This window comes from Paenibacillus motobuensis, from assembly GCF_039521865.1.
GTDB lineage: Bacteria > Bacillota > Bacilli > Paenibacillales > Paenibacillaceae > Fontibacillus > Fontibacillus motobuensis.
In genome coordinates, this window is record NZ_BAAACX010000015.1 from 147331 (window position 1) to 205001 (window position 57671).

A 57671-nucleotide genomic window follows, 5' to 3' on the forward strand; every position below is an offset into this window, starting at 1 on the left:
GAAATGCCAGAGATTCGAAAGAGGCAGCCAAAAAAGCGATTGATGCGACCATGGACATTGAAATGGTTACTCGTGCTTATGATCATTTGCCGCAGTTGATCGAGGAAGGAAAAGTGTCAGAAGCGCAGTTGGATGCAGCAGTAAGACGTATTTTGACTTATAAATACAAATCTGGATTGATGGATGATCCATTCCGATACATTCGTCCCGAGAAGGAAATGGAATATCATTTCCATGAAACGCATTTGGAAGCGAGCCGGGAATTGGCGCGAAAATCCATTGTGTTACTCAAGAATAACGGCGTACTGCCGCTTGTGAAGAACGCAGAGAACATCGCTGTGATCGGGCCGTTCGGCAGCAGCAGGGATCTGCTCGGTGCATGGCAGTTCTCCCGTTTCGGGGATGATACCGTGACGCTGCGGGAGGGACTTGAAGCGAAAGGAATCACAGCTGATCGCCTGCGATTCGCGGAAGGATGCGGTGTGCATCGCGAGATCGAAGGCGGACTGGAGCAAGCGGTATCGCTGGCTAGCGAGTCGGATGTGGTCATTCTAGCGCTTGGCGAGAGCAGTAATATGTCCGGCGAGGCGGCCTCCCGCACAGATATTATGTTACCTGAAGTACAGCAGCGATTGGCGGAGCAGATTGTCAGCCTTGGCAAACCGGTCATTCTTGTGCTCACAAACGGACGTCCGCTCGTACTAGAATGGTTCGAACAGCATGTCGATGCGATTCTAGAGACGTGGTTCCTCGGATCTCAAGCGGGACATGCCATCGCCGACGTATTGTTTGGCGACGTGAACCCTTCAGGTCGATTGACGATGAGCTTCCCAGCAAAGGCGGGACAAGTACCGATCTACTATAACCGGTTTAATACAGGCCGTCCTGTTACAGATAAGAATCAGCATGAGAAGTTCATTTCTAAATATCTCGACAGTCCGAACGAGCCTCTCTATCCATTTGGATATGGCCTTAGCTACTCCACATTCCAGTACTCGGAACTGGAGCTTGATCGCAATGTCATGTCTGCTGACGATGTGATTACCGCGAAGGTAACGGTGACCAATATCGGTGATCGTGCGGGGCAAGAGACAGTACAGTTGTACATTCAAGACCTATATGGAAGCGTTGTGCGTCCAGTGATGGAGTTGAAAGGATTTGCTCAAATCCATTTGCAGCCGGGAGAAAGTAAGGTCGTCTCGTTTAAAGTGACGGAAGAAGAATTGAAATATTATACGGCGGATGGAAGCTATCAGGCAGAAGTCGGGGCTTTCAGAGTCATGATTGGTTCGAATGCGAGAGACGTTGAAGCGGTTGAATTTGAGTTGATCTAATATTGCGGTTCGTGCGAATCGAGGCGTTCGATCCGCACGAACCATCCTATATGCCTCAAGATAGTTGGGTTAAATAATTGTGACAATAGGACAGACAAAAGATATGCAAAGGAGACTTTCGCAAATGGGTAATAAAGAACAACGGCCGAATATATTATGGATCAGTTTGGAAGATACGAGTCCGAGATTCGGATGCTATGGCGATTCGCTGGCGCGTACGCCACATATCGATCGACTAGCACAAGAAGGGGTTCTTTATCGTAATGCCTTCGCTACGGCGGGTGTTTGTGCCCCTAGTCGGTCTTCGATAATCACAGGAATGTATCCAACAGCCATCGGAGCGCAACATATGCGAACTGAACATGTTAACAAGTCGACCCCGGAGCTGCCGACGCCTTACAGCACCGTACCTCCCGCACATGTAAAGCTAATACCTGAGATGCTGCGCGCAAACGGGTACTACTGCACAAACAATTCAAAAACGGACTATCAGTTTCAGGCCCCTCTCACTGCATGGGACGAGAACGGTATGGCAGCGCATTGGCGCAATCGTGAGTCCGGTCAGCCTTTCTTTGCTGTTTTCAATTATGACGATACGCATGAGAACAAGATGTGGCCGCCAAAGTCGATCGAGCAGATGTTGGAGCGTCTCGAAATGGAAGATGAAAATCAGTTTGCACCTGCGAGAGCATTTTTCGAGAGTGCCCTAAAGGAAAAACCACTTATAACCGATCCAGATCAGGTTGTTCTTCCTCCATATTTACCGGATACACCGGCAACACGCAGGGCACTCGCTAGACATTACGACAATTTGGCTGATGCAGACGCTTTCGTTGGCCGAATTCTAGAGCAGTTGGAAGAAGACGGATTGTCCGATAATACGATTGTCATGCTGTGGAGCGATCATGGAGAAGGCCTGCCGCGCGCCAAGCGATGGACTTACGATGCGGGTATCCGCGTACCGTTGATCGTCAGATCTCCAGGGGAGACTGAAGCAGGAAAGGTCAACGATCAATTGATCAGTTTGATTGATCTCGGGCCGACGGTTCTTTCGCTAGCTGGCGTTCCCGTTCCACGTTATCTACATGGTCGACCGTTCCTCGGTGAGCACAGTGAACCGCGCGAATATATTTTTGCTACGCGGGATCGATATGACGAATCATACGATAAGGTTAGGGCTGTCCGGGATAATCAGTACAAATATATACGTAACGACTATCCTGATCAACCGTATCTTCAATGGATCCCGTTCAGTCACTTCCACCCTGCTTACCAAGAGTTGAAGAGACTTCAGCTTGCTGGCACTCTAACGGATGAACAACATGCATTGCTACAAAACCGGCGGCCACCAGAGGAACTATACGACTGCATGAATGACCCGCATGAGTTGAACAACTTGGCGGAGGATCCTGATCACAGGGAACAGTTGCTTCGTCTGCGTAAAGTGCTGGATGAGTGGTGCGAACGCTATGACGTTTGGGGAGACATTCCCGAGGCCCAAATGGTGCAAACGATGTGGCCTAACCTTATTCAGCCGCAAACGGCAAAACCGCTCATAATCCCGATTAATGATAAGCTACCTGGACTAATGCCGATGCAAGAAGGCACGTTCACCGGACCAGCAGAAATCGTACTCCATTCGGCGACGCAGGGCGCTTCTATCGCATACACGCTCGAAGATTCTCCAAATCCACGCTGGGAGCTATATACTGGTCCCATAATTCTGACCGGTGGTCATGTACAGATTCGGGCGATTGCAGTGCGCATTGGTTATAAGGATAGCGATATTTCCGAGGCCATATTCAACGTGCAATAAACGAAAGCTAGATCGTAAGCAGGACATGTCATCGCCAAGATTTACGGATTATATCTAAATATGAATTGGAGGTTTTAAGAATGGTATTTAACGAAAACTCTAAATTGGGCGATCTACTTCAGAATGATTCTGCAACGGCTGTGTTGGAACAACATCTCCCGGGTATTACCACAAACAATATGCTCGCTATGGCCAAGGGGTTTACGCTCAAACAATTGTCCGGTTTTCCGCAGGCCGGTTTATCAGAAGCTAAATTGACGGAATTGGTAAATGACTTGAAGGAGATCGAATAATAGAGAAATAAACCAAACCAATCATGTCGTAATACCGATCAGTAACGAGAAGTTCAAATTTGGCATTTTCACTTAGGAGGAAATAAGACATGCGTGCAATTATGGTTATGTTCGACACATTAAACCGTCACTGGCTGCCTCCGTATGGCTGCGATTGGATACATGCGCCCAACTTCCAACGTTTGGCAGAGAAAACAGTCGTATTCGACAATTGTTACGTTGGCAGCATGCCTTGCATGCCTGCGAGACGGGAGCTACATACAGGACGTTACAACTTCCTTCACCGGAGTTGGGGTCCTGTGGAACCCTTTGACGACTCTATGCCGGAGTTGCTGAAAAAACAAGGTGTTTACACGCATTTAGTAACCGACCACCAGCATTATTGGGAGGATGGCGGTGCCACCTATCATACTCGGTATAGTTCCCACGAATTTATTCGCGGTCAAGAAGGGGATCCTTGGAAGGGACATGTCGGCGAAATCGAGATTGAGCAGCAGATGGCTCACGATTTACAGAAGCCTCTATTCCGTCAGGATCAAATCAATCGAGAATATTTTCCGCGCGGCCGGGAGGAAGATTTTCCGCAAGCTCAAACCTTCTCAAGAGGCATGGAATTCATTCGGAAGAATAGCCAAGAAGACCGTTGGTTTCTTCAGCTCGAAACGTTCGATCCGCATGAGCCGTTCTACGCGCCTCAGAAGTACAGAGATTTATATCCACATGAGTATAACGGCAGACTATTTGATTGGCCTCCAATGGGTCCAGTGAGCGAAACGCCGGAGGAGATCGCGCATATCCGCTATGAATATGCGGCTTTGCTTAGCATGTGTGACGCCCATCTGGGGAAAGTGCTTGATCTGATGGATGAGCTGGATATGTGGAAAGACACGATGCTCATCGTTAATACGGATCACGGATTCCTACTGGGCGAGCATGATTACTGGGCGAAAAACGCCCAACCATGGTACAACGAAATTGCACATACACCGCTCTTTATTTGGGATCCGCGAAGCGGAAAGAAAGCGGAACGCCGAAGCAGTCTCGTTCAAATGATTGATATGGCTCCGACGCTGCTGGACTTTTTTGGATTGCAGGTTCCGAAAGACATGACTGGCAAACCTCTTCGAGAAACCGTATTGAGCGATCAACCGGTTCGTGAGGCAGCCCTCTTTGGTATTCATGGAGGACACGTCAATTGCACGGATGGACGGTACGTTTATATGAGAGGACCGATGTCACCAGATAATGGTCCGTTGTATGAATATACGTTGATGCCTACCCATATGAAAAACATGTATTTGCCAAATGAACTTCAGAACATGGAACTGCAAGAACCATTCTCCTTCACAAAAAATTGCCAAACGCTGAAAGTGCCAGTAGGCTTCCAATGGTTCAACGTCTATCGGTTTGGTACCAAGTTGTTTGATGTGGTAAATGATCCTAAGCAGCAGCATGAGCTGGATGCGCCGGACGTTGAGCTCCGATTCATTCGAATCATGGCCGAGCTGATGACAGCGAGTGATTCGCCGCCTGAACAATTCGTCAGATTGGGCATTCCTGTTGATGGCATCATGGATGAATCAAGTCTTAAACAACAGAAAAAAGAGATTCTTGCAAATGGCAAGGTTCATATTCTGAAGGGGATTGAATGGACGCGTGAGGCGCAAAATCAATGGCATTTTCTTCTTAGTCTAATCCCGGCAGCACACAGGGAAATGATCCAGCAAGGATTCGTGCAGTTTGCGGAGAATATAGGTATTTCGCAAGTGAATAGTCAATTAATTAGCCAATTCGTGGATTTTGCTATCCCGCCGGAAAACAGAGAGATGGTAAAAATGATCCTGCCCACTGTTACTAGAACAGATTGAAACGGTATCAACCCCTTAGTAGGAAGTTGAATAAGAGTCATCACAATCGAAATGTCACTGATGTAGAAATGAGATAATCTCCCTCAAAATAGACTGAGGGAGATTATCTCATTTTATAGTTCTTCCTTACCTCAATAAATCATAACTCCCTTATCGAGAACAGACTTGTTTTGCACTTGATTCCCTAAAATATATAACTTCTGCAAATGAGGCAGGTTCACTAAAGGCTCTACATTTGAAATAGCGTTATTCTCCAAGTGGAGCTCCTCGACTTGTTTCCAACTTTTCATGAAATTTAATGATTGAAGTGAACTGTTTTGCATGGTAAATGAACGTAAGGCTGTCAAATTAGCAAAGTAAGGCATCACCTTATCCATTTCATGCAACCAATCGCCATTATCTATTCGGAAATATACTTGATTCAAAGTTAAATGTTCCAGCGTGTTATTTACAAAAGGATCCCGACTATTTATTTGGAAATGGCATTCATTACAGTTTAACGTTTTGACATGCTGTAAATTGAATAATGCACTCGTCTCATCATAGAAAGACGTCTCATTTAAATTTAAAGTTTGCAGTTTGGGTAGACGATTTAAAGAACTGATACCTGTGAAGTCTCCAGACTCCATCGCAGTAAGTTGTTCTAGCTGTGGGAATTTCACTAATTCCGCCCCATCCAAACGATCTGCTGTCCCGCTAATGTCAACAGTTAAAGATTTTAAAGCTGGCGCCTTTAGCTTAGGTATGAAAGAACCTGATAATTCAGCTTTCTTTAAATTTGGAGCCACGATTGATGGTACAGTGCCATGGTAACCCGTTATGGCCAATTCGGTCAGTGAAGTCAGGCTGTTTACAGCATCAACTGATTCCAATTTATAGAGAGAAGATAAACGTAGATTGGTCAATGATGACTTATTTCTAAGGCGCTCTATATTCGTAAGGTCAATACTATTAAGCTCAAGCGACTGCAAGTTCGGCATGTTTTGTATAAAATCAAGCGTTTTTAAGTTTCTTACCAATGTAAGCTTCAACTCTTGTAATTGACTTAGTGAATAGAACGCGCTGAAATCTGTCGCATCATTATTGTCTATAGTTAATGACTCATTTGGTGAGCAGATAAATAACGGATACTTGCGAGTTCTTCCTTAGTAGGCATCGCTTCGCCTTTACTAAAAATATCTCTTAGAAAGAACAGCAGCACTTCACTCTCCGGCATCGTTCGCACAGATATTTCTTTATGGCTGCCGTATTCTGTTTGGTTACCATTCAAAAGGAAATATCCAAACAATGCGGCAATGATTACGATCGGTACAATGAGAAGGGCTTTTAAATTCAGGTTTGGACGTGCTGTTGTGTTGACCGGAGTTGTTCCATAATAATTATTAATCGTCTGATCAACATAATAGACGTTATTCTCCTTCAACATTAATTCAGTTCCACAATAAGGGCATTTGAAGGTTTTCCCTTCTTTATAATCGATGTTCCCATTGCAATTTGGACAATTTAATCTAATAAATTCCACTATTTCCCTCCCTGTAGCTATCTTATTTATTTTTCAAATAAGCTTAGTTGCCGCCCATATAAATGTCAACATTTTCTACATACTTAACTAACCAACTAATCAGGAGGATCAGGTCATGGGTCAATATTCGTTCCACAAATATTGATTTATTCCAAAAATATCGCCTATAATAGAAAATGCCTATATATAAATTAGAATGGTAGGTGACGGCGTTGTTTGAAGTTGGAATTGATGAGCCGGATAAGCTTGTCCAGGTTGCTCATGCATTATCTACGAGAGCAAGGGTTGATATATTGCGTTTACTCTCTTCCAAAAGTATGAATGTGATTGCGATTGCTGAGGAATTATCTCTGCCGGTCTCTACGGTAGCTAACAATGTCCGGATTCTCGAGGCGGCGGAATTGATTCATTCGGAGCTGCTTCCCGCTGTTCGTGGGGCAATGAAGGTATGTACGCGTACTTACGACGATGTTCATATCATGCTGAATACCGTCGTTCGCGGGCGGGATGATGGGCAGCAGGTGTATGAGATCGAGATGCCGATCGGCCAGTATAGCGACTGTGAGGTATATCCTACTTGCGGTATGGCAAACGCTGAGGCGATGATCATTAAGGAAGATGAACCGGCGAGCTTCTATCATCCGAATCATGTGGGCGCGGGCATTATTTGGTTCCGCAAAGGCTATGTGGAATACTTGATGCCGCTCGAAATCCCGCAGAATGCACGAATTGAAGCAATTGAATTCTCTATGGAGCTCTGTTCAGAGGCGCCTAATTTCGATAATGACTGGCCATCGAATATATCGGTATGGGTCAATGATATAGAGATCGGAATGTGGACCAGCCCTGGGGATTTTGGGGATCGAAGAGGCAGGCTTAGTCCGGCTTGGTGGAGCAAGCAGACGACGACGCAATACGGTCTGCTGAAGACGTGGAGGGTTGACGCCGAGCGTACGACGCTGGATATGAAGAAGGTCTCGGATGTCAAACTATCGGACTTGAGGCTCGAACAGAAGCCTAGCGTGAAGCTGCGCATTGGCGTGAAGGCAGATGCGGTACATAAAGGCGGAGTCAATTTGTTCGGTCGTCATTTTGGCGATTACGAGCAGGATATCATTATGAAAGTGCATTACACATGCTACTGAAATAAATAGATTTTATAGAGACAAGCATTAGTTACCAAATTATTGTAGCTAATGCTTTTTTATATGTATTAATTACAATAAAATTAGATGAAAGCGTTGACAACGAAATAAACCGGCCCTATAATCAAATAAAAATACATGATATTTGTATCAAAACAAATATTTTGTATCTTTTATCGACAAATTTCTATTTAAAAGGGGAGGAAGACTATGAAGAAATCGTTAGTGACGTTGGTATTACTGGTATTCATGAGTACCCTGATTCTCAGCGCCTGTGGTGGAAGCAAGCAGGATGGAGGCTCGACTTCAAATGGTAAGAAGGTTACATTGTCTTTCTGGACGTTGTTCTCTGGCGGTGACGGCGACAATATGCAGGCGATGATTGATTTGTTCAATAAAGAGCATCCAGATATACAGATCAAAAATACGAAGCTGGAATGGGGCGAATACTACACCAAGCTCATCACAGCGGTGGGCAATGGCAACGGTCCTGATATAGGTATTTCCCATACTTCCAGACTCCCCGATCTAATCGACCAAGGTGTTGTAAGTGGGCTTGATGATATTGCTGCTTCAGCCGGTGTAGATTGGAACTCTTTCAACCAGAATCTTCTCTCCGCAACCGTAGTAGATGGCGTTCATTATGCCGTGCCAATCGATACTCACCCCTTCATCATGTACTACAACAAGAAACTGTTAACTGAGGCAGGACTGCTTGGTTCGGATGGCAAGCCAACGATAGAGCCCGGGGCCGACGGTTTTGTATCCTTCCTTCAGACGTTAAAAGAGAAACTACCGAACAATATTACTCCTTTTGCACTTTCACCTAACAATGATGATCCATTCCGGCTATGGTGGGCTTTATACACTCAGCTTGGCGGCAATGATGTCATCTCTGACGATCTAAGCAAGGCCCAAGTAGATGAGGCTAAGGCAGTTCAAGCCGCTAAATACATCCAAGATCTCTATCTCCAAAAATATATTAAAGAGAACGATCCTGACTTCTATAAAAACTTCCAGAGCGGGACTGCAGCAATCATGATGACTGGCGTGTGGGCCACAGGCACCTGGGAGGGTACAGAAGGGCTAGACTTCGGGGCGATGCCAATTCCGCAGCTATTCGACCAACCGGCGACATGGGGGGATTCCCATACGATCATTCTGCCGGTTCCGAAGAAAGAGGATCAGGCGAAGAGAGAGGCGGCAATTACCTTTGCCAACTGGATCGCGGATAATGGCCAGATTTGGGCCAAGGCGGGACATATTCCATCGAAGCCATCGGTTCTCGACAAACCTGAATATAAGGAAATGCCTTATCGAAGTGACTACGCAGCTGTAGCCGATACCGTTAAATTCAACAAGCCTTCCACGAAGAACTGGCAGATTCGCGATATGGCTATGTTCAAATATTTGAATGAAATTTGGGCTAACAAAATGTCGGCAGAGGATGCCATTGCTCAGATGCAGACGGAGATCCAGAAAGTACTTGATAAATAGAGCAGAGGGGTAAACGCAATGAAAATGAGCAAAATGAAGGCGGACCTACAGGCACTTCTATTCTTGCTCCCCTTCCTCATCGTTTATTTCCTGTTTACGATCTGGCCGATGATCAAGGGCGTAGGAATGAGCTTCTACAAATGGACGCTGATCAGGAAGATGGAGTATCTTGGCTTCGGCAACTACGAGAAGCTATGGCATGATCAGGATTTCTGGGCATCGGTATGGCACGCCTTCCAGTTCGTGATATTTACGACACCAACGATGGTTGTACTGGCGATTATCCTGGCCTTGATTGCCAATCGCAATTCCAGGCTGCAGCGGCTGTATCGAAGCGCCTTTTTCCTGCCGAGTGTATTGTCCGTAGCCGTTGCTTCTTACTTGGGACTATTTATTTTTCAACCCTATACCGGATTTCTGAACTCCGTCCTCCATTTGCTGCACATCCTGCCTGAAGGGAAGGAGATCTTCTGGCTGACTGAGCTGAATTTGTCCTGGGTGGCGATCTCGGTGCTGACGCTTTGGTGGACGGTCGGGTTCAACTTCATCTTATATCTGTCTGCTCTGCAGGATATTTCAGATGACATCTACGAAGCTGCCCGGCTTGATGGAGCGAATGACAATCAGGTTCTCTGGCGGATCACCTTGCCGCTGCTTGGACCGATAACACGCACGATTATCATGCTGCAGATTATCGCTTCCTTTAAGGTGTTCATGCAGATTTACATCATGACTGGCGGCGGCCCGTTGGATAAGACCAGGCCGGTCATTCAATACATCTGGCAGACAGGGTTCCGGCATAATGACCTGGGTTACGCAGCGGCGATGTCGTATGTACTGTTCTTCATTCTGCTGGCACTGTCGGCAGTGCAGTATTGGATGAACAATCGGAAGGAGGCGAACTAACCCATGAAATGGATATATCGCATCATCTCGCTCGCCTTCGCCGCCTTTTTCCTGATTCCGCTAGTATGGATGCTCGTCGTCTCTATCAAAAAAGAAGGCATGAAGATCACTTCGGTAGTCGATTGGTTTACACCGCCCTATTCATTAGCGGTATACAACGAGGTCATCACAGAGACGAAGCTGCTGCTCTGGTCCTGGAATAGTCTGTTCGTGGCGGCACTGGTCACCCTGTTCACGGTCATCATTGCCGCTATGGCCGGCTTCGTATTATCGAAGATTCCATTTCGCTACAAGACGTTTATCTTCTTGTTCGTACTATCCGGGCTGCTTATTCCTGGTGAGGCGATCCTAATTCCGCTCTATCAATTGGCGAAGGAAATGGGCATCTTGAACTCTTATTTCGGACTTATTCTTCCAGCGTTGGCCTCTCCGATTGCGATCATTGTATTAAAAAGCTTCTTCGACGGGGTTCCCAATGATTTACTGGAGAGCGTGCAGATGGACGGAGGCGGTACGTTTACGATCTTCCGGCGCATTATGCTGCCGCTGACCCGGCCGGCGCTGGCTTCCATGGCAATTCTGACCTTCATCGGTTCGTGGAATAACTTCCTCTGGCCATTCTTATCGGTAACGGATGACAACCTGTTCACCCTGCCGATGGGAATACCGACTCTGATGGATCAGTTCACAGAGGACTATGTTAAGCCGATGGTCATCAATACAGTCGCTTCGCTGCCGATCGTCGTCGTATTCCTGATCTTTGAACGGCAGATTATTAAGGGCATCAGCTTGTCGGGGATTAAAGGGTGATTGGACAGCGCGAGAATGCCATCGATATTTTCAAAGGATTGCTGGTGCTTGGCATGGTTTACTGCCATAGCCTGCAGTTTTTCAGCGATCCGCTGGTATATCCGAACGGCCAATACTGGATCGAGGCCATTAATTTGTGGACATTCTCAGGCTTTATATTCAGCTTTGGCTATGTATCCGAGCTCGCCTATTACAGCAAGCCGTTCAAGCAGGCCGCACCACGTATGGCATTGGCAGCGCTGAAGACATTGATCGCTTTTTACATTTCCGGATTGGCGTACCGATTGTTTGTTGATGAACGGGAGATAGTCTTGGCAACGATCAAACCGATATTGCTGCTGCAGGATATTCCAGGCTGGTCGGAATTTATCATTTCCTTCAGCTATTTAACACTTGCAGGGATGCTGTTGTTTGTACCTCTCCGCTGGCTGGCGGAGCGAAGATGGATTGCGCTGGCTGTCGCGGTCCTTCTGCTTGCCACAACGTGGCTGCCCTATGGGACTATTCATATGTCGCAATTGGCACCACTGCTGGGAACGAGGGATTTTGCCTCTTTTCCAATATTGCAATATTTCCCGTATTACCTAGTCGGCATACTGTTCGCTAAGTATCGCGTCGTCTGGAATTGGAAGGTGTTGACCGCTGCCGGCATAGCTACTGCCATGTTCGTATGGAAATGGCTCTCCGCGGATACTCTGCCGGAGCGGTTCCCTCCCTCGGTGTGGTGGATCGTAGGTCCAGCGCTGCTGTTATACGGTTATTACTTGGCGGCCAGATGGATGGAGCGATATGCTGTATTATCCCTACCCTTCGCGGCGATGGGGCGTAATGTACTATGGTTCTTAATTATGAGTAATATCCTGATTTTTGCACTGAGCAGCACTCATGATGCAATCATTCTAGGTTTATTTGCAAGTCTGCTCATGACGGTTGCGCTGCTGCTGGTACCTGGATTCGCCATCTGGATTATCACGATGAAGAGATCAACATCTATAACTTCAATTTCAAAAACTATAGAACATAAGGATAGGTGAACATAATGGCATTGAAAGATCACTATCGCAAGGAATATCCGCGTCCTCAATTCGTACGTAAGGATTGGCAGGATTTGAACGGAGCATGGGATTTCGCATTTGACGATGCAAATGAAGGAGAGGTGCAAGGCTGGCAACAGGGGTTCACACCTACGCACACGATTCAGGTACCATTTGTGTACGAGACGAAGGCCAGTGGGATCGCAGAGGAGTCTTTTCACCCATACGTATGGTATCAAAGGAAGATTGAAGCGGACGAGAAGCAATTGTCCCGGCGGGTAGATCTGCGCTTTCAAGCGGTCGATTATGTCGCCAAAGTGTGGGTCAACGGCCAGTATGCGGGCAGGCATGAAGGTGGGTATTCTGCTTTTTCCTTCGATATTACTCCTTATTTGCATGCGGGTAATGACAATTTGATCGTGGTCAAGGCGGAGGACAGCGATAGCTGTACACAACCACGCGGGAAGCAGCGCTGGAGGAAGGATAACTTCGGCTGCTGGTACGTACAGACGACAGGGATCTGGCAGTCGGTATGGCTGGAATATTTAAGCCCTACTTATCTGAATCATGTAAAAATAACACCTAACTATGATGATAATTCCGTGAGTTTCGAGTATAAATTGGGCGGTGCTGCCTACGAGAATGGGCTGTCAGCACGTCAGCTGCAGTTGACGACGATTGTTACGATGGACGATGAGGTGATTAAGCAAGGGACGCTTGCCGTGGATCGCGAGAGTCTAGCTGCTACGGTGAATCTCCAGAGTGATAAGCTGGAGTGGCAGGTTGAACGCTGGAGTCCGGATAACCCGAAGTTGTATGAGGTAGAATTTGTGCTTCAGGAAGACGGGGAAATCCTGGATCGTGTGCATTCTTACTTTGGACTACGCAAAATATCAATCGAAGATGGCAAGGTGCTGCTCAATAATCACCCGATCTACCAGCGTCTGATTCTGGACCAGGGTTATTGGCAGGACAGCCATTTGACCCCGCCATCGGAGGCGGCACTTCTCGACGACATCGATAAAATTATGGCGATGGGCTATAACGGCGTGCGCAAGCACCAGAAGATTGAAGATGACCGGTTCCTGTACTGGTGTGATGTGAAAGGCCTGCTTGTCTGGTCGGAGGCTGCTGCGACTTATGAATTTAATGATGAAGCCGTGGACCGCTTCACGCGTGAATGGCTAGATATTGTTCAGCAGCACTACAATCACCCTTGCATCGTAACCTGGGTACCGTTCAATGAATCCTGGGGAATTGCCAACGTATTTACGGATACCAAGCAGCAGAAGTTTACCGAGGCGATATACTATTTAACGAAGTCGATGGATCCGCATCGGCCGGTTGTAGTGAATGACGGCTGGGAGCATACGATTTCTGATATTATTACCTTGCATGATTATGAGGAATCGGGCGATGCTTTAAGCCGCCGCTATGCGGATAAGGAGGCCGTCGTTAACAATAAAATAGCTTTCTCCAATTGGAAATATGCAATGGCGCAGGGCTATGAGTATCGTGGCCAACCGATTCTGATCAGCGAATTCGGCGGGATTGCTTTTAAGAGCGAGGAAGGATGGGGCTACGGCAATCAAGTGGATTCCGATGATGCATTCATTCAGCGGTTCCGTTCGATTACAGAAGCTATCAAGGATCTCGACTATGTATGCGGCTACTGCTATACGCAAGTGTCAGACGTTCAGCAGGAAGTGAACGGGCTATTGACCGAGGATCGCAAGCCGAAGATCGATATGTCGGTCATTAGAGAGATTAACCTGACTAGACGCAAAAGTGCTTGTGAGAGCTGAGGAAGGTAGCATAGAACTGCATTACAAGTAAGAAGGGGCTGTCATCAAGTCGATTTTCCGACTTGGAGACGCCCCTTTTGCTTGCCCAAGAGTGTTACATCATACTCATGTTCTGACCTGCTCACCCGGTCATTTTTGACCGTTAGAGCAAGATGGTTCCGCTAACCTCTTTTAGAACAATCCGGGATGTCCATGTACTTTGGCTAATGCTTCTACGAAATAATAATCCCCGTAGATAATAGGCACATTCACATGTTTATTTACTGGATACGATACAGTTCCTTTGGTAAGGATCGCATCCTGCTGATCACTGAAATCGGCATAGTTATCATACAGTCCTTTGAGTATCGCGACAGCACTCTCATAGTAATAGGACTTTTCTGTCTGATCCTCGAGCAGCATACTCAGCTCCAGCAGACCGCTTGCTGTGCACGCGGCGGCTGAGGAGTCGCGAACATGCTTATCTGCCTCCGAAGTTTTGAAGTCCCAATAAGGAACCCGATCTTCAGGCAGATGCGATAAGAAGTAGTTCGCGATATTCTTGGCAGCCGTAAGATATTCGGCTTTACCTGTCTCACGAGCAGCAATCGCAAACCCATAGATGGCCCAAGCCTGCCCTCTTGACCACACCGAGTCTGGCCCGAGGCCCTGTCCACCTAGGTTCTCGATCTTCTCGCCTGTCTCGGGATCGAAGCTTACGATATGAGGAACAGTCCAGTCATCCCGTACAAAATGCTTCAGTACGGTGTCGGCATGGGCAACTGCAATATGTCTGAACCTGGGATCATGATCCTCCTTCGAGGCCCAGAATAGCAATGGCAAATTCATGAGGCAGTCAATGATCGCCCAGCCGGTGCTATTCGGATCAACACGGTCTGTCCATGCCCTGATAAATTGTCCTTTCAAGTTGAATCTACCAGCCAGATGGCTGGCCGTAATCAGGCCTGTCCGCCGGGATTCTTCATTTCCAGTCCATTGATAGTTAACAATGGCCGTCGGGAGGTACATAAATCCGACATCATGATGGATATCGTAGAAGTCGAACAACGGAATGTTGAGCTCCTGCTCTATATTTATGGCCAACTTCTTCAAGGCTTCATCCTTCGTCTCACGATAGGCCAGCCACAGCAGGCCTCCCCAGAACCCCGAGGTCCAGAAGGAGACGTCTTCACAGTTGTAGCTGCCATTTAAGCATACATGGGGGAAGCTTACGCCAATTTTATGGCTTAGTGTAACGACCTTCTTCAACGATTCCTTATAAGCATGATCTAACCAATCCGGGTGAACGTTCATTTGAGGTATCTCCTCTCATTCTAAGGTTGTATGATATGACTACTTATATTGTAAAGTCCGCAGTATGAGGGAGATATCCTTACTATTTGTTGTTGTCGCGAATTTCAATATGACATCAAGAAATCGTGATCCCAATCAGCTTAGAGATGACTCAGGTTTTTGACATATTCCCCTGGGGATACGCCAATATACTGCTTGAAGATTCGTATGAATGTATTGGTATTGTTGCAGCCGACAATGGTCGCAACTTCATGTACTTTATAATTCCCCTGATTCAGAAGCTCCTTCGCTCTTTTAACCTTCAATGTATTTACATATTGCTTGAAATTAATGTCCAATGAATTCTTCAATAGTTTGCTGACATAGCTCTCTGACAGATTGAATTCATTGGCAATTTCTGTTAGAGATAAATCCTTATCAAAGTTCTTATGGATATAGATAAAGATTTGTGAAGCGGTAGAGCTCTCTAGGCAGAATTTATCCTTATTGCAATAATTGAAGACTAGTTCAAACAGCGCGAACGTTCTCTCCATAAACTTGGAGACAGGGGCTTCCATGAATTCATTCAATATGTCTGGATATTCCCTAACAAATTGATTTAACGTTGTGCCGCTAGTATTTAAGCACCGCTTGAAGGTAGTTAAGATGGAATGCTTCAGATTCGACAAAGTTACAGAACTCAGTGTAGATTGGTTCAGATTCTGATCCAGCAGATTTCTGAGCAGATCGTATGCTCTGCCCAATTCATTGGAATTGACGTAATTAATAAGGCAAGTTTCGGTCTCAATCGGGTAATAACAGACCACTTCTTCAAGATCTCGAACGTACTGCGGCGTTAATACTTTGTGTGTCGCATATTGATAATTGCTCATCCGAAGCAGTTCCTGCAATGCAGAAGTTAACTCGCCTAGCTGATATGTACTGGATATACATGCTGTAATATCGAGGGATAATTCACTCTCTATTGTATGGACAACCGTATCGGCGATTTGCTTCAAGCATTCTGGTGAAATACGAGCAAATATAATGCAGTATTTCGTCTTGTCTAATGGCAAAGTAAAGAAATCCCCGTATTCATACCGCATATTTCGGATCAAAGTATTGAAAATCAAAGTCAGATTCGGGGCAGGTACTGTCTTATCCAGCGCTCCAATCCCTTCACATTCCAACAGAACGATATTCAAATCCTCCCCAAACCTCTCCAATTGCAGTCCAGAGAGATTCTCTTGAATAAACTCATCGTTAGCAATGCCGTAAATGACCTTGCGGAAGAAATCTTCCCGTAAATGCACAATGGAGTAGTCCAGCTGATCCTGCAAGGCATGATTGATGGAATACATCTGCTCAATACTGGATTTAATATAATCAAGCTCGTGAATTTGTTTGGATTGTTCCTTGGGAGCTGGCGCAGCTTTCCCCTTTTGCTCATCCAGAAAATGAAGCAGCTGACGAATCGGTTTGTAGCTGGATCTCGTAGCCATATAAGCCATTACGATACCTAGCAGCAGAAGAAGTACACTAGGGAATAGCGCTGCCTTCCATATTTGGGCGAAAATCGCGCCAAACGAAGTCACCGTACTGGAGTACACATAATTCAGATTCGGAATCACTTTGGAGGGATGGATGTAATTGATCGTTGATCCCATTCTCAAATGATTCATATTTTCCTGACTTTCCTGATTGTAAAACGTATTGATCCGAGCCGAGATGTCGCTATCCAATGCCTTGTCATATATATAGGAACTAATCGTCTCATTGGTATGCAAATAGAAATTTCCCTTCGGATTATCGGCAATCCCAGGCAAGAGGGAGACTCTATCGATCACAATAAAGAAATAAAGCGGTTCCAAATTTGAGTTCACCATTTGATGAATCATTACGATATTGCCAGGTTTCCTGGACAATGATTCGGGAACGACATAGGTATTCGAAGCAAGAAATGGGCCTTCCATCTGCTGAAGTCTATTGAGCGCTTCTGCATCGATACCAAGCTCATTCAAATAATTCTTAATGTTATACGTTCCTCCTGCCGTAATCACGAGATCATCGGCAAGCTTGGTAATGCCAAAGGTGAAGCCTAGCTGGCCGAAGCCCTGCATTTGGTCATTCAGTTCATTGTAGAGCTTTGCAATATATTGATAATTGGTATCTGTACTATAACGATAATCAATCAAGCCTTGCAGCGTAGAGATCTTATATACAAATTCCATCGCAGTACGCAGTTTGAAGTCGGCATAATTGCTATTTTGTTCGATATACAGCTTGTTGCTATGATTGTTCTGCGCATCGACCATTTGGTAGCTTTTATAAAAAATGATGGATGAAGTAATTACTGAATAGAGAAGGACAATTACGATAAACAAGGTTAGCATCCGATATAAGAATCTCTTCTTGACCATGATTCAAACTCCTCTTCAAATCATCATTATGAATCGAGTCTATCTCATTCCTTGGGTAAATTCCTATTGAAAAAATTAACAAATGGGTGCTATATTCATTTCTTGACTCCCCGCAAACCCTATATAGAAAGCGCTTTATTTATGATTTATATCGGATCATATTCATTTTTTGTTCTGCTTCAAATTTGGTGGGATTCCTCAATTTTAGTCGTGAAGCAATAAAACAGACATGATATCAAATATTCAAGATATACCTTTGGACGGATCTCTTATAGGATTCAGGTATGGCAGAGCACCATCACAGGAGGTGATACTTGAATATGAGAAATTCTGCTGCGCCGATTAAGTCATCAGCCCCATTGAATAAAAGAATGAGGCCCAAAGGAGATATGAGAACGTACTTTCAGGAACTCAAGAGGGATATCATTAGGGACCGCATACTATACTATCTGCTTATTCCATTTCTAGTATGGTTCTTAGTCTTTAAGTATCTTCCGATGTGGGGAATCCAGATTGCCTTCAAAGACTTCAGCTTATTTAGAGGAATAGGAGGCAGCGAATGGGTTGGATTTGAGCACATTAGAGAGTTTATTGGCAGCGAGTACTTCCTAAGAGTATTTAAGAACACGGTCATTATAAGCTTGTATGGACTTTTGATTTGCTTTCCGGCCCAGATTATTCTAGCTATTATGATTAGCGAAGTTACTAGGGAACGATTTAAGAAAGTAGTGCAAACGCTCACATATTTACCGCATTTTATATCCGCAGTTGTCATTGCCGGGATCGTAACAACCTTTCTCGCACCGGACAACGGCTTGATTAACCTCATCTTAGAGAAGCTGGGCATGGAGAAGATTTACTTCTTGACTGATCCGAATTATTTCCGGGGTATCTATACCACGATGAATCTGTGGAAAGAAACTGGATTTGCTTCTATCGTCTTTATCGCAGCTATCGCGGGTATAGATACGCAGCTCTATGAAGCGGCAAAGATGGACGGAGCCAATAAATTCAAACAGATTATACATGTTACACTGCCGGGGATCCTGCCCACGATTGTAGTGATGTTCATAATGAAGATCGGCAGCCTGCTGAGTGTCGGATATGAGACGATCATTCTCCTCTATCAGCCGGCAACGTATGAGACAGCGGATGTCATTAGTACCTATGTCTATCGTTCCGGACTCATTGATGGAAGATATGACTTCGCGACAGCTGTAGGATTGTTCAACTCTATCGTAGCTCTAATTTTGGTCGTTTCAGCGAATAAGCTTAGTAAAAAAGTAACTGACGCAGGTTTATGGTAGGTGATAAGTATGATTGAGTCCAGAGGAGAGAAGATATTTAAGGTTATCAACAATTTCCTGTTAGCTCTTATGGCCACGGCGGCGCTGTATCCCTTTTTATATGTGTTATCCGCCTCAGTAAGTAAGCCGTATAACGTGATTACCGGCAAGGTGCTTCTATTTCCCAAGGGATTTACCTTTGATGCGTATAAAGAGGTTTTGGGCAATCCGGACATATGGTTAGCTTATGGCAACACGATATTCTACACTTTGGCAGGAACCGCGGTATCGATGATCTTTACGATATGTGGCGCCTATGCCTTGTCCAAGAAACGCTTGAGAGGAAGGAAATTTTTTACGATATTAGTTACGTTGACGCTCTGGTTTGATGCGGGGATGATTCCTTTCTATCTGACTTTAAGAGATCTGGGGCTAATAAATACGCGGACAGGTATTATTATCGCTTTTGCCTGTAACGCATTTAAGGTAATTCTACTTCGTACAAGCTTTGAAGGATTGCCGGACGAGCTAGAGGAATCGGTGAAGGTGGATGGCGGGAACGATCTGCATGTGCTGCTTAGAGTTTACTTGCCGCTAGTGAAGCCTGGACTTGCGACCGTGGGATTATTCTACGCCATTGAGAGGTGGAACGGATATTTCTGGTCGATGATTCTGTTGACAGACACGAATAAAATTCCACTCCAGGTGTTACTGAAGAAGATGATCGTAGAAAATGATCTGCAATCGGAGTTTACAGCGGCATTGGACTTTTCTTCGACGATCTCTGCGGAAACGGTGACTTTCGCTACGATTATAGTTTCAATTTTACCTATTGTCCTTGTGTATCCTTATATCCAGAAGTTTTTTATAAAAGGTATGTTAGTAGGCGCAGTAAAAGGATAGATACTATATTCTAAATCGGGGTGACAATCATGAAATTGAAGAAGATTTTGTGTATTTTAGCGGCAACAACATTATTGGCAGGGGCTCTGGTAGGGTGCTCCTCATCCTCATCGCCGAAAGAACAAGAGGAAACTGCACCAGTAGCAGAGGCAGCACAGGATAGTAATCAGAATCCATACTTGGCCTCGGAGAAGCCGCTCAAACTAAAAGTTCATCTGGGAACGAAGGAATCCGGTGTATTTAAAAATGATTGGCCGATCTTCGTGAAGGCAGCAGAGATGACGAATGTTACACTGGAGGGCACATTGCCGAACACGGTGTCTGATTTCACAGAAACGTTCAGTGTCGTCATGGCATCGAATCAGCTTCCTGATATTATGCAAGCGCTGTCTAGCGATTTCTTGAAGTTTGGTCCTGAAGGAGCCTTCCTCCCACTGAATGATTTGATTGATGGACATGCTCCTCATCTGAAGAAATTTTTAGAAGACAATCCAGACGTAAGGAGCGCGGCTTCGGATATAGATGGAAAGATCTGGTTCATTCCATTTATCCAGGATGGAGAAGCAGAGAAGGGGTGGTTCATCCGTAAAGACTGGCTAGAGAAGTTGGGACTGGAAGAACCGAAGAATGTTGATGAACTGCATGATGTGCTAACCGCATTCGTGAATGATGACCCGAATGGCAATAACAAAAAGGACGAGGTCGGGTTCTTCCACAGAAATACTTCCCTCGGTATTGAAGGCCTTATGGCACTCTGGAACGGATATCCTGGCTATCGGGTATTTGATGGCAAAGTGATATATGGGCCACTGGAGAATGAATATGGTGTTGCTATGGAGAACATGGTGCAATGGTATAAGGAAGGTCTCATCGACAAAGAGATCTTCACTCGCGGAGGCAAGGCGAGAGATATTCTGCTTGCTGACAACGTTGGCGGCTTAACCCATGACTTCTTCGCTTCAACAGGTAACTATAATGAGCAACTAGAGGGTAAGATCGATGGATTCCAATTTAATCCTATGCTTCCGCCGGCAGACGTAAACGGCAAGGTGAAGGAGCCTTCCAAGCGGGATCGCGCTAGAAACTTCGGTTGGGGAATCTCCTACAGCAATCCTGACCCGGTAGCTACGATTAAATACTTTGACTTCTGGTTCACAGAAGAAGGCAGACGAATGGCCAACTTCGGTATTGAGGGCGATACGTATACGATGGTTGACGGCAAGCCGATATTCACCGATAAAGTAATGAAGTCTGATAAAGCGCCAGTTGACGTGATTCGTGAGACAGGAGCTCAATCCAGCTTCGGCTTCCAGCAAGATTACTTCTACGAAGAGCAGTGGACATTGCCTCTGGCCAAGGAAGGCATCAATGCTTATAAAGAACAACAAGTGTTCATGGATAAGTTCCCTGTTTTGAAGTTTACTTCGGAAGAGCAAAAGGAAATTCAGAAGATTTCTCCTAAGATTGATACTTATATTGCCGAGACAACCCAACAGTGGATTCTGGGTGCGAAGCCAGTGGATCATGCGGGCTTCGTCAAAGAGCTTGAGAAGCTGGATGCACGTCGTCTCGTAGAAATTAACCAGATTGCATATGATCGGTATGTCGAAGAGATGAAAGAAAAATAGACAAGCGCAAATAGGCTGTAGATGACATACTCTACAGCCTATTTAAGGAGAAACAAAGATGAATATACAAGCTTTGTTGAAAGAGCCGATATCAACCGGGCAGTTGTTAAGCAATCTTCGATCCCGATTAGAGCCGATGACAAACAAGAGTGCGTACATTTTTGAGCACATGCCTGAGCTTGTACGAGAGACGATAACTAATGCCGAGGAAGCCTATTGGGGATTTCTTAAACTCCCAGGCACGGGCGGAGTACGGGAATTCATAGGCAATCCCCCCTGCTGGCTGGAGATTAGACATAATGACCATGAATTCCTCTGGCAGCTGAATCGCATGACTCATTGGCAGGATTTATTAGAGGCGTATTCCTTGACATATGATGAGAAATACGGACGCAAAGTCATTGAAGAGATGCTGGATTGGATCGGGACGGTTGAGATTGGTGAAGAGCTGATGGATTACCCCCTCAGTTATTTTGAGGAGTGTCATCCTTTGCGGGCATTAGAGTTAGGTATCCGAAACTATAAGACCTGGCCACTCATACTGGAGCATCTGGGACATACAAAATTATTTACAGAGGCGATATTGGAGCAGTATTTAGGGGCTGTCTACACGCAAACAAAGATCTTGCGCAAGGTATCACCGCTCCTATGGCCTAAGGCGGACCATAATCATTTTCTAATGGAATGTCTCGGTATACTGACAACTGCATTATATTTCCCGGAGCTGCGCGAAGCCGAAGAGTGGAAATCCTTCGCGATTGATGGGATCGAGAGATGCTGCTTAGCGCAGTTGACCGAAGACGGCGGCCAAATTGAGGGCTGTCCTTCTTATCATAATGGCTGCATGTTCTGGTTTGGACTCGCAGTTGTACTGGCCAAGCGTTTCCATTTCAAGTTCTCAGATCAGTATATGGAGCTGTTTCGTAGGAATCTCGACTATTCGATTTATTCCTTGCGGCCGACCGGAAAGTGTGTGCCTGTTGGAGATTCGCATGCCAACAATCTAGCAATTATGGGGGCGGTTTATGGCTACATGGCTCTGGATGATCTAACATGGCTAGGGCTGGCTACCAATTTGATTGATATTCGGGAGATACTCCATGAAGCTAGTAAGCATGTTTGGCGTGCCTTGGATGTACAGCGGTTCTTTGAGGATTTGCAGTCCCTTCAAGGCAAGCATTATGAGTCTGATCAGTCGACAACCTTCTGGAACCGAACGCTCCATCAAGCCATTATTCGTAGCGGATGGGACTCCAAGGCACTGAGTTTCCTGTTCACATGTAGAAGTCCGATTAAAAACGCCCATGCGCATATTGATCTCATGAGCTTTGATTTCACTGCATTGGGAAAAGATATGATTTGCGATCCAGGTATTTTTTGCTATCGAGAGGATGAGGATCGTAAGCAATTTAAAAGCTCCAGTTACCACTCCACTCTTCTGATCGATGGGAGAGATCATTTTGAATATATAAGTTCATTTCAATTTGGTCCCCAGAAAGTCGGAGCGGTCTACCATGTGGAAGACCGGGGCTTTTATCAAGTCGCAAGCGCTTACCATATGAATTATGAGCCGATGGTACATTATCGTCATATGGCTTTGGTAGATAATCAATTCCTTGTGGTTGCAGATCGGGTGGGAGGGTTAGAGCATAACAAGGTTCAGCGCTACTTCCATTTGGATTATACAGAAGTAGAGGCAGTGTCGGAGGGTGTCATCGCTACGAGTGATATTGCGAATCTTGCTATATACACGTGTCGCAAGGAGGAAGTGGAGCTTCTGCCGGGAAGGCTCTCCGATGTGAATGATATTGCAAGAGAAGCTACAAGGGTCCGGTTTCAAGGGACTTACAGCGGTACAGTGAACTTGTTGACTGTGCTGGTCCCTTACCAGGGCGATCGTATACCAGCTGTGAAAATTCAGACAGATAGTGATGGCCGTTATTCATTCAACTATGGTAACCGATATGTAATAGAGATTACGGACAACGATATGACCATTAGTAAACCAGTATAGGGAGGGTAAATGAGGATGAGTTCGCAAAAAAGGATATTCCGATGCACTAGTCTTTTGTTAAGTATTGTCTTAGGGATGAGTGGAATCCTGGGTGTATTTCCAGCCCATGCAGCCTCTACAATCCAGGTGTACTTATGTCAGGATTTCAAGGATTATACCCAGACAGGTGCTCCACCGAGCGGGTTTGAAATGACAGGCATCACCGACGTAAAGAAATCAAGTGGAGCCTTAAACGACGAATATACGGCCCCCAATGGGACCAGCGTATCGCTGCGGATCAATGAATCTGTAGCGGATCAACCTGATGTAGGCCTCGCCAAGCGCTTTGGCACGGATGACTTAACAGGCGAACTCATCCTTGATTTTGATATCAAGCTGCTAGATTCCAATGGAAGCCGATTCTTCGAAATAAAAGACAGCGGCAATAAAGGCATTACGCTCGGAAGCATAGGGCCCGATGGCATCTTAAAAGTGGAAGGCAACAAAATACCGTTGAATATGGGCCAGTGGCACCGGCTTTCCTTTGCGATCAACTATCAATCTGCTGTGCAGACCACTTCTGTCTATGTAGACGGAGTCAAAAAGATAGATTCGATCACCTTGAAGAACACCAGCAACGCAGCGGGTATTAATTACGTCCGTGTTCGGGCCAAGCGAAGCTTACCAGCGGATCTGACAACAGATGTCACCGGTAATAAGAACTTTACAACATTGCTGGATAATATGAGGGTATATAGCGGTACTGAGTTGAAAACGATGGAAGAACTGCAGGAACTAAATGTACCGGATTCGTTAATGGACTTTGACAATGACCTAGGTATTTCCGTTACAAATCGCCTGGCGGGGGCTTTAGCTATGGTCGTGAATAGCCCCAATGTGCTGAAGGATAATGTGAGAGCCGTTAATGCGATTAGTGAGCAGAATGTACCGCGAAAAGTTGAGGGAGAAGTCCTTGTACCGCTTCGATTCGCAGGTCAATTTTTTGGTGTTGATGTGGAGATCAGTGAGGATATAGCCAACTCCAATCCGCATATTCAGGTTACTTCTGACGATGTGTTGGTTCCTTTAGATCTGGCAGGAACTCTCCTTCATAAACAAGTGTACACGGATTATAAAGGCAGGGGGCTTATCGTCATCGGCGATCAGGCTAAACCGTTTGACGATGCGTTAGATAAGGTGGATGAGAGCATCAAGCCTCAGAATAATGAGAAGTTCTTTATTGAGGAAGCTATCAAAGAGATCGTCTATGATAGACCAACCGGAGAGGACGCCGTCGCTCAGTTGCTGAGCAACAATGCGTCTCACCCAAGAGTTCTGGCGACTTCATCCGACTTTGCCCGGGTGAAATCGATGGTTCAGTCTGGAGAGGCTACGATCAGTAAGTGGTATCAGGATATTCAGAAGCAGGGCGAGAAGCATCTGAATATGGCCTTGCCTACGGATGATCTACCGGATGGCCGTCGAATGATCGGCTCACGACAGGTAGGGCCGCTCGTGATTAATCTGGGAATGCTCTATCATCTTAGCGATGATATTGTGAAGAAGGAGCAATATAAGCAGCGGATCTGGGACGAAGTCTACACGGTGTCGCAGTTCCCGAACTGGAATGAAGAGAATGAATTTCTGAATACGGCAGAGTTTATGGAAGGGTTAGCAATTGCTTACGACTGGCTGTATGACGAATGGACTCCAGAGCAGAGACTGATTCTTGAGGATGCGATGATTCAGAAGGGTCTCGTTAAAACATTGGAGGCTTATAACAGAAATATATGGTGGATTCATACGTATCCAAGAACGAATAACTGGAATGCGGTATGTAATGGAGCCTCAATTCTCACTCTGATGGCTATCGGTGATCTAGATAGGGAGATCTTACTGCCATCCAAAGAGAACGTAACGATGCAGCAATTTGGTGGCAAGATATTGGATACCGCATTCAACGCGCTGGAAGACTTTATTCTATTGGAATTTACACCTGACGGAGCATGGGCGGAGGGGCCGAGCTACTGGAAATACACTTTAGAGTATATTGTTCGGTTCATTTCTTCGCTGGAGACCGCATTAGGGACAAGCTATGGTTATGACCAGACCCCTGGTCTGAACAAGACTGCATATTTCCCGACGTACTTAAGTGGAGCGGTTGGCGCACTGAACTACGGCGATGCGTCGAGCAACAAGGTAATGTCCGCTGAAGAGCTGTGGATCGCGAAGAAATACGGGGATCGATTGTTAGCCTCTGTTCATCTGGATAACAAGATCAAATTTAGGAATGCTGGCTCCGAATTTGAGATGCTATGGTATGATCCGGCTCTTTATATCCCTGGGCAAACGCTGGATTTGGATCAATATTTTAGCGGAACAGAAGTAGCTACATTCAGAAGCAAATGGGAGGATCCCAATTCAAGCTTCTTAGGCTTCAAAGCAGGCAATAATGTAGTCAGCCACGGGCACTATGACCTGGGCAGCTTCGTATTTGAGTCCTTGGGGCAGCAATGGGCGATTGATCTAGGCAAGGATGATTATAATCTGCCGGGCTATTCAAATTATGACAAAGAACGCCTAACTTACTATCGCTTGAACCCAGAGGGGCATAACACATTGGTAATCAACCCTGATGGGGACGCACAGCAGAACATTAAGGCATTCTCCAAGATCGAGAAGGTGGAGAGCAAGCCGTCTGGCGGATTTGCAATTGCTAATTTGACAGAAGCATATGACAGGTATGTTGCTCAAGCGAAGCGGGGCGTGATGCTCGCCTCGAACCGAACGAGGGCTACAGTTCAAGATGAAGTATCATTCTTGAACCCTTCAACAGCCTATTGGTTCATGCATACAGAGGCTGACATTCAAGTCAGTGCTGACGGCAAGTCTGCGATCTTTAGTAAGGGCGGAGAGAAGCTCTGGGTTGGACTGGATAGTGATGCTCGTGATGGGGCGGGACAGCCGATTGATGTGCGATTTGATGTGATGGATGCAAAACCACTGCCGCAATCTCCTAACCCTTCTAAGCAGAACCAGAATATCGGGGTTCGCAAGCTGTTTGTTAAGCTGGATCAAGTCAAGGAAATGAGGCTGACGGTAACGATGGTACACGTCGTTGGTTCGATAGAGGATACGGACCTGATCGTTAACAGTGTCCCGCTCGATAACTGGAGCATTTCAGACGGTGAACTCATCATTCCAGTTATTCAAAGCGCCAGCATAGACGGAGCACCGTTAGCCGAATTCAATGAGCATAAATTCAGCTATGATATTCAACTACCGCTTGACCGTACGGATGTACCGGTGCTGGAATTCACGTATGATCAGACGTTGAATGATGTACAGGTGATCTCTGCTGATGAGATTCCGGGTATAACGAAGCTGATCGTATCTTCACTGCAAAATCCGGAAATCAAGAGCATTTACTTCTTCAATTACAAGTTAGTGCCTCTGAACGGAGAAGAGGAGCGATTAAGCGAGCTCCCTGTTGTAGGAATCTCCGCGAGCGCCTCGCAGGCTGATCAAGGAAATACCGAGGATAAAGCGCTTGACGGTGATCTGAATACTTACTGGGGGGCAGAAGGCGACCAGTGGATCATGCTTGATCTTGGCGAAGCGAAGACGGTCAATAGTGTCGGCATAGCGTTTATTCGGGGAAATGAGCGTAGTTTCAAATATGATATTGAAACCTCGTTGGATGGACAGACCTGGTATAAAGCCTATTCCGGCCAGAGTAGCGGGGAAAGCTTGGATATTGAGAAGACGTATGTGAGGCAGCATGAAGCCCAGTATATCCGCATCACCGGGCATGGGAACAGTGTGAATCAATGGAACTCCTATGCTGAGATTCGTGTGTATCAGCTTCAGCCTCAAGAATAGGCGCTAAAGAGGTCCCCGGTTTCAACACCTTCAAATAGAATTGATCCATAATGCTGGACAAGTGGATGATTCTTTTTTGAAGGTGTTTTTTACGCTATCAATGGATTTAGACCCCATATTTTAGAATAATATGGAGAACCACAACATCATCGGAATGATTCGTGTAGGAATGTGTTTTGTCGGCACGAAAACTTATTGAATCATATTGGTTCAAGTGATAGGGCTCATCATTCACCGTGATTGTAATTCCTCCCGACATCACAGTGACAATCTCGGTTGTATTGAAATGATGTTGTTCCGGGTAGTAGGTGCTGTTGGGCTGCAAATAAGCCCGGCACATCTCAATCTCATCACTGGCATTTTGGAACATCGGTTCCACGACCCAAGTCTTGTCATCCCCGGCGATTCTTAATCCTTCCCCAGCCCGCGACAGGCTCACACTGCTTCCGGTTGAGAACAACGCCATGAGAGGAATGGACAAGCTTTTTGAAATTTTCCATAGCATACCTAGCGTTGGATTCGTCTCTCCTCGTTCAATATTTCCGAGCGTCAGCTTGCTAACGCCTGACAGTTCTGCTAAATCACCAAGACTCATATTCCGCTCTTTGCGAAGCTTTTTTAAGACGGCTCCAACCTGTAATACCACTTGTTTTGGATCATCGGCTTCCATGGCATTTTACCCTCTCTTCTTATGACAATAACATCAAGGATTAGTATATCATAGCTTTAATTTAAGACAATAAAGTAAGTTATACTATACTTTTTAGCTAGACAGATTTCAATTTTATATATTATAATGTGCTAATAAATATATTTTATATATTATAATTTACTTTATGTAACATAGATTGGAGAGGATACACCATGAGTACGTCAAATCAAAATAGCCGTATGCAGCATATTCAATCGGAACCCAGGACTGCCGCATGGGCAGTCATTATTGGAATTTTGTTTATAGCTGCCAATTTGCGAGCTCCCTTAACTTCGGTTGGTCCGTTAATAGGACTTATTCGTGATCATATGCATATTTCAAACACCTTGGCCGGAATGATTACTACATTGCCTTTGCTCGCCTTTGCGATTTTTTCGCCTTTCGTACCTCGTTTGGGGCGTAAGCTAGGGATTGAACTAATGATACTGGTTTCTGTTGTTTTTCTGACGATTGGTATTATGTTGCGTTCATTGTCGGGAATGATTCCCCTTTATCTCGGTACCGCCATTCTGGGTTTGTCTATTGCCGTTTGCAACGTATTGCTGCCTAGCCTGATTAAGCGGGAGTTCCCTCAACGAATGGGTCTGATGACGGGTCTGTATTCCATTTCTATGAACTTGTTCGGGGCCGCTGCTTCCGGAATTAGTGTTCCGCTGGCAACCGGATTGGGGTTAGGCTGGGAGGGAGCGCTAGGGGTGTGGGGCATTCTAAGCTTCATCTCTATTTTGGGCTGGCTACCTCACCTGAAACGCAGCACTGCAGGAGCGGTCGATACGCAAAGCCAGGTGTCAGGGAAGCATGTGAATTTATGGCGTTCTGCGCTGGCATGGCAAGTGACAATGTTCATGGGACTACAATCGATGGTATTCTATGTCATCATTGCCTGGTTACCTGAGATATTGAAGCAGCAAGGTATATCTGCAGATCAATCCGGCCTGCTACTCTCCGTGATGCAGCTTGCGCTGCTTCCATTTACATTCATCGTTCCGGTCATCGCCGGGCGTATGCGCAATCAGCGCTTGTTAGTTACGTTTACGTTCGGGCTGCTCCTGTCCGGAACACTTGGACTGCTATATGGCAGCTCCGGCTTGATTGTTTTATGGATAATCATACTTGGCATCGGGGGCGGCTTCGCTTTTGGACTGGCGATGATGTTCTTCGGCTTACGAACGGAGAATGCCCATCAAGCAGCAGAACTGTCCGGGATGGCTCAATCTGTCGGGTATTTGCTTGCCGCAATCGGTCCGACAATGTTCGGTTATTTGCATGATATTACCGGAGGTTGGACGCTCCCATTATGGATACTGGTCGGCGCATCCGTTCTGCTCTTTATTTTCGGTCTTGGTGCGGGTAGAGATCGTTATGTAATCATCGATAAATAGACGAGCCTAGGAACGCTAATATAACTTTGAACAAAGTGCCTTACTTCTTAAAAAGACCTCGGTAGGTTTTTTGAGACGGGACTTATCTGACAAAAAAGCCCCTTCTGCTTGATTAAGCAGAAGGGGCACAGGTGATTGCCGTATCATTCCTTCCCCCAATGATCTGTCCATGCCTCTAAAAAATCCATTGCCTTTAATCGAAGGGGCCAGGTTTGTTCCATGATATCCAACATGGTTCGGCTTCTTGGGCGATGAGGGAACTGAGCAGCATGCCAAGCTTCCCGAGGTAAACGATAGAAGGAAGAGATCAATTTTCGTTCGGCGTGGTCCATATTTCTCCCATTTATCCACTCGTTTACGTAGAAGGGCCTTCCTTGGTCTAAAGTCTATAGCCTTCCGGAATGGCTTGTGAGCCATTTAGGCATATAACTGAAGCCACTATTCATCAAGAGATGTATATAGCCTGCGGTTTTTTTCATTTGGTCCATTGTTCCTGAACGGAGCAACAAACTCCGAAAAAAGGGCTTTACAGCATAGGTTCCGCTTTTCGTCTGCACTCGGACGACGGCATTCTTTCGGTAAAAGGAACTGGGTCTGAGCTCAACGGGACCAGGCCGAAGCGGCGGACAATTCTAATTATTCGGCTTTTTGGATAGGAATTCGCCATGGCGTAACCTCGCTTCTTTCGTGAGAAATGTGGAGAGTAGAGCTATAAGCCAGGTTATTCAATGAGGGGGAATAATGTATAGCCTAATGTCTAAGAGCCATTTTCGCTTCACAAAGTCTATGCATTCCGTCTACCCCGGGCTATAATTTTCTGTATTGGAGGGGAGAACGATATGCCGTATAACATATTGTTGATTGAGGACGATATTGAAATCATTAAAATGCTGCGAAATTACTTGACCAAAGAAGGGTACGACGTCTCGGCGGCGTTGAATGGACTGGACGGAATCACTCTGTTTCGGCAAAGCGCTTTCGATATCGTTGTAGTCGATATTATGATGCCGAAGCTGGATGGTATCGAGGTGATTAAGCTGATCCGGGAAAATAGCTCGGTACCGATCCTTATTATGTCAGCGAAGGACAGCGACGTCGATAAGGCGATCGGGCTCGGATTCGGTGCCGATGATTACATAGCGAAGCCATTTTCTCTTATTGAAATTTCTGCCCGGATCAAAGCGTCAATTCGCCGGGCTACGACATACTCCAATCCCAGATTGGCTGCTGCAAATCAGGCGTCTTCCGCGTCTAAAATGCTGATTTTCAGTGAGCTTCACATTGACCTGGACAATTATTCGGCTTCGAAGCATGGCATTGATCTGAAGCTGACGGCCAAAGAGTTCGAAATCCTGAAGCTGTTCGCTACGAACCCGAATCGTGTGTTCACGAAGGCCCAACTGTACGGATTTATATGGAACGACGAATATTACGGCGACGAGAATGTAATTAACGTCCATATTCGCCGCTTGCGCGAGAAGATCGAAGACCAGCCGTCCGAGCCCCGTTATATCAAGACGCTGTGGGGCATCGGTTACAAGTGGGAAGGACAATGACATGGTGATCGCGTTAGCATTGCTCGTCGTCATTTTGATGGTAGTAGTTGCGATCCAGTATCGAGCTTATCGAGCGAGAAGCGCCAATCTGGTGCAGATCCACAACCGGCTGCAAGAAATTATCGCAGGCAGAACAAGCGAGAAGCTGCTCATTTTTACAGACGACCGCGCATTGATCCCTGTCTTGGTTGAAATCAATCATTTGCTGGAGCACAACCAGCAGACGGCAGCGGAGTTCCTGAAGATGGAGCAGTCGATGCGGAAAATGATCTCGAACATTTCGCATGATTTGAAAACACCGCTTACCGTCGTGCTTGGTTATATTGAGACGATCAATCTGGACCCGAACATGGATGTAGAGGAAAGAAAAGTTCTGCTGTCGAAAGTTCATGCCAAGGCAAACGAGGTGCTGGATCTGATCCGCCAGTTTTTCGATTTGGCGAGACTTGAATCGGGGGATAAGCTGATCCCGCTCTCCCGGATTCACATGAACGATATTTGCGGGAAAAACATGCTGAACTTCTACGATACGCTGACGGTCAAAGGCTTCGAAGTCGCCATTGAAATCCCGGATAAGCCGCTGCTAGCGTGGGGGAACGAGGAAGCGCTGGACCGTGTCCTAAATAATCTAATTTCCAATGCGATTGGGCACGGAGGGGAGGGAATGGCCGTCGGATTAACATTGCGGGGCGACGATGAGTTTGTGTACGTGGATATATGGGATCGGGGCAAAGGGATTGACGAGCTGCATCAGGATCGGGTGTTCGAACGGATGTATACGCTGGAGGACTCACGCAACAAATCTTATCAGGGCAGCGGTCTCGGGCTGACGATTACGAAAAGACTGGTCGAAGCACAGGAAGGGACGATCCGTATCCATAGCGAGCCTTACGAAAAAACGGCGTTTACCGTTAGACTGAAACGAATTTCTTATGCAACTTAAGAAACATGTAAGAATCGGGTAAGAAAAAAGCCAAATTCGATACTTACAATAAGGCTTGTAAAGAACGAAGGAGGCATGGAACGACGATGACGCATATCGTAAGAACCAAGCAACTGACCCGGGCCTACAAGGGTAAGGAAGTTGTATCGAACGTCAATCTGAACATCAAACAAGGTGAAATATATGGCATGCTTGGTCCGAACGGAGCAGGAAAAACAACGGTTATGAAGATGATCACCAACCTGGTGAAGCCGACGGCAGGCGAGATCGAAATTTTTGGCGAGCGGCTAACCGATACGTCGTACCGGCAGTTGGGGAGGATGGGCACAATTATCGAAACTCCGGTTTTTTATGACAAGCTGACGGCCCGGGACAATTTGGAGCTGCATTGCGAATATATGGGCTACCATAACAAAAAGTCAATCGATGAGGCGCTTGAACTGGTGAATTTGAAAGGGATCGATAATAAATCAGTTAAGGACTTCTCACTAGGCATGAAGCAGCGGCTTGGTATCGCGAGGGCGATCGTCACGAAACCAGAATTGCTCATACTAGATGAGCCGATTAACGGCCTCGACCCTCTAGGAATTAAGGAGCTTCGCGATCTGTTTAAAATGCTAAGCAAGCAATACGGGATCACGATGCTTATTTCCAGCCACATTCTTGGGGAAATTGAGTTGATTGCCGATACGGTTGCTGTTATGAATAATGGCAAGCTGCTTCAGGAGGTTTCGATGGAGCATATCGCCAAGCAAACTACGGAATACATCGAAATTACTACGGGCGAAAGCAACAAAGCGGCCTATGTGCTTGAAAACTACTTGCAAATATCCAATGTTCGCGTTACTGATCAAGGTCAAGTCCGCATTTATGACTGCAGCATTCCGCAAAGCGAAATAATGAAGACTCTGGTGATGCATGATGTGGCAATCGAATCGGTCCATAAGAAGAAAGGGTCGCTCGAGGATTACTTCCTATCTATTCTGAATGGGGGTGGCATCGTTGCTTAAGCTTATGAAGCTAGAGATGCGTAAATTTCGTATAGGGTCTTATATTCGGGCGGCCATGATCGCCAACATTATAATAATAGGTTTTATCTGCTTAGTCAGTCTTGTTGAAGATGGGATGCTTGATGAGGTGCCTAATGGGATGCCTTTTGTGGACTATGATATGGCGTTCTATGTCATCGATACGCTTGTTCGTGCGACATACATTGTATTCGCGTCGGTTCTTATTTCGCGGATTGTCATTGACGAGTTCCGTAACAAATCGATCACGGTGTTATTCATGTACCCAATCAATCGTAAAAAGCTTATAGCGGCTAAGCTGCTTGTTGTAATGCTATTTACGTTCGTCGCAGTTATTGTAGGCAATCTAATTGTTGGTATAGGCTTCTATATATTAAATCTGTACGCATCTATTATTCCAGAGCCGATCACATGGTCTCTTGCAGCCAAAGAGTTATTGAAGGTCACCATGGGCGCGCTAGCGACAAGCTTCTTAAGCCTGATTCCACTGTACTTCGGTATGCGCAAGCATTCTGGTCCGGCTACTATCGTATCGTCGCTCATTGTCGTCGCAATCATCTGCCAGAACGTCGACGGATTCACTTTATATTCCATCATTGCGGTTCCGATTGGTATGGCGCTTCTTGGCGCAGCCATCGCATACATGTCGATTCGAAACATTGAGCATGTTGATGTGCTGAAATAGAGGAGATGAGAGGAGAGATCGGGATGGTAAATCAAGTATTGAAATGGATATTGCTACTTTGTGCTGTTTCATTTGCTTTGAATGTACTGCTATATTGGGGAACCGGGAAGCCTGTTGTGCTCATTAATCTGTATGGGAGTGCTGGGATAGGACTGCTGGTTGCGATTACGTTATTGTTCAGGAGGAAGCAGCGGTAAGCAGAGCAGGACAGATAGATGACTCTGGTTGTATGACGGCCTGACTCGGCTATTTAGAAATTACCGCAGCTATGCTTATTTAGGAAGCCCTCTTAAAAATTGCTCAATTTGATCCATATATCCTTTTACGGTAATCTGTCTTGGAGCAAACAGGCTGATGAGCACGGCCCGGAGCTCCGAATCGGCGGTTTTTGTGCTTAGCATGGAATGCTCGGTGTCAGGGAATACGGCGACGGTTAGCAGTTCCGGGTTAACGATGCTGCGATAGACCGTCTCGGTTTCCTTCCAATCGACGTGGATATCCTCTTCGCCAAGAAGCAGGAGGACTGGTGATTTGAAATTGCGGAGATCCTCTGTTGCGTCCGAGAGGAAGTTCTTACTGACAAACGTCCAGTGTTCTTCTGTTATTAAACGTTCTTTACGGGCAATCTTCAGATATTGCTCATAAGGAGCATGATTTTCTAGAAGCTGGTTTACTCGTTTATTATAAGCTTCTTCGTCTTGTATTTCTGCTTCGGAGTAGCCAAGCTTTTGCAAATGCTTTTGTGTATAATATTTCCCTTGGCTTAACCAGTTGATAGCGGGGGATAACATAAGACTGAATGCCAGAGGCTCCTTGCCTGCGAGTTTAGGGATGACCCATCCCGCCTGGCTTGCTCCCCATACCCCGATCTGATTCTCATCAATCATTGGTTGTTGTTTAGCCCATGCAATGGCCTGCCTAGCTTCCTCTACACGGTCATCCATGCTCTGATCGAGCCAGTTGCCTTCGGATCCGTTAATGCCTCTTTTGTTAAGAGATAAGGAGGCGTAGCCAAGCGAGGCTAACCGCTCCCACAGCGGCTTATAGCCGTCATCATGAGAAGCATTAATCGCTCCGTCACCGTGGATGAATAAGACCAGCCCAAGCTTTCCTTCGTAGCTCTTGGGAAGTACAAATGTTCCTGTCAAATTTCCTTCCGGAGTTGGGATCTCAATAGACTTTTCTACCATGTTGAAGCTGTTTTGCTTCAAGATAATAAGTCCTACACCAACTAGTAAACCTATGATGACAAGCAGGGGAATTACAATTTTCTTCTTCATTACTACTCTGAGACTCTCCTTCCTTCACTGATCAAATTTCATCTGCATATAATCCCATTTTGGTTCCTTGAAGAACAACTGCCGTATTATACTAGTCCCCTGAAAGTGGGTTCTAAAGGATAGCTGCTCGTACAGATGCTTGGCTCTTGGATTTTTCCCGGCGACGTACAAGCTTAGAATATAGAGATTTGGTTCGGTCTGTACAAAATGCTGTACCCGCTGTAATAGCAGTTTTCCAACCCCTTGGCCGCGATAATCCGGATGGACAGCGATGTCCGTGACATAGCATTCTCCAACTTGTGGTCTATGGTCTAATAAATATAATCCGGTTAATAATTTTATCAGGCTCCATTTGCTAACCTTATTAAAGCTTTTCCATGATAGGGCTCTTTGTTTTTGCTCTTGCTTCACAGTGTGATCCGGCTTGCGTTTGAAGCCAAGAGTTCCAATAACTTCCCCCTCTTGCAGGGCGACCAGTCTTTGACTTGCCGGTTCAGAAGGGAAATGCTCCAATAAGTGTTCGAAAAGAAGTGCCAGCTCGTCATCTCCCATATTCATGAGCGTCCGGAATTTATCACCGAATCCATAGACTAGCAATCGGCTGACCTGTGCATTGTATTTAGCCTGCATAGGTTCGATCGCTATAAGGGTTGCCATGTCGGCTGGCTCCTTTCTGGATACGGCTCAATTAAGGCTTGCAGTTCATAGTGCAGACCGTTTGGAGTAAATAGGGATAAGTAAGACTTTTCAATAATAATGACAGGTCCTGCAATAACATAGGACTGTGCAGCAGCATAGACGAAAAATTGCTCGACCACTTGCTCCAGCTCATCATCTTCTTGAATCTGCCTCTGCGCAGATAGATAGTTGCCTCCCGGCAAGGTGAGCACGCCCGGCCCTTGCGTTTGCGTCTCGGTGTATAGGGTGAGGATATTCGCCTCATTCTCTATATAATAGATATCCGATTCGAACAAATTAGGTAGGTGTAAAGCTTGTTCAGCGAGCGATCTGGCTGTAAGCTTCGTCTGTGCATCTATCTGGAGCCAATGAGATAAATAAGCGGTATCCCGCGATTTTATCCGGTACTGGCCAGACGACAGTTTAAATTCCTGCTGCTCCTGCAGAACCTTGGTTATGAACTGCTGAAGCCCTTGAAGGCGCAGCAGCTCCGTATTTATTTCCTGTAATGATTGATGAAGAAGCTGTGTGTGCTGATCGGCAGAATAAGAAGTCATGCATTCCTTAATAGACTGGATAGGCACTCCTAAATTACGGAGCAGTAGAATATGAGCCAGTTGGTAGACCTGATCCATACTGTACATACGATATTGATTGTGGTCCGTGTACGCAGGTGTCAGGACATCCTTCTCTTCGAAATAACGAAGTTGATGGACAGACACATTCATAAGCCGGGCTAACTCGCTAATTGTAATTTCATTATTCATAAGCATTACTCCTATGGAAGGGATGGAATATCTCAACCATACACCTTAGGTCAGACCTAAGGTCAAGAGGTTTCTCCATATAGGCGCTGAATCGAGTCGGAAAGAGTTATGGCGCATCATACGGACAGGTTCTCTCTGCCCCGCTGAAAACGGTATAATATATCCAAAGGAGCGAACATTAAGTTAATAGTTAGAGATGATTAAACTCGCTGATGAGCAGTAAATAAAACATTAGGCAAAGGAGAGACCATGACGAAGAATAAGCAAACAGGATGGAATTTCGATAACAGCTATGTCGGATTGCCGGCATCATTCTATACCCGGATTGATCCAACCCCGGTACGGTCACCGAAGCTGATTGTACTCAATCATCCGTTAGCGTCCTCTCTGGGGCTGGACGCCACGGCGATGGAAAGCGATGAAGGCATAGCGGTACTTGCCGGGAATCGGGTTCCTGAGGGAGCTCTACCTATTGCTCAAGCCTATGCAGGGCATCAATTTGGATACTTCACTATGCTGGGAGATGGCCGGGCCATCCTGTTAGGTGAACAGATCTCACCACAAGGGGAGAGGTTGGACATCCAGCTCAAGGGTCCAGGCAGAACGCCTTACTCCCGAGGCGGGGATGGCCGCGCTGCGCTTGGCCCGATGCTGCGTGAATATATCATTAGCGAAGCTATGCATGCGCTGGGTATCCCGACTACTCGTAGTCTGGCCGTAGTGACAACGGGACAGCCAGTCACTCGAGAGAAGGAATTTCCTGGCGCTATTCTCACACGCATCGCCGCTAGTCATATTCGTGTCGGAACATTTCAGTATGCAGCCAACTACGGCACGGTTCAGGATTTGAGGGAGCTTGCCGATTATACGATTGAACGCCATTATCCCTACATAACGGCGAATGCACCGGATGATAAGGAGCGCTACCTCATGTTGCTTGAGGAGGTTATTAAGCGGCAAGCTGCACTGATTGCCAAATGGCAGCTCGTCGGCTTCATTCACGGCGTAATGAACACGGATAATATGACAATTAGCGGGGAGACAATCGATTACGGCCCGTGTGCATTTATGGACACGTATGATCCTGAAACAGTATTCAGCTCCATTGATTCACAAGGTCGTTATGCTTATGGTAATCAACCTTATATTGGTGGTTGGAATCTGGCGCGATTCGCGGAGACACTGCTGCCGCTTCTGCATGATGACCAGAAGCTGGCGATTGAATTGGCTCAGGATAGAATGTCCCTCTACATGGACTTATATCATGCAGACTGGCTTCAAGGAATGAGATCAAAGCTGGGATTGGCAGACGAGGAAGAGGATGACGAACTATTGGTTAACCGGCTGCTTGAACTTATGAAGGAGTATGGTGAAGATTACACGAATACATTCCGAGCACTAACATTGAATGAACTTGAGTGTGCGGAAATGTTCAGATCCCCCGAATTTACGGAATGGCATCGACTCTGGAAGGAGAGACTAGGCCGGCAACAGGATTCGGGAGATTCTTCAAACCAGCTGATGAAGAGCAGTAATCCTGCCATTATTCCTCGCAATCACCGGGTCGAGGCGGCCTTGGAAGCTGCTGAACAGGGGGATTTGAGCGTCATGGAACGTCTATTGGCTGTTCTGTCCAACCCTTATGCCTACTCGGATGAGCAGGTGGAATATAGCACTTTGCCTGAGACAACCAAGCCGTACCGCACCTACTGCGGCACCTAATTCTACTGACATGGCCGCTGCTCTTGGTGAATCATGATTTGAACATGGTAACCAACAAGAGCAGTGGCTTTTTGTTGTTTTATTAGGGAGCCTGCCGAATGACCTCTATAAAATTCACCGCCGCAGCCGATAAAGGCTCATGCTTGCGCGTGCAAATAGCGATTGTATTCTTCAGTTGGATCTCCTCGATATATACCCGTGATAATTCTCCACGTTGCACATAATCTCTTACGACCAGAGATGATACGAAATTCGCGCCATATCCGGCGATGACCGCTGTAATTGCCTCATGCAATCCGTTGAACTGCAAAGAGATCGTAGGAACGGGAACGTTATATGTACGGCATAGTGATAACAATCTCTCCCGGGTTGAGCTTCCCTCCTCACGCATGACAAAGGGTTCCTTGATTATTTCGGACAGCGTCACTTGCTGATTCGCGTAGCGGTGATTCGGTGCGACGACAAACCATAGCTCATCCTGGAACAGCTCCTCCTTCTGGATCGTGTCCGGATATTCCTCGTCTATTCCGCCATAAATAGCGATATCCGCCTCAACATTTAGCAACTGCTTCAGGGCATCGCTGGAATTGGTCGTCGTAATCATGATCTCTACTTGTTCATATTGCTGCTTGAACTTGGCGAGCCAGGCGGGGATCAGGAAGTGGGCGGGCAAATAGGTTGCGGCAATCCGGATGCTTCCATTCGTACCGTTGCGGTATTGCTCAGCGAATTGTTCAATTTGCTGTTCTACGGCAAAGAGCCTTCCAGCAAGCAGCGCAATCTCCTCACCGGCATCGGTCAGTGTGATTCCTCTTCCTTGGGGCTTCAGCAAGGTAATCTTAAATTCCTTCTCAAACTTCTTGATTTGCGATGTAATGGAGGGCTGACTTATATTCAGTAATTTCGAAGCTTGGGTTACGCTTCCGGTTGATGCGACCGTATGAAATAAACGCAGGGCATGTAGATTCATCAGACGCTCCTTTCTGACTCATATATTCATTATATAGGTTATAGATAAACATATATTATATTTATGATTATAGTTTGCGTACAATGAGGTGAGAAGTTAAATCTTTGAAATGGAGAGTGATGAACGTGCATCAAGCGAAGGTATGGGAGGAAGTTGACCAATATATTACGGAGCATTTAATTCCCCATGACCCAATTCTGGAGAGAACACTGGCCGCGAATCGATTGGCTCAGCTGCCTTTGTATGACGTTACTCCAGCTCAAGGCAAGCTATTGAATCTATTAGTACAAATAAAAGGTGCAAAACGGATTCTGGAGATCGGTACACTTGGAGCATACAGTACAATCTGGATAGCTAGGGCGTTGCCGTCCGATGGGCACATCGTGACTCTGGAGCTCAACCCTTTCCATGCTCAGGTAGCAGAATCTAATCTATCTCTTGCTCAGCTAAGTCATATGGTTGAACTGCGGGTAGGCGATGCTTCGGAGCAGTTAGCTCAAATGGCTGACGAGGGCGTAGATACGTTTGATTTCATATTTATTGATGCAGACAAACCTAACAATCCGAAATATTTAGAATGGGCACTTCATTTTTCTCATCCAGGTACAGTTATTATTGGAGATAATGTCATTCGGGATGGCGAGATCATTAATGAACACAGCCCGGATGATCGCGTACAAGGAGTTAGACGGTTCTATGAGCTGTTGGCAGAAGAGCCGCGGATAACAGCTACAGCGATTCAGACGGTCGGCAGCAAAGGTTACGACGGATTCGTCATGGGGATTGTGTGCAGTTAACATGATTAGAGTTTTTTCAAAAAAATCATTGCGTTTTAGAGTAATAATAATTACTATGTAAAGTAAGGAGGTGCTAAAATATGGATGAAGAGTTGCAGCTAAACGTTCCGCTATTGCGTCGTCGTGTTCCTAATCTTACTACTGCGGCACGGGAAGCTGGACTGAGAGCGGCGACTGTTTCTAACCTATGTACGGGGAAGATACCAGTCGGCCGGGCTGAAGTGAGGACCTTGGTGGCACTTGCTAATTTGGCAGGATGTAGTCTTGATGAACTCATTATTAGAGGGAGTGGAGTACGGATGATTGAGACGGGGATTAAAGCTCTGGATTTACTGGCTCCAGCAGTGCGCGGCGGTACGATCGGCTTTGTGGCTAGACCTAATATGGGACAGTTGGTGTTGTTAGCGGAATTTATGCTGAGGATGAAAAAGCGTGGGTTTGCAACGATCTTCTGGGATCCGAATTCGGATGTTCCTGGTATCCAGCACGTTCAAGCACAATCTGAATTTACACATTCCACAATAGATGAAGTTTATAGTCGTATCGCAGATCTCCGTGATGAGAAAGATGTCTTGCTTGGGGTTGATCGAAGTAAGGTTCTATCCGGTGAATTGCTATCTTTACGAGAAAGACTAAAAGAAGCTGGTGCTAGGCCGATCACTATTGCTCTCGTAGATATTAAATGTGAGGTTGCTGACGAAGAAGCTGCATATGGTCCGCTGGACACACTTTGGAGATTTGATTCAGACTTAATTAGCCGCAACATTTATCCGGCAATTGATCCAATCGTATCTACATCGACAGTCCTTGAAGGGGCATATCTTGATGCCGTTCATTTAGCTACGCAGCAGCGCGCAAGGAAATTACTTCGTCGTTATAGAGAGCTAAAAGCGCTTATAACCATACAAGGTTTTGACAAAATATCTGAATTAGATTCACAGCTTTATAAGCGGGGGGAGAGGCTTGAAGCTTATCTGGGTCAGCCTTTCTATGTTTCGGAACCGTATACTAAGAAAACAGGCGAGTGGCTGACGCTTTATGAAACAATAGAAGATGTTAAGCGAATTCTGGATGGTGAGACGGATGCGGTTGAACCTTCAGAGCTTTTCTTCAGAGGACGTTTGGAAGTTTCTTATTAAAAGCAGGAGATATAATTTAATTTACCTTAGGGAATTGTTCGAGCCGATCACATTGATCGGCTCATTTGTATTTTTAAATGGGGTGCACATCTGGTATTAAAGACAAGCGGCGGTTTGGGATTTGAGCTCCGTTAAACGTGGTTTGGGTAAATTTATGAATGACTTCAGAATGTCATTCCGAATTTCGTTTTATTCTATTTGGAATGGTATACTTTCTATAATTAGAGTTATTGCCCTGGGAGGTATATAAATGATGAGAGACGACCTTATAGCTAAGCTGGACGAACTGCATGAAGCAGATGAATTCGAAGAAATCGTAAATACCATTATGGAGATCCCCGCAGAAGATCGAGATTATGAGCTAACCAGTCACTTAGGCCGTGCCATGAATAATCTGGAGCGGTATGAAGAGGCAGTCGAACAGTTTCTGACCATCGCCGAAGAAGGCCAGGATGACCCTTTGTGGCATTACCGCACTGGACTAGCCTATTATTACCTCGAACGGTATGAGGATGCCCGCAAGGAGTTTCAGATGGCTGACAGATTAGATCCAGGAGATGAGGATACCTTGGAGTTCTTGGAGTGGATCGCGAGTAAGACTGCTGAAGAATCCACGCCGGAGTCCCATGAAGAGTTGGAGGCTGAATCGGAGAGCCATAGTTCATATTCCCCACAGAATACAGATATGAACAACTTCTGGGAGGATAGTGAACAGGCGAAGGAGTATGTCTCCAAGCCTGTCACAGACGAGCAGATTAGCTCTGTAGAAGAACAACTGGTCTTCAAGCTGCCCGCATCCTATATCAATATGATGAAGATACATAATGGAGGGATTCCTCACGCTACGCGATACCCGGTAGGGCAGCCAACCTCTCATGGCAAAGACTACATCGTTATTTCGGGTATTTTCGGAATCGGACGGGACAAGCCCAAGTCGCTATGCGGAAAACTGGGCAGCCGGCATATGATTGAGAACTACAACTATCCTGAAATAGGCGTAGTCATTTGCGACTGTCCTTCCGCAGGCGATGCGGTGATGCTGGATTACCGTCCGTCTGGAAATGACGGCGAGCCGGAGGTTGTCTATGTGGACCGTGAGAGCAATAACAAGATCATCAAGCTGGCCGACAACTTTGAAGCCTTTATTCAAGGATTAATGAAAGCGGAGAATACTGAAGAATAACTAAAATTAAGAAGACCGGATGGAGAAACGAATCTGACTGCAGATCCTCCATCCGGTATTTTTTTGTCTATTGTAGTACCTAGACCTTTGTTCGGCAGTCATATTCATTCAAGCTTGGATGTGTAATGGAAATTCATTTTTTTCTGGAGGCTGTCACATTAGGGTTGGGCTCGTGCGTAGTACAGAATAGAAGGGGTTCAAACAGGCGCCTAAAGAACTTGATCCTTCTGATGTTATGCAGAGCAATAATGTAGTTTTTCCACCTAGCGCATCAGAAGACCTATTGATTTGAAAAATGACTATGGTATTAAGGATCAAAACATCCAGGAAAGGAGTGGGGAAATGGATGAGATTGACCTACATCAGATTATCCCGGATATCCTCAAAGGGGATGCTTCTCAGTTTGAAAAGATCATGCGCAGATACCAGAAACAGATCTTTTTGTACTGTTACCATATGTTGGGTCATACAGAAGCGGAGGATGGTACACAGGAGGTATTTATTAAGGCGTTCCGGCACTTAAGCAAGTATAAGCTGGAGAAGCCTTTTGAAGCCTGGTTGTACACAATAGCCTATAACACCTGCATTGATATTATTCGCAAGCGAAGGCTTGCTAAATATCTTCCATTCCTCTATCGAAGTGATGAACATAACCAACATGTAGATCAAGCCATTGAGGATAACTACTACAACGAGCATGTTCTGCGAACGATGTCCAAACTGACGCCTGAGGAACGGAGCCTGCTGATCCTGCGTTGTGTAGAGGATAAGAGCTATAAGGAGATTGGTGAAATTCTGCAGCAGAACAGCAGCAGTCTCCGTAAGAAATTTGAACGAACGGCCGCCAAATTCAGAAAGTATCATGCTCATACTACAGGGGGGATATCGGATGGAGCACGACAATCATCAAGACCTCAAAACCATATTTTATAATGTCAAAATACCTGAGGCAGATGTAACGAGATCTGTAATGAACAAATTGGAGGAAGATCAAATGAACAAACGCGTTAAATTTATTGCTAAATATAAGGTGAGTACTCTTGTTGCTTTAGGGACGCTGTTGATAGCTTCATCAGCCTTTGCGGCTACGCATCTGAACACATTGAGTAACAGCAAAGGGGATGTTGTCTATGAACAGAAGAAATTTGAGGATTCAGTCATTCCGGGCAATACGAAGGAAAAGCAGATACGCAGCTTGAAGGCATACGGTTTAGGACAAGATTTGTTACAGCCAGACCAAGCAGCGGCAATTTATATGGCAGGAGATAACTCTGAAGGAGAGCTTCATATCGTCAGAGGATCAGGATTTGGATTTTCAGATGCTGCTTCACTTCGCAATGAGCTGAAGGGGTCTGGTGCACATATTTTCGATAAGCTCCAAGATAAGTATGATTTTGTCGGCAGTTCCTTGAGATATAGCCCTAATGAGCTTACTGATCAAGAAAGATCTGTGCTGACAGATCAATTAGCGGAAGAAGCCCGGGATTCTCAACAAGAATATGCGATGGAACTGCTGGATGTATCCAAAGAGGCTTGGAGCATGATTGCTACTTATAAGGGTGAAGGGCAGACCATTCTTGTTCAGCCCATAAGAACGAACGAAAAGGTAACTGTACATCTTGCCGAGGAGTCACCCGCAGAGACAATTATGGTAGACGGTAGTGAGATGTTGTATTCCACATACGAAAGTGGTAGCCAGGGCATACGTTTTATTTACAATATTCCTAATAGCGATTTTCACATTAATTATTATATTGAAGCTACAAAGGGAGTTGCCAAGGATGATTTGCTTACGATTGCCAAAGCTTATTTACAGAAATCATCGGATTAACTCTGACTCACAACATATCATATTGAGAAGACCCCAAGCGTTATAGGGGAAATGAAAAAGCACAGAGCAAGCATGTTGGCTATTAGCTATGCTCTGTGCTGTTCATATATAAGACTTCTATATAACTGCTCTAGCGATTTCGATGATTCGGGATGACAAAGGATACAGTCGTTCCTTCACCGGGCTTGCTGCTAATGGACAATCCCTTACCGTACAATTGGATCAGCCGCCGGTTTGTATTGGCGATCCCAATCCCGCTCCTTCCCTGCAGGGCAGAGTCCAGTAATTGACTAATCATTTCCTGATCCATACCCTTGCCGTTATCGTCCACTTCGATAAGTGTACTCATCTCTTGCTGTACAATACGAATTCGTACAGTACCGCCTTGTAGACGGCTCAGCAGGCCGTGTCTGACAGCATTCTCAACCAGTGGTTGTACGGACAACGGAGGAAGCCGCAGTTGAATGTTCTGCTCGACCTCCCACACAATAGACAACCTGTCCCCGAATCGTTCCTTCTCAATATATAAGTAGGCTTCAACCAGTTGCAGTTCGTGGGATAACGGGACGAGCTCTCCGGTATTAAGGAAGTCGAAGCTGATACGTAGGAAAGAGGCGAACGCATCTCCCAGTCTTAGCATCTTCTCAGAATCTACCTCGCTTAGCGCCATGATGGAATTCAGCGTATTGAACAGAAAATGCGGGTGAATCTGTGCCTGCAGATAGGCTGCTTCCATACGGAGGCGTTCTTTGATTGACCTTTTCAAGGTGGTCAGTGCCTCGACCCGGTATCTCAGTTCCATGGCGTCCACAGGTTTGGTCATATAATCATTGGCGCCCGAGAGGAAGCCTGTATAGATATCAGCTGGCTGGCTGCGCGCGGTCAGCAGTAGAACGGGAAGTTCGGATAAGGAATAATTGGCTCTTATCCGCTGTGTCAGTTCATACCCGGACATATGCGGCATCATAACGTCAGCGATCACCAAATCCCATTGTCTGGTACCAAGCAATTCCAGGGCTTCTTGGGCGGAGTGAGTCTTCGTAATGCAGTATGGTTCTATAGAGAGAATGCCGATAAGCACATTCAGGTTGAGTGGATCATCATCAACAGCAAGGATATGCACGGTTTCACCTTCCAGGAGAGCAGGGCTCATCCCGGTTGCTGTCCATTCTCCGGCCGAGGTGTCTGGAATAACCAACTCGGCATAATCTTCCTTAATCCGGTTGGTCATGTCCAAGTGGTAGGGTGAGTTGTGCGATATCAGGATATCCGATGAGTCGGCCAACGGCACGTCGAAGCTGAATACAGAGCCTTTACCGACCTTCGATTGAACACTCAATGTTCCTCCGTGCAGCTCAATGAGCTGTTGGCATATACTTAATCCGAGTCCAATCCCTCTTCCATCACTTATTCCGTGTGCGCCCTGCTCGTAAGGAAGGAATATACGGCTCTGTGTCTCTTGATCCATGCCGACCCCTGTATCGGATACATGAATATGGACACGGTCATCCTTAACTGCCGCGGATATAGAGATGCTGCCTTCCTCCGTGTATTTGATCGCGTTATGCAATAAGTTATACAAGATTTGTACGAGCCTTTTCTCATCCGCTATAATAGCTGGCAATGATTCCGCAATGTTCATGTCGAGGCGGACAGGCCTGTCATCTACCATATACCGAAGCATTTCAAAAATTCCAGGAACAATGGCTTGAATTTTCAGCGGCTCCTTCTGCAGAATGATACGGTGCTCATGAAGGCGGGCGACATCCAGCAGATCGTCAAGCATATGTGACATACGGCGGCTGATCGTGATAAGCAGGTTCATATTTTTTAGACTCGTAGGGTCAAGCTTCTGCTGTTCCTTAGTCAGGATGGTATGAGCGATATTCATAATCCCATGCAGCGGTGTTCTTAGTTCATGCGAAGTGTTGGCAAGAAATTGATCCTTAAGCTTGTCTTCCTTTCTCAACTTCTCGTTGAGCTTGGCATTCTCGGCGGATTGGAGGAAGAACTCTCTGAACCAGTACGCTGCGAAACCGATAATCGCCGCAATCATGTCCAAGGGGTAGTAGACTAGAGACGTATCATTATAGGAGTTCCATATGGCCCATAGGATGTTCGATATGATACCTGTCGCCGATAGTAGCAGAAATACGCGACCGTTGTTGTTCTTTCCCTTCAGAATCATTGTGGTTATTACGTAAATGAACCAGAGGAAGGGGAAGAGATACAATATTCCAAATACCCCTAGTTCGACGGATCCGTTAATGAATACAGCTGGTGCAACCAGTATGAATGCCGTATATATACCAAGCAATCGGGTACAGATCTTTAACCAGACAATGTTCAGTTTAATAGGAGTAAGCCCTCTGAATACAAGCAGAATAAGCAGGGGTTGCCACAACTGAGCCAGCAGTCTCACCTTAAGTGCCCATGTATAGTTAATTGGAAGCCAAATTAAGAGTATATTGTCATAGCCCGCTATTGTCGCTGTGGCTGCTGCCATCGTTAATAAGCAGACTAGGGCCAGAGTTCTCTCTCTAGGGTTGAACAGATAAAATATAAATGCATATAGTCCATGGAGCAGCAGCGTAATAAATGTAACCATCTGGAATCCAATCGAGTACCAGCGTGTAAAATCGATTGCGGCCTGGGAGCCGAAGCGAATCGATTGTATGATACCTCCATTGTAGGGATCATCATAATTAGCTACTTGAATGATTAGTTCGATTTCCGTTGCCCCTAGCCTTGAATAGGAAGCGGTATAGGAAGTATTTCTGGGTTTGTATTGCTGTTTGTCAGCAGCAGGTTTGCCGAAGGAATTCTCGGCTATCCCATTTATTTGTACAGCGGAGGAAGCCTGAATGCCCCGTAGCCAGAATGCGACGGGCTGCTCCAATGGATCAAACAAAATTCGAAGTCGATACGTTCCGGAACCAAAGGATAGATTCGATCCTTCTGATATGGGCTGTTCCCAGTTGCCTGGAACATGGATATAGCTTGCCGTATGTTTACTCGCCTGCATATCCTGCTGAGATAACAATTGCCCAGGATAGAATTCCCATAGCCCATTCAGAGCAAAGGTGGAGGTGTTGTCAAACTCTCTGCCGCGCAGATCAATCACACCGTTGACGGCGATAAGGCGTTCCGCAGGAGGAAAGATCACCTCGGACCAAATCCACCGGAGGCTAAGCAGAATACTGATAAACAATGTAATAATAGTTATATATTTTAGGACTGAAGTATTTTTTATTCGCATAACCATAGAAATTCGGCATAAAGGGGCCTATTCCTTTAGCAAAACGTTATGATCAGCAATATATGATGCAATATCAGTTAATATATATGAGCGGTTGTACGGATTACGGGGGAGGTCGCTTCACCTTCTCCAACTTTCGTCCTTCCGAAATTTCGTAAGCGATTGCCCTGATCGTTCAGGCATATTAAGAGTATCTACCTCTACAGGATTAATGCTCACTTGGCTTCGTAAATACTTTTTCGGCATGCGCTGCGACATTGTCCTTCGTCGTATAATGGCCGAAACCTGGGGGCACTTCAACGTTCGGATCGTTGAAAATATAGCCAAGCATCATAACGCCGATCGGATTTCTGTAATGCATCACGTCATAGAAGTTGCGCGGTTCGTCGCTGACAGGCGTATACCCAGTGAAATCCCAGAAATCGGTTACGCTCGCGAGCTTGGCCCAGTATTCCTTCAAGTCTTTTAGGTTATAGCTCTTCATCTCGAGCGTGTAGGTTGCCCCTGTAATCATCATGAAGCTGATATCTCTCGCTTCGCAATATTCCTTCATCCGTCTAAGCGACTCTACGTTCTTATCAAGCGCCACTGTCTCGATCTTACCGAAGCCGTGCTTGAATTGTGGATTTGCTTCCAAATATTTGTCGAGATCGCTTAAATCCTCAGCATCTCTCCGCACTTTATTGTAGACGCCGCTTTCGGGAACAATCTGTGAGTATTCGAAGGAGTCGATCGCCCTTTTGCCATAGGCCTCAAGCTTCTCGTAGGCATACACCGGGTTCAAGGTCAAATATTTGAGATAAAAAAGGAACTGCGATTCCTTCATCACTTTGGCGTGCATCGATTTTTTGATTTCGTCGCGCGTCTCATGATAATGTCCGATTTCCTGCAGGCTCATGTGAAGCACGATATTTTTCGGATGGTAATGATCGACGATATAATACAGCGTCTTCTCATAATCATGGAAGTCGCCGCCGTACATGAGCATGCTGTAGAAGCGGGCGTCGCCGTAATATTTGTTCAGCAGAGCCGGCGAGATAGAGCTCGATTTGGATCCTCCGATGATGAAAGAATCATAGTTACCGTGATACTGATCCAAGTAGCCAATCTTGGCTACGCGCGGGTTGTTGACCATGTCATAGGAATACCACTTTAATATGCGATCTCCGAACACACCAAACGGGTCCACGACAACGTTGAGACCGCATAGCAGCAACCCCGCAATGACGAGAGCCAAGGCGAACTTCAGGATCCATTTACAGAATTGCATCACATTGCACCTCAGAACTGAAAGTATAGGAAATCCGAAACGGTCGTCATTTGAGACAAAGAAAGCACTAGCAAACATGCGGTTGCCAGCGCATATCGAAAGTTGGGCTTGAAACGATCCAAGATTTGCTCTGAATTTTTGGCAAAATAGATGATGCAAGCAGCAATCAGCAGCAGCACACAGGTATACAGATGATAGGCGATATAGATGACAATCTCTTTGGCAATGCCCATCGCGCTCAGGCCAGCAAATTCATGGAATTGGAATAGCGCCTTCAGTACCTTGCCCGCATGCAGGAGGTCGGTAGAGACGAATAAAATTCTTGTCGCAATAATTCCGATAAAAGTAAGTGTCCATGCAAGGGCGAATGGCAGAGCGATTTTGTTCCTGTACATGAAGTGGGAGGCGCAGACGAAGACGCCGTTCAGAATGCCCCATAGAATGAACGTCCAGCCTGCACCGTGCCACATACCGGACACGAGGAAGGTGACCATGACAGCGAAATAGAAGTTGAAGCTGCCGCGCCCCTTTTTGTATATCCCTCGAAAAATATAATCGGACAAGAATCGGGACAGCGTTATATGCCATCGCTGCCAATAAACGCGGAAGTTCCGCGCCTTGTAAGGAGAATTAAAGTTGGACGGCAAACGGATATTGAACATTAATCCAATGCCGATCGCCATATCCGCATAGCCGGACAGATCGAAATAATAAGAGAAGGTGTAACCGATAACAGCCAGCCAGGCTGTTATCGAGTCTGCCGAGGCGACATCGGAATAGAAGCCTTGGGCGAAGGCTGTCAACGGATCCGCAAGCGCAATCTTCTTGGCGCAGCCCATCGAGAACAGGAATACGCCCCGCATGAAGTTCTCGCTATGGAACAGCCGCTGCTGCCGTTCTTCAAGCTGGGGGATGATGTCGCTGTGATGGACAATCGGTCCGACAACAAGCTGAGGGAAGAAGGTGATGAATACTAAATAATTGATGAGACTGAACTGCTCGACCTTCCTCCGATAGCAGTCGACGAGAAAAGCGATTAACTGAAAGGTAAAGAACGAAATGCCTATCGGCAATATGATGTTCTTTAAAGAATAAGAATGCCCAGATACGGCATTCAGGTTCTCTAAGAAGAAATTCGTATATTTGTAATAGGCGAGAGTTGCGATGTTCTCGAAAAGCCCTACCCCAAGAAGAAGCCGTCGGAACAGAGGGCCCGAAGAGCGAACGATCATCGTCCCAATCACGTAATTGAACAGCACGATAAAGGTGAAAATGTAGAAAAATTTGCCGCTGCCCTGCGCGTAGAAGTATAACGAAGCGATGACGAGCCAAATTTTGGCGTATAGGCTATTGTTCATCAAGCTAAGCAACCTGTATCCGAAAAACGTAATGGGTAGAAATAGCAAAATAAAGGTATAGGTTGAGAAAATCACAGGAATGCTCCTTTTACTTCGATGTCTGGTGAGCTTTCTTGAAGCTTCGTGTAGAAGCATTCATATCGCGCCAAAGGTGCCTTCCCTGCACCGAACTCAGAAAATTTGTAGCGCTAAAAACGGTCTATCTAATTTTTTTTCTTTGGAATAGGCTCGAACAGCAGGACAAAAGGTAGATTGCTGCCTGCAGCAGGACTAATCCAAATCTCTACGCTCTCCTCTTGATTGCCAGTCCGATACAGAACGCTGGCCGTGCTGGATATATCTTCTTTGCCACTATGGCCGAAGGTCACTACGTCACCATTTACGACTGCAGATCCGACAAACAGTCCGCCGCGTGGATTAAATAAAATAAGCGTATTCGCAGCAACATGATTTAATTTCAGCTTGTAAACCAAGCCGTAATTTCCAGAGTTCAAGGCCTCGGTTCCTTTGATCCCATCTAATCCTTGTTGAAAAGGATCTTCTCTATTGTCGGTTAAAGAGAGCTTGACTGAACGGGCACCAACGGGATCATTATATACGAAGACACGGGTCGAATCCGCAAAAGTACCTCGGACGATAGATTCATTCGGGTCTAGATAAGGCAGCTTCTCTAGGTCGGCGATCGGGTCACGGTTGGCCAAGACCAACAAAGAAGTGTAGCGAACGGGCGCATCACTGCTTAAGTCTCCGGTGAAGGTGATGATCTCTTCAGGCTTCATTGGATTCTTATTGATACTATTCCATATGATTCGCTTCTCTCCCGGTTGTAGGGTTATCTTCTGAGGACTCTTCGCAGCCAATAAGCCTTCAAAATAACGGGTCAGTGAAACGCGCCCTGCCCATTCTGCATAGGATGTAGGACCAGCCATTGCCTCATTGTTGAGTGTAACGGTAGCTGGGGAAGTGCCCGGATTCTCGGCAAGAACATAGAGTTTGGCCGGCTTACCGAGTTGGTTCTTATGATGTAACAGAAAGCGGGCATCCCCGGTAATCGTATCCTGATAGAGTATCCCTTCCGAATTGATCGATTCTGGTCCGCTGCTGCGGAACAAGGTTACTGGTTCTGTCTGGTAACTATAAGGAATTGCTTCCATCGCTTTAACCGAGTAGCCATCAACAGCGAGTTTATTTCCTACCGGTGTAAAGAGCTTGTAGAACTCTTCACGGGTGTATAGCGTCTCATCGGTAATTTTGATCGTTTTGCTGAATTCACCGATGGCTCCGTGCTTATCCTTCACCTCAAGGTTTATTGTAACGCTGCCTGGTGTGAAGAAGGCCTCCTCCTTATTTGCCCATATCCGGTCGACAATGGCGTCTTCATCATCCGAGCTCAGATCCGTATAAATGATAGGTTCACCCATTCGATATACGTCTTTATCAGTAGTAAAATTGGCTACCGGAGGCTCGTTGGGTTTTACTACTTCCAAGGTCAGTGTAAAAGGATCGCTCCAGACTCCTTCTGAGTCCTGTACGGAGTAACTGACAGAATATGCACCAGGTTTGCCGAAGATCTCTTCCTTCCCTTCCCAGCGTTCATCGACAATATCCAGTCCCAACGGGGAGTATGAATTCGTCTCATAGATTACAGTAGTCTCGCCGGCAACAATCTCTTGTGGTTGCACCTTGAACGAGGCAACCGGCTTAGTGGAACGCTGCAGGGTGATGGTCTTGTTATCTACGGTATAAGGAATATTCAAGCTTTGAATGAATGGGATTAAAGGGACCATTAGAACATTGTTGTCCGTATAAGGAGCTGTCTTTAGCGGGTAAGCCGTTCCGTTTAGACTATAGCTCTTGCTGTTGTTCTTATATTTCAACTCTATGCTGCCAAGCTGAATGATCGTCTCGTTGGTCTTGGAGTCTGTGGTTACCGTTGCTCCCAGGCGCTCGGCCATGAAGCGAAGTCCTACATAGGTGGCTCCATTCTTGACGATGGCAGGGCGAGGGGCTTGGTAAGCCTTGCCGTCCTGCTCCACTTTGCTGCTATCGATATAAATAGCGATTTGCTTCCAATTTGACTGCTCCAACTGTGCTTTGCTCTCTTGCAAAGGCTCTGTAGAAGCAGCCTCCGCTTTCGCAGCAGGGATGGCCGTGGCCAATTGGCCCGTGATCAACAGCGCAGCCAGTCCTGCCGTTATTTTCCCCATATTCTTGATGTCTTCCACTTCTCCTCTCAACTTGCATAGCTGATATATTAGGTCGAATTGAAATTCGACTTATAGAAACTGATTAGACCCTTCTTGCAATTTTGATTGGCTCTTAGTCTCGATCATCCGGATTGCTGGATCGGTAGTGATCTCTTTACTCCCTTGACGAAGCGCCAGGTTTTCTTGTTCCAGCATCCCAATCTTTTGCGTTAAGACAATAAACCGTGCGGTTAGCGAAGATACGGCTATTGTCAAATGAAGCAAAATGAATAGAACACTGATCAGACCGAGCAGATAGAGCAGGGAAGGCGCATAAGATACGCCGATTTGCTTGGCCATGCCGTCAATCAATGAAGGAAATAGCGACAGCAGCATCATGACGGCCGTAAGAATAACCCAGAGAATGGCATACTGTTCACGCAGCTTCCCGTTGCGGATCAAATATATGGTAATGCCTAGAAAAATCATACAGATCATAAAACTGAGAATAAAAACATCAATTTTCATAGCCTAGATCCCACTTCTTTTCTTTCTTCTTTGTTCTTGTAATTAGAACGGACATAATTACCTTGACCATATAGTAGACTGAGCCCAGAGCTCGAATGCTTGAGCTTCCGGTTAAGCGCTGGCGCATGACAACGGGAACCTCACTAAAGGTACAACCGCAGTTGTCAAGTTGGACAAGCGCTTCAACTTCCGGATAATCGGCAGGATACTCCTGAGCAAATAATGCGATGGCTCGTGGACCGCAAACGCGGTAACCTGAGGTCGGATCCGTCACTTTACGGCGAAGCAGCAACGTCAGCAGCCCTGACAGCAGATCGATGCCGATTCTACGAGCGAAGGTGGATTGAAACCCCTGCTTCTCCATGAAGCGGGAGCCAACAACCATATCTGTGCGGCTTTGCTGTAGCTCTCCAAGCAATCGGTCGAAGTCTCGCGGGTTATGCTGTCCATCTCCATCTAATTGGGCTGCATATTGGTATCCGTGTCTTTGCGCATATTTATAACCGGTCTGAACGGCGCCTCCGATGCCCAGATTGCAGCTGAGATTGACGACGAGTACGCCTTCCTTGGCGGCTTCATCTCCTGTCAAATCACTCGATCCGTCATTCACGACCAGAATATCGGCATAGGGGATATGGTGACGGACATCGGCAATCACTCGCCGGATTCCTTCTGCTTCGTTATAGGCGGGAATAATAATAAGTACTTTTTGATTCATTCTCAGTGCTCCTCTCCGACAGATAATGGTTCTTTATTTGATCGCCGCCCGAGCAAATAATCCAGAGCTGTGGCGGCAAGCAGGCTGGCGAGTATGATGAACAGCGGCATCGCTGTAAAGTTATAACGAAATTCTGGAACGAAGGCCAATCTTGTAATGCTGATCGCTACCACCAGGACGACCAGCAGAACGGCAGGCTGGCGCCATCTGCGCAGTAGGGCAACCGTGGATATAAAACCACCTAATAGAATCGTTCTATGATACAAATTGCCGAGCGGAATCACAGGATATACTGGTGAATGTCCTGCTCCGAAGAACATTCGTCCATAAATATAGCGTGTTTTGCCAATGGTGTACCATTTAACAAAGGTCCAGGTATGCTCTGTGAATCCTACCTTCAAGCGCTCCTTAGCTACCTCCATCTGGGTCTTACCTTTGCGGTCAACCATATTGTCATCATAGTTCTTATTTGGATAGGTACCGGCTGCAAATGGATTAACCTGCGTAGAAGTCAGAATGAATTGGTGCATCGTGACCATATTTCGTACAATCCAGGGCGTCAATACAATGGCGATCCCCAGACAAGAGACCGCTGCCAGCTTCACCACGTGAGCGGATCTTTTTCGCCACAGCCAGAAGAAGGCATACGCTGGAAGAATAAGAATGAGAAATTCTGGTCTGGTAAGGACTAGTAATCCAAGCACTCCTCCAGCCAGTATGGCGGATAATGCGGTCTCTTTCTCGAAGACTCTCAGCTGCAGGTATACATATAGCATGAATAGCATAGCGGCCAGCGTCTCGGTTAATATGGCTCCATTCGCCCAGACGAAGGGGGGATATATGGCCAAGATGGCTGCTGCTATTATGCCGGCCCATTCCCCGCCTAACCTTCGACCTGTCAAGTAGACCAGCCATAGGGTCACCATGCTGAATCCGATCTGAATGTATCTGATCAATGGATACGGATCATGATTCTTGTAATCGGCCAGCAAGTAGGACCCTGCCATAAATAAAGGGTAACCGGGCGATACTTGAGCGTTCGGTTCTTCACTCTTATATGCGTAAACACCCTTCTCCAGCAGTTGTCTGACCATAATGTCATAGTTCAAGCTGTCATGAGGGATATGATGCTCAACTGAGTTCACAAAATCGATGCGGACAAATAAAGCCGTTGCAAAAATGAAAATACATATTAAGGTCTTCAGGTTAGCCAAGCGCTTTAACCTATGGGTAATATTCGTAAACATGGGGGGGGGTGTACTCCTCTCTATATTCCAGTCCGACTAGCGGTATATTAAGCATATAGAAGAGTTCTTATTGGCCCATAAAGGAATCCTTAATAACTACCTATCTAAAGTCTTAAAATTTTCTTAACAATGCTCTGGACAAAATGGTGCAAAAAAACCGATTCCTATACCCACAGACTTTGTGAGCATAAAAATCGGTCATATTGAGTTAAAGTAATTAGTTAGTAGCCTTGGATAAAGGCAAAGGAAGTCTTGCTATAAATTCTGTCTGTGAACGATCGCTTTTGGCCGAAATATTGCCTCCATGTACTTCCATGATGCTCTTCACAATGGCAAGTCCAAGGCCTGTACCTCCCGATGATCTGGAGCGGTCGCCCCGATAGAAGCGTTCGAAGATAAATTGCAGGTCGCTTTGCGGTATCGGCTCTCCGTAGTTGATCACTTTGATCAGTGCGTAATCTTCGGAGCGGCTAATATCGATATCGACGTATTCACCTTTGCGGCCATATCGGATGGCATTGGAGATCAGGTTCTCAAATCCGCGAGCAAGCAGGTCCCCATCCCCCTCGATCATAAGGGAGCTAAGTTCCGTTGCGATACGGCAGGTCATATCGGCCTTTTTAAGACTAGGTACGAATTCTTCCGCGAGCTGTCGCAGGAAGGCGACCATATCCAGTTCCTCCACATGCAGGGGCATGCCGTTGTTGATACGGGTATATTCGAACAACTCATCAACCAGCTTCTTCAGGGCGAGTGATTTCTCATAGGCAATGTTGACATAATGGCGTAGTTCTACCTCATCATGATAACGATCATTCTCAATAACCCCCAGGAAGCCGAGGATCAAAGTGAGCGGAGTCCGAAGATCATGGGAGACACCCGTAATTAGATCATTCTTGGTCTTCTCAGCATTCCGCTCTTCTTGAATTGAACGATCAAGCTGTTCCGCCATTCGGTTAATGCTATCCGCCAATTTCATCCATTCGTTTGATGGATCATCCTCCAGATGAAGACGATGATCCAATTGACCGCTGGCTACCTGGCCTAATCCGGAGGAAATTTTGTCTAGATTGGTGCGTAATTGCAGGGCTAGATCATTCATACTATGGGCAATTTGCCCAATCTCATCGTGGGATGAGGTGTGAAGCTCTTGATCGAAGTTGCCGGCAACCATCTGCTGCAAGCTATTGTTAACATTCTCTAGACGACGAATAATTGTCCGCGTTAGTAAATAATACAGAATAATGAATAGGATAGGACCTACTATACTCATAACCATGGAAGAGCCATAGTTAACGACGATGAAGTTCAGATAATGGGTGAACGGCGGGACCGTGATAAGGTAAACGCCAAGCTGGTACCCGAGATATAACAGAATTGCCGTTAACCCTAAGCTGGCCAGTACGATCGCTAAAAATTTCCACCGCACCGTATTGACCCATTTTAAATTCATGAGGATTCTCCTTCTCTGGATATTTAGAGTCGTTCCATCTTATAACCGATCCCCCAGACAGTCTTGATAAATTTAGGATTCTGGGTATCCTTCTCAATCTTCTCACGAATTCTACGGATATGAACCATGACTGTATTTTTCGATTCCATGAACGGCTCATTCCACACCTCTTGATAGATCTTCTCCATGCTCAGTACAATTCCCTGATTAACGGCCAGCAATTTCAGAATAGCGAACTCCCGAGGCGTTAATTGTACTTCTTGTCCTTCTACAGTGACTTGATGCGTAGATATGTTGATGATAAGCTCATCGATTTCAATCTCGTTCTCATCCATTTGAGGCTGGTTCGGACCGCTGAATTGATGGTAGCGTCGTAGTTGTGATTTGATGCGAGCCATTAGCTCAAGCGGGTTGAATGGCTTCGTAACATAATCGTCGGCCCCAATGCTGAGCCCAGCAATTTTGTCCATATCCTGACCTTTCGCTGATAGCATAATGATGGGCATGTTCCGATTCTCACGGATTTTCATGCAGGCTTCAATCCCGTCCATTCGCGGCATCATCACATCCAGCACGATCAGATCTACCGGATGACGTTCCAGAATATCAAGCGCTTCTTGGCCATCGGATGCTTTTAACAGGTTGTATCCCTCATTTTTAAGATATATATCCATCAATTTAATAATTTCTTTCTCGTCATCGACAAGTAATATGGTTCCTCTAGCAGACATGAAGATCCTCCTGGCTAAATATAATATATATGTATTAGGATGCTCTAAAAAAACTATAACATTTCCATTCGAGTTTTTTTCTTAAGAATCACTTAACTTTTTTTTAACCGCTATTACCATATTATCAAATAGAGGACGAATCGTTATATGAGCTATAAAATCATTATATAAATAGGACCGGATAGAGCTTCGAAAGCCCTTCCGGTCTTTATTTTGTATTAACGCTGTTTATTCGGTTGATGGATGATCCTTGAATTTGAATTTGGCAGAGTAGGAGATCAGGATAGATACGATTAGCAGGCAGAGGGGGACGACGCTAATGAGGTAGCGGAAGGTTAACCCAGGATCAGGGCCGGGTTTATCGCCGCTCTCATAACCGAATATAAGGCCAACGACGAAGAAGGCTAACGCCGAGATCAGGCCGCTTGAGCGTGTAATAAATCCGGCGACCGCAGTATAGATGCCTTCTCTGCGTAATCCCGTCTTCTCAGCGTCTTCATCAATGATTCTTCCACTGACTATTGCCGGAGTAACGAGGAATCCAGCCAAGCCGAAGCCAACGACAACACCGGCAATGATGCCGCTAACTAAATCAGAGCCGAACCAGAGCGGAATTACAGACAGGGCGTATATAATAAGGGATAATCTCCACGCCTTAACCCCATCCATTCTACGGATAATCCAATACCATACGAATACGAGAGGAATGACCGAGACGAACACGGAAGCCAGCAGGATTGAGACCTGGGCTTCAGGTATTCTTAGGACGTATTTGGCATAGAAGGGGATAATCGAGCTGATCAGGCCATTGACCGTTTGAGCAAAGGAATTGGA

The 57671-nt window shown here is 46.0% G+C and carries 46 protein-coding genes (1 of these 46 running past the window's edge); 27 read left to right on the forward strand and 19 right to left on the reverse strand.

All coding sequences use genetic code 11. The features are described from left to right. The 4 genes from ABD014_RS16680 to ABD014_RS16695 all read left to right on the forward strand — a co-directional run. A partial coding sequence (locus ABD014_RS16680; RefSeq protein WP_343862977.1) for a glycoside hydrolase family 3 C-terminal domain-containing protein occupies window positions 1-1334 on the forward strand: 1334 nt, incomplete at its 5' end. A gap of 124 nt (window positions 1335-1458) precedes the next feature. After that, window positions 1459-3150, forward strand: coding sequence for a sulfatase family protein (locus tag ABD014_RS16685; protein ID WP_343862978.1), 1692 nt, complete (start codon window positions 1459-1461; stop codon window positions 3148-3150). 80 nt (window positions 3151-3230) lie between these two features. Then, window positions 3231-3443, forward strand: a complete 213-nt coding sequence (locus ABD014_RS16690; protein ID WP_343862979.1) for a hypothetical protein — start codon at window positions 3231-3233, stop codon at window positions 3441-3443. A gap of 89 nt (window positions 3444-3532) precedes the next feature. Then, on the forward strand, window positions 3533-5311 hold the full coding sequence (locus ABD014_RS16695; RefSeq protein ID WP_343862981.1) for a sulfatase: 1779 nt from the start codon (window positions 3533-3535) through the stop codon (window positions 5309-5311). 131 nt (window positions 5312-5442) lie between these two features. Here the strand turns inward: ABD014_RS16695 and ABD014_RS16700 are convergent, their stop codons facing one another. Both ABD014_RS16700 and ABD014_RS16705 read right to left on the reverse strand, forming a co-directional pair. Then, a complete protein-coding gene (locus ABD014_RS16700) occupies window positions 5443-6330 on the reverse strand; it encodes a leucine-rich repeat domain-containing protein (RefSeq protein WP_343862982.1) in 888 nt (295 codons plus the stop codon). A 74-nt stretch (window positions 6331-6404) separates the two neighbouring features. Next, complete coding sequence (locus ABD014_RS16705; RefSeq protein WP_343862984.1) at window positions 6405-6833, reverse strand: TFIIB-type zinc ribbon-containing protein; 429 nt, start codon at window positions 6831-6833, stop codon at window positions 6405-6407. A 212-nt stretch (window positions 6834-7045) separates the two neighbouring features. Between ABD014_RS16705 and ABD014_RS16710 the strand changes: the two genes are divergently transcribed. The 6 genes from ABD014_RS16710 (at window position 7046) to ABD014_RS16735 (ending at window position 14030) form a co-directional block, all read left to right on the forward strand. Further along, window positions 7046-7978: an ArsR/SmtB family transcription factor gene (locus ABD014_RS16710; RefSeq protein WP_343862985.1), complete on the forward strand. Its 933-nt coding sequence runs from the start codon at window positions 7046-7048 to the stop codon at window positions 7976-7978. 210 nt (window positions 7979-8188) lie between these two features. Then, complete coding sequence (locus ABD014_RS16715) at window positions 8189-9475, forward strand: ABC transporter substrate-binding protein (RefSeq protein WP_343862986.1); 1287 nt, start codon at window positions 8189-8191, stop codon at window positions 9473-9475. Between the two features lie 18 nt (window positions 9476-9493). Next, a complete protein-coding gene (locus ABD014_RS16720; RefSeq protein ID WP_127003812.1) occupies window positions 9494-10381 on the forward strand; it encodes a carbohydrate ABC transporter permease in 888 nt (295 codons plus the stop codon). 3 nt (window positions 10382-10384) lie between these two features. Continuing rightward, window positions 10385-11191: a carbohydrate ABC transporter permease gene (locus ABD014_RS16725; protein WP_127003810.1), complete on the forward strand. Its 807-nt coding sequence runs from the start codon at window positions 10385-10387 to the stop codon at window positions 11189-11191. Next, the gene (locus ABD014_RS16730) at window positions 11188-12225 is read left to right on the forward strand and encodes an acyltransferase family protein (protein ID WP_343862987.1); all 1038 of its coding nucleotides are present in this window, start codon (window positions 11188-11190) and stop codon (window positions 12223-12225) included. The genes ABD014_RS16725 and ABD014_RS16730 overlap by 4 nt, the downstream gene beginning before the upstream one ends. A 5-nt stretch (window positions 12226-12230) precedes the next feature. After that, the gene (locus ABD014_RS16735) at window positions 12231-14030 is read left to right on the forward strand and encodes a glycoside hydrolase family 2 protein (RefSeq protein ID WP_343862988.1); all 1800 of its coding nucleotides are present in this window, start codon (window positions 12231-12233) and stop codon (window positions 14028-14030) included. A 171-nt stretch (window positions 14031-14201) separates the two neighbouring features. Here the strand turns inward: ABD014_RS16735 and ABD014_RS16740 are convergent, their stop codons facing one another. After that, window positions 14202-15323: a glycoside hydrolase family 88 protein gene (locus ABD014_RS16740; protein WP_343862989.1), complete on the reverse strand. Its 1122-nt coding sequence runs from the start codon at window positions 15321-15323 to the stop codon at window positions 14202-14204. A 140-nt stretch (window positions 15324-15463) separates the two neighbouring features. After that, complete coding sequence (locus ABD014_RS16745; RefSeq protein ID WP_343862990.1) at window positions 15464-17722, reverse strand: helix-turn-helix transcriptional regulator; 2259 nt, start codon at window positions 17720-17722, stop codon at window positions 15464-15466. 320 nt (window positions 17723-18042) lie between these two features. On the opposite strand from ABD014_RS16745, the gene ABD014_RS16750 reads away from it, so the two are divergent. Genes ABD014_RS16750 through ABD014_RS16770 form a run of 5 tightly spaced genes read left to right on the forward strand, consistent with a single transcriptional unit; the run spans window position 18043 to window position 27414 of the window. Further along, a complete protein-coding gene (locus tag ABD014_RS16750; protein WP_343863211.1) occupies window positions 18043-19029 on the forward strand; it encodes an ABC transporter permease in 987 nt (328 codons plus the stop codon). Between the two features lie 9 nt (window positions 19030-19038). Further along, window positions 19039-19911 carry a carbohydrate ABC transporter permease gene (locus ABD014_RS16755; protein WP_343862991.1) on the forward strand — a complete coding sequence of 291 codons (873 nt, stop codon included), beginning with the start codon at window positions 19039-19041 and terminating at the stop codon, window positions 19909-19911. A gap of 29 nt (window positions 19912-19940) precedes the next feature. Next, window positions 19941-21539: a type 2 periplasmic-binding domain-containing protein gene (locus ABD014_RS16760; protein WP_343862992.1), complete on the forward strand. Its 1599-nt coding sequence runs from the start codon at window positions 19941-19943 to the stop codon at window positions 21537-21539. 58 nt (window positions 21540-21597) lie between these two features. Then, entirely contained in the window at window positions 21598-23553 is a 1956-nt protein-coding gene (locus tag ABD014_RS16765; RefSeq protein ID WP_343862993.1) for a heparinase II/III family protein, read from the forward strand. A gap of 15 nt (window positions 23554-23568) precedes the next feature. Next, entirely contained in the window at window positions 23569-27414 is a 3846-nt protein-coding gene (locus ABD014_RS16770) for a discoidin domain-containing protein (RefSeq protein WP_343862994.1), read from the forward strand. 106 nt (window positions 27415-27520) lie between these two features. Here the strand turns inward: ABD014_RS16770 and ABD014_RS16775 are convergent, their stop codons facing one another. Continuing rightward, window positions 27521-28084, reverse strand: a complete 564-nt coding sequence (locus tag ABD014_RS16775) for a helix-turn-helix domain-containing protein (protein ID WP_343862995.1) — start codon at window positions 28082-28084, stop codon at window positions 27521-27523. Between the two features lie 221 nt (window positions 28085-28305). Between ABD014_RS16775 and ABD014_RS16780 the strand changes: the two genes are divergently transcribed. From ABD014_RS16780 to ABD014_RS16805, 6 genes are all read left to right on the forward strand, one after another. Further along, window positions 28306-29508, forward strand: coding sequence for a CynX/NimT family MFS transporter (locus ABD014_RS16780; protein ID WP_343863213.1), 1203 nt, complete (start codon window positions 28306-28308; stop codon window positions 29506-29508). 839 nt (window positions 29509-30347) lie between these two features. Continuing rightward, a complete protein-coding gene (locus ABD014_RS16785; protein WP_343862996.1) occupies window positions 30348-31064 on the forward strand; it encodes a response regulator transcription factor in 717 nt (238 codons plus the stop codon). A 1-nt stretch (window position 31065) separates the two neighbouring features. After that, window positions 31066-32007: a sensor histidine kinase gene (locus ABD014_RS16790; RefSeq protein ID WP_343862997.1), complete on the forward strand. Its 942-nt coding sequence runs from the start codon at window positions 31066-31068 to the stop codon at window positions 32005-32007. A gap of 86 nt (window positions 32008-32093) precedes the next feature. After that, the gene (locus tag ABD014_RS16795; RefSeq protein ID WP_343862998.1) at window positions 32094-33017 is read left to right on the forward strand and encodes an ABC transporter ATP-binding protein; all 924 of its coding nucleotides are present in this window, start codon (window positions 32094-32096) and stop codon (window positions 33015-33017) included. After that, window positions 33001-33720 carry an ABC transporter permease gene (locus tag ABD014_RS16800; RefSeq protein ID WP_343862999.1) on the forward strand — a complete coding sequence of 240 codons (720 nt, stop codon included), beginning with the start codon at window positions 33001-33003 and terminating at the stop codon, window positions 33718-33720. Before ABD014_RS16795 ends, ABD014_RS16800 begins: the two co-directional genes overlap by 17 nt. Before the next feature lie 23 nt (window positions 33721-33743). Beyond that, on the forward strand, window positions 33744-33917 hold the full coding sequence (locus tag ABD014_RS16805; protein WP_343863000.1) for a hypothetical protein: 174 nt from the start codon (window positions 33744-33746) through the stop codon (window positions 33915-33917). A gap of 75 nt (window positions 33918-33992) precedes the next feature. On the opposite strand, the gene ABD014_RS16810 is transcribed toward ABD014_RS16805, so the two are convergent. The 3 genes from ABD014_RS16810 to ABD014_RS16820 are packed head-to-tail and all read right to left on the reverse strand — an operon-like array spanning window position 33993 to window position 36445. Continuing rightward, the gene (locus ABD014_RS16810) at window positions 33993-35000 is read right to left on the reverse strand and encodes an alpha/beta hydrolase family protein (RefSeq protein WP_343863001.1); all 1008 of its coding nucleotides are present in this window, start codon (window positions 34998-35000) and stop codon (window positions 33993-33995) included. Between the two features lie 24 nt (window positions 35001-35024). Then, window positions 35025-35657: a GNAT family N-acetyltransferase gene (locus ABD014_RS16815; protein ID WP_343863002.1), complete on the reverse strand. Its 633-nt coding sequence runs from the start codon at window positions 35655-35657 to the stop codon at window positions 35025-35027. Further along, window positions 35642-36445, reverse strand: a complete 804-nt coding sequence (locus ABD014_RS16820) for a MerR family transcriptional regulator (protein WP_343863003.1) — start codon at window positions 36443-36445, stop codon at window positions 35642-35644. The genes ABD014_RS16815 and ABD014_RS16820 overlap by 16 nt, the downstream gene beginning before the upstream one ends. A 249-nt stretch (window positions 36446-36694) precedes the next feature. Here ABD014_RS16820 and ABD014_RS16825 point away from each other — a divergent pair, with 249 nt between their 5' ends. Then, a complete protein-coding gene (locus tag ABD014_RS16825) occupies window positions 36695-38167 on the forward strand; it encodes a protein adenylyltransferase SelO (protein WP_343863004.1) in 1473 nt (490 codons plus the stop codon). An 82-nt stretch (window positions 38168-38249) separates the two neighbouring features. Here the strand turns inward: ABD014_RS16825 and ABD014_RS16830 are convergent, their stop codons facing one another. Then, complete coding sequence (locus tag ABD014_RS16830; RefSeq protein WP_343863005.1) at window positions 38250-39137, reverse strand: LysR family transcriptional regulator; 888 nt, start codon at window positions 39135-39137, stop codon at window positions 38250-38252. Between the two features lie 119 nt (window positions 39138-39256). Here ABD014_RS16830 and ABD014_RS16835 point away from each other — a divergent pair, with 119 nt between their 5' ends. From ABD014_RS16835 to ABD014_RS16855, 5 genes are all read left to right on the forward strand, one after another. Then, window positions 39257-39934, forward strand: coding sequence for an O-methyltransferase (locus tag ABD014_RS16835; protein WP_343863215.1), 678 nt, complete (start codon window positions 39257-39259; stop codon window positions 39932-39934). 80 nt (window positions 39935-40014) lie between these two features. Further along, entirely contained in the window at window positions 40015-41073 is a 1059-nt protein-coding gene (locus tag ABD014_RS16840) for an ATP synthase beta subunit C-terminal domain-containing protein (protein WP_343863006.1), read from the forward strand. Window positions 41074-41326: 253 nt separating this feature from the next. Further along, window positions 41327-42256 carry an SMI1/KNR4 family protein gene (locus ABD014_RS16845; RefSeq protein WP_343863217.1) on the forward strand — a complete coding sequence of 310 codons (930 nt, stop codon included), beginning with the start codon at window positions 41327-41329 and terminating at the stop codon, window positions 42254-42256. 342 nt (window positions 42257-42598) lie between these two features. Beyond that, window positions 42599-43189, forward strand: a complete 591-nt coding sequence (locus ABD014_RS16850) for an RNA polymerase sigma factor (protein ID WP_343863007.1) — start codon at window positions 42599-42601, stop codon at window positions 43187-43189. Window positions 43190-43250: 61 nt separating this feature from the next. Next, window positions 43251-44087 (forward strand): hypothetical protein, encoded by an 837-nt coding sequence (locus ABD014_RS16855; RefSeq protein WP_343863008.1) that lies wholly within the window; start codon window positions 43251-43253, stop codon window positions 44085-44087. A 130-nt stretch (window positions 44088-44217) separates the two neighbouring features. Here the strand turns inward: ABD014_RS16855 and ABD014_RS16860 are convergent, their stop codons facing one another. The 10 genes from ABD014_RS16860 to ABD014_RS16905 all read right to left on the reverse strand — a co-directional run. Then, on the reverse strand, window positions 44218-47346 hold the full coding sequence (locus tag ABD014_RS16860) for a hybrid sensor histidine kinase/response regulator (protein ID WP_343863009.1): 3129 nt from the start codon (window positions 47344-47346) through the stop codon (window positions 44218-44220). Between the two features lie 208 nt (window positions 47347-47554). After that, complete coding sequence (locus tag ABD014_RS16865) at window positions 47555-48616, reverse strand: hypothetical protein (RefSeq protein ID WP_343863010.1); 1062 nt, start codon at window positions 48614-48616, stop codon at window positions 47555-47557. A gap of 11 nt (window positions 48617-48627) precedes the next feature. Then, window positions 48628-49974, reverse strand: a complete 1347-nt coding sequence (locus tag ABD014_RS16870; RefSeq protein ID WP_343863011.1) for an MBOAT family O-acyltransferase — start codon at window positions 49972-49974, stop codon at window positions 48628-48630. A gap of 203 nt (window positions 49975-50177) precedes the next feature. After that, window positions 50178-52199 (reverse strand): copper amine oxidase N-terminal domain-containing protein, encoded by a 2022-nt coding sequence (locus ABD014_RS16875; protein WP_343863012.1) that lies wholly within the window; start codon window positions 52197-52199, stop codon window positions 50178-50180. 51 nt (window positions 52200-52250) lie between these two features. Then, a complete protein-coding gene (locus ABD014_RS16880) occupies window positions 52251-52688 on the reverse strand; it encodes a DUF2304 domain-containing protein (protein ID WP_343863013.1) in 438 nt (145 codons plus the stop codon). Then, window positions 52678-53406: a glycosyltransferase family 2 protein gene (locus ABD014_RS16885; RefSeq protein ID WP_343863014.1), complete on the reverse strand. Its 729-nt coding sequence runs from the start codon at window positions 53404-53406 to the stop codon at window positions 52678-52680. Before ABD014_RS16885 ends, ABD014_RS16880 begins: the two co-directional genes overlap by 11 nt. A gap of 2 nt (window positions 53407-53408) precedes the next feature. Then, complete coding sequence (locus ABD014_RS16890; protein ID WP_343863015.1) at window positions 53409-54653, reverse strand: ArnT family glycosyltransferase; 1245 nt, start codon at window positions 54651-54653, stop codon at window positions 53409-53411. A gap of 217 nt (window positions 54654-54870) precedes the next feature. Continuing rightward, on the reverse strand, window positions 54871-56106 hold the full coding sequence (locus ABD014_RS16895) for a sensor histidine kinase (protein WP_343863016.1): 1236 nt from the start codon (window positions 56104-56106) through the stop codon (window positions 54871-54873). Window positions 56107-56129: 23 nt separating this feature from the next. Next, a complete protein-coding gene (locus ABD014_RS16900; protein ID WP_343863017.1) occupies window positions 56130-56837 on the reverse strand; it encodes a response regulator transcription factor in 708 nt (235 codons plus the stop codon). Between the two features lie 228 nt (window positions 56838-57065). Beyond that, window positions 57066-57671: the 3' end of an MFS transporter gene (locus ABD014_RS16905; RefSeq protein ID WP_343863018.1), read on the reverse strand. The gene runs 684 nt beyond the window's last position; the window shows 606 of its 1290 coding nt (coding positions 685-1290); the start codon falls outside the window, past its right edge; the stop codon is at window positions 57066-57068.

Coding starts and splice junctions, on each gene's coding strand:
- ABD014_RS16760 (WP_343862992.1), top strand. CDS start 19,941: ATGAAATTGAAGAAGATTTTGTGTATTTTAGCGGCAACAACATTATTG.
- ABD014_RS16835 (WP_343863215.1), top strand. CDS start 39,257: ATGAACGTGCATCAAGCGAAGGTATGGGAGGAAGTTGACCAATATATT.
- ABD014_RS16725 (WP_127003810.1), top strand. CDS start 10,385: ATGAAATGGATATATCGCATCATCTCGCTCGCCTTCGCCGCCTTTTTC.
- ABD014_RS16880 (WP_343863013.1), bottom strand. CDS start 52,688: ATGAAAATTGATGTTTTTATTCTCAGTTTTATGATCTGTATGATTTTT.
- ABD014_RS16890 (WP_343863015.1), bottom strand. CDS start 54,653: ATGTTTACGAATATTACCCATAGGTTAAAGCGCTTGGCTAACCTGAAG.
- ABD014_RS16735 (WP_343862988.1), top strand. CDS start 12,231: ATGGCATTGAAAGATCACTATCGCAAGGAATATCCGCGTCCTCAATTC.
- ABD014_RS16840 (WP_343863006.1), top strand. CDS start 40,015: ATGGATGAAGAGTTGCAGCTAAACGTTCCGCTATTGCGTCGTCGTGTT.
- ABD014_RS16715 (WP_343862986.1), top strand. CDS start 8,189: ATGAAGAAATCGTTAGTGACGTTGGTATTACTGGTATTCATGAGTACC.
- ABD014_RS16850 (WP_343863007.1), top strand. CDS start 42,599: ATGGATGAGATTGACCTACATCAGATTATCCCGGATATCCTCAAAGGG.
- ABD014_RS16740 (WP_343862989.1), bottom strand. CDS start 15,323: ATGAACGTTCACCCGGATTGGTTAGATCATGCTTATAAGGAATCGTTG.
- ABD014_RS16860 (WP_343863009.1), bottom strand. CDS start 47,346: ATGCGAATAAAAAATACTTCAGTCCTAAAATATATAACTATTATTACA.
- ABD014_RS16720 (WP_127003812.1), top strand. CDS start 9,494: ATGAAAATGAGCAAAATGAAGGCGGACCTACAGGCACTTCTATTCTTG.
- ABD014_RS16690 (WP_343862979.1), top strand. CDS start 3,231: ATGGTATTTAACGAAAACTCTAAATTGGGCGATCTACTTCAGAATGAT.
- ABD014_RS16830 (WP_343863005.1), bottom strand. CDS start 39,137: ATGAATCTACATGCCCTGCGTTTATTTCATACGGTCGCATCAACCGGA.
- ABD014_RS16885 (WP_343863014.1), bottom strand. CDS start 53,406: ATGAATCAAAAAGTACTTATTATTATTCCCGCCTATAACGAAGCAGAA.
- ABD014_RS16810 (WP_343863001.1), bottom strand. CDS start 35,000: ATGAAGAAGAAAATTGTAATTCCCCTGCTTGTCATCATAGGTTTACTA.
- ABD014_RS16900 (WP_343863017.1), bottom strand. CDS start 56,837: ATGTCTGCTAGAGGAACCATATTACTTGTCGATGACGAGAAAGAAATT.
- ABD014_RS16785 (WP_343862996.1), top strand. CDS start 30,348: ATGCCGTATAACATATTGTTGATTGAGGACGATATTGAAATCATTAAA.
- ABD014_RS16865 (WP_343863010.1), bottom strand. CDS start 48,616: ATGCAATTCTGTAAATGGATCCTGAAGTTCGCCTTGGCTCTCGTCATT.
- ABD014_RS16765 (WP_343862993.1), top strand. CDS start 21,598: ATGAATATACAAGCTTTGTTGAAAGAGCCGATATCAACCGGGCAGTTG.
- ABD014_RS16815 (WP_343863002.1), bottom strand. CDS start 35,657: ATGGCAACCCTTATAGCGATCGAACCTATGCAGGCTAAATACAATGCA.
- ABD014_RS16770 (WP_343862994.1), top strand. CDS start 23,569: ATGAGTTCGCAAAAAAGGATATTCCGATGCACTAGTCTTTTGTTAAGT.
- ABD014_RS16805 (WP_343863000.1), top strand. CDS start 33,744: ATGGTAAATCAAGTATTGAAATGGATATTGCTACTTTGTGCTGTTTCA.
- ABD014_RS16775 (WP_343862995.1), bottom strand. CDS start 28,084: ATGGAAGCCGATGATCCAAAACAAGTGGTATTACAGGTTGGAGCCGTC.
- ABD014_RS16750 (WP_343863211.1), top strand. CDS start 18,043: ATGAGAAATTCTGCTGCGCCGATTAAGTCATCAGCCCCATTGAATAAA.
- ABD014_RS16755 (WP_343862991.1), top strand. CDS start 19,039: ATGATTGAGTCCAGAGGAGAGAAGATATTTAAGGTTATCAACAATTTC.
- ABD014_RS16795 (WP_343862998.1), top strand. CDS start 32,094: ATGACGCATATCGTAAGAACCAAGCAACTGACCCGGGCCTACAAGGGT.
- ABD014_RS16695 (WP_343862981.1), top strand. CDS start 3,533: ATGCGTGCAATTATGGTTATGTTCGACACATTAAACCGTCACTGGCTG.
- ABD014_RS16745 (WP_343862990.1), bottom strand. CDS start 17,722: ATGGTCAAGAAGAGATTCTTATATCGGATGCTAACCTTGTTTATCGTA.
- ABD014_RS16780 (WP_343863213.1), top strand. CDS start 28,306: ATGCAGCATATTCAATCGGAACCCAGGACTGCCGCATGGGCAGTCATT.
- ABD014_RS16685 (WP_343862978.1), top strand. CDS start 1,459: ATGGGTAATAAAGAACAACGGCCGAATATATTATGGATCAGTTTGGAA.
- ABD014_RS16845 (WP_343863217.1), top strand. CDS start 41,327: ATGAGAGACGACCTTATAGCTAAGCTGGACGAACTGCATGAAGCAGAT.
- ABD014_RS16895 (WP_343863016.1), bottom strand. CDS start 56,106: ATGAATTTAAAATGGGTCAATACGGTGCGGTGGAAATTTTTAGCGATC.
- ABD014_RS16790 (WP_343862997.1), top strand. CDS start 31,066: ATGGTGATCGCGTTAGCATTGCTCGTCGTCATTTTGATGGTAGTAGTT.
- ABD014_RS16820 (WP_343863003.1), bottom strand. CDS start 36,445: ATGAATAATGAAATTACAATTAGCGAGTTAGCCCGGCTTATGAATGTG.
- ABD014_RS16825 (WP_343863004.1), top strand. CDS start 36,695: ATGACGAAGAATAAGCAAACAGGATGGAATTTCGATAACAGCTATGTC.
- ABD014_RS16855 (WP_343863008.1), top strand. CDS start 43,251: ATGAACAAACGCGTTAAATTTATTGCTAAATATAAGGTGAGTACTCTT.
- ABD014_RS16870 (WP_343863011.1), bottom strand. CDS start 49,974: ATGAACAATAGCCTATACGCCAAAATTTGGCTCGTCATCGCTTCGTTA.